General features: G+C 66.4%; 49 protein-coding genes and 4 tRNA genes (1 of these 53 cut by a window edge). 20 read left to right on the forward strand and 33 right to left on the reverse strand.

Going from position 1 to position 56,108, the window contains the following annotated elements:
* The 5 genes in view from NDB2M1_RS11875 to NDB2M1_RS11895 are tightly spaced (at most 39 nt apart) and all read right to left on the reverse strand, a layout consistent with a single transcriptional unit that may run on beyond the window.
* On the reverse strand, positions 1-334 hold the beginning of the coding sequence (locus NDB2M1_RS11875; protein WP_072382520.1) for a DNA polymerase III subunit delta'. 629 nt of this gene lie to the left of the window's left edge; only the first 334 of its 963 coding nucleotides appear in the window; its start codon is at positions 332-334; its stop codon lies beyond the left edge, outside the window.
* On the reverse strand, positions 325-951 hold the full coding sequence (gene tmk, locus NDB2M1_RS11880; protein ID WP_072382521.1) for a dTMP kinase: 627 nt from the start codon (positions 949-951) through the stop codon (positions 325-327). The genes NDB2M1_RS11875 and tmk overlap by 10 nt, the downstream gene beginning before the upstream one ends.
* On the reverse strand, positions 948-2,126 hold the full coding sequence (locus NDB2M1_RS11885) for a D-alanyl-D-alanine carboxypeptidase family protein (protein ID WP_072382523.1): 1,179 nt from the start codon (positions 2,124-2,126) through the stop codon (positions 948-950). The genes tmk and NDB2M1_RS11885 overlap by 4 nt, the downstream gene beginning before the upstream one ends.
* Positions 2,127-2,165: 39 nt before the next feature.
* The gene (locus NDB2M1_RS11890) at positions 2,166-3,152 is read right to left on the reverse strand and encodes an SPOR domain-containing protein (RefSeq protein WP_072382525.1); all 987 of its coding nucleotides are present in this window, start codon (positions 3,150-3,152) and stop codon (positions 2,166-2,168) included.
* A complete protein-coding gene (locus tag NDB2M1_RS11895; RefSeq protein ID WP_072382668.1) occupies positions 3,136-4,194 on the reverse strand; it encodes a lytic murein transglycosylase in 1,059 nt (352 codons plus the stop codon). Before NDB2M1_RS11895 ends, NDB2M1_RS11890 begins: the two co-directional genes overlap by 17 nt.
* 145 nt (positions 4,195-4,339) lie before the next feature.
* Between NDB2M1_RS11895 and NDB2M1_RS11900 the strand changes: the two genes are divergently transcribed.
* The 4 genes from NDB2M1_RS11900 to NDB2M1_RS11915 all read left to right on the forward strand — a co-directional run bounded on the left by NDB2M1_RS11900 (position 4,340) and on the right by NDB2M1_RS11915 (position 10,650).
* Positions 4,340-4,429, forward strand: a tRNA-Ser gene (locus NDB2M1_RS11900).
* A 190-nt stretch (positions 4,430-4,619) separates the two neighbouring features.
* Entirely contained in the window at positions 4,620-6,926 is a 2,307-nt protein-coding gene (locus tag NDB2M1_RS11905) for a TonB-dependent receptor (RefSeq protein ID WP_253185859.1), read from the forward strand.
* A 68-nt stretch (positions 6,927-6,994) separates the two neighbouring features.
* Positions 6,995-8,701, forward strand: a complete 1,707-nt coding sequence (locus NDB2M1_RS11910; protein ID WP_072382527.1) for an amidohydrolase — start codon at positions 6,995-6,997, stop codon at positions 8,699-8,701.
* 5 nt (positions 8,702-8,706) lie between these two features.
* The gene (locus tag NDB2M1_RS11915) at positions 8,707-10,650 is read left to right on the forward strand and encodes a pyrroloquinoline quinone-dependent dehydrogenase (RefSeq protein WP_083554820.1); all 1,944 of its coding nucleotides are present in this window, start codon (positions 8,707-8,709) and stop codon (positions 10,648-10,650) included.
* Here NDB2M1_RS11915 and NDB2M1_RS11920 read toward each other — a convergent pair.
* Entirely contained in the window at positions 10,616-11,662 is a 1,047-nt protein-coding gene (locus NDB2M1_RS11920; RefSeq protein WP_072382529.1) for an AraC family transcriptional regulator, read from the reverse strand. The genes NDB2M1_RS11915 and NDB2M1_RS11920 overlap by 35 nt on opposite strands.
* 174 nt (positions 11,663-11,836) lie before the next feature.
* On the opposite strand from NDB2M1_RS11920, the gene NDB2M1_RS11925 reads away from it, so the two are divergent.
* On the forward strand, positions 11,837-13,534 hold the full coding sequence (locus NDB2M1_RS11925; RefSeq protein WP_072382531.1) for an amidohydrolase: 1,698 nt from the start codon (positions 11,837-11,839) through the stop codon (positions 13,532-13,534).
* Here the strand turns inward: NDB2M1_RS11925 and NDB2M1_RS11930 are convergent.
* The 3 genes from NDB2M1_RS11930 to NDB2M1_RS11940 all read right to left on the reverse strand — a co-directional run bounded on the left by NDB2M1_RS11930 (position 13,519) and on the right by NDB2M1_RS11940 (position 17,503).
* Complete coding sequence (locus NDB2M1_RS11930) at positions 13,519-14,718, reverse strand: BaiN/RdsA family NAD(P)/FAD-dependent oxidoreductase (protein WP_072382533.1); 1,200 nt, start codon at positions 14,716-14,718, stop codon at positions 13,519-13,521. The two genes, NDB2M1_RS11925 and NDB2M1_RS11930, sit on opposite strands and share 16 nt — an antisense overlap.
* A gap of 10 nt (positions 14,719-14,728) precedes the next feature.
* Positions 14,729-16,141 carry a dihydrolipoyl dehydrogenase gene (gene lpdA, locus NDB2M1_RS11935; RefSeq protein ID WP_072382536.1) on the reverse strand — a complete coding sequence of 471 codons (1,413 nt, stop codon included), beginning with the start codon at positions 16,139-16,141 and terminating at the stop codon, positions 14,729-14,731.
* A gap of 66 nt (positions 16,142-16,207) precedes the next feature.
* Entirely contained in the window at positions 16,208-17,503 is a 1,296-nt protein-coding gene (locus NDB2M1_RS11940) for a pyruvate dehydrogenase complex dihydrolipoamide acetyltransferase (RefSeq protein ID WP_072382538.1), read from the reverse strand.
* Between the two features lie 245 nt (positions 17,504-17,748).
* Between NDB2M1_RS11940 and NDB2M1_RS11945 the strand changes: the two genes are divergently transcribed.
* Positions 17,749-18,258 carry a universal stress protein gene (locus tag NDB2M1_RS11945; protein WP_072382540.1) on the forward strand — a complete coding sequence of 170 codons (510 nt, stop codon included), beginning with the start codon at positions 17,749-17,751 and terminating at the stop codon, positions 18,256-18,258.
* Positions 18,259-18,364: 106 nt separating this feature from the next.
* On the opposite strand, the gene rnr is transcribed toward NDB2M1_RS11945, so the two are convergent.
* Positions 18,365-20,659: a ribonuclease R gene (gene rnr, locus NDB2M1_RS11950; RefSeq protein WP_083554821.1), complete on the reverse strand. Its 2,295-nt coding sequence runs from the start codon at positions 20,657-20,659 to the stop codon at positions 18,365-18,367.
* Between the two features lie 49 nt (positions 20,660-20,708).
* Positions 20,709-21,992, reverse strand: a complete 1,284-nt coding sequence (locus NDB2M1_RS11955; RefSeq protein ID WP_253185860.1) for a M20/M25/M40 family metallo-hydrolase — start codon at positions 21,990-21,992, stop codon at positions 20,709-20,711.
* Between the two features lie 225 nt (positions 21,993-22,217).
* On the opposite strand from NDB2M1_RS11955, the gene NDB2M1_RS22050 reads away from it, so the two are divergent.
* The gene (locus tag NDB2M1_RS22050) at positions 22,218-22,859 is read left to right on the forward strand and encodes a hypothetical protein (protein WP_143146734.1); all 642 of its coding nucleotides are present in this window, start codon (positions 22,218-22,220) and stop codon (positions 22,857-22,859) included.
* Here NDB2M1_RS22050 and NDB2M1_RS11960 read toward each other — a convergent pair.
* The 10 genes from NDB2M1_RS11960 to efp form a co-directional block, all read right to left on the reverse strand.
* Positions 22,810-24,360 carry an aminoacyl--tRNA ligase-related protein gene (locus NDB2M1_RS11960; RefSeq protein ID WP_072382544.1) on the reverse strand — a complete coding sequence of 517 codons (1,551 nt, stop codon included), beginning with the start codon at positions 24,358-24,360 and terminating at the stop codon, positions 22,810-22,812. The genes NDB2M1_RS22050 and NDB2M1_RS11960 overlap by 50 nt on opposite strands.
* A gap of 53 nt (positions 24,361-24,413) precedes the next feature.
* Entirely contained in the window at positions 24,414-24,974 is a 561-nt protein-coding gene (phaR, locus tag NDB2M1_RS11965; RefSeq protein ID WP_054122158.1) for a polyhydroxyalkanoate synthesis repressor PhaR, read from the reverse strand.
* Positions 24,975-25,062: 88 nt separating this feature from the next.
* Positions 25,063-26,121, reverse strand: coding sequence for an alanine racemase (gene alr / locus NDB2M1_RS11970; RefSeq protein WP_072382546.1), 1,059 nt, complete (start codon positions 26,119-26,121; stop codon positions 25,063-25,065).
* Complete coding sequence (locus NDB2M1_RS11975; protein WP_072382548.1) at positions 26,111-27,736, reverse strand: MFS transporter; 1,626 nt, start codon at positions 27,734-27,736, stop codon at positions 26,111-26,113. Before NDB2M1_RS11975 ends, alr begins: the two co-directional genes overlap by 11 nt.
* A gap of 153 nt (positions 27,737-27,889) precedes the next feature.
* A complete protein-coding gene (locus tag NDB2M1_RS11980; protein WP_171955376.1) occupies positions 27,890-28,324 on the reverse strand; it encodes an iron-sulfur cluster assembly scaffold protein in 435 nt (144 codons plus the stop codon).
* Positions 28,321-28,935: a CvpA family protein gene (locus tag NDB2M1_RS11985; protein WP_072382550.1), complete on the reverse strand. Its 615-nt coding sequence runs from the start codon at positions 28,933-28,935 to the stop codon at positions 28,321-28,323. The genes NDB2M1_RS11980 and NDB2M1_RS11985 overlap by 4 nt, the downstream gene beginning before the upstream one ends.
* A gap of 12 nt (positions 28,936-28,947) precedes the next feature.
* Complete coding sequence (gene radA / locus NDB2M1_RS11990; protein ID WP_072382552.1) at positions 28,948-30,315, reverse strand: DNA repair protein RadA; 1,368 nt, start codon at positions 30,313-30,315, stop codon at positions 28,948-28,950.
* A 65-nt stretch (positions 30,316-30,380) separates the two neighbouring features.
* Positions 30,381-30,464 (reverse strand) — tRNA-Leu (locus NDB2M1_RS11995).
* Between the two features lie 35 nt (positions 30,465-30,499).
* On the reverse strand, positions 30,500-31,324 hold the full coding sequence (locus NDB2M1_RS12000; RefSeq protein WP_054122154.1) for an inositol monophosphatase family protein: 825 nt from the start codon (positions 31,322-31,324) through the stop codon (positions 30,500-30,502).
* Entirely contained in the window at positions 31,324-31,887 is a 564-nt protein-coding gene (gene efp / locus NDB2M1_RS12005; protein WP_054122153.1) for an elongation factor P, read from the reverse strand. The genes NDB2M1_RS12000 and efp overlap by 1 nt, the downstream gene beginning before the upstream one ends.
* Positions 31,888-31,995: 108 nt before the next feature.
* Between efp and NDB2M1_RS12010 the strand changes: the two genes are divergently transcribed.
* Positions 31,996-32,385 carry a hypothetical protein gene (locus NDB2M1_RS12010; RefSeq protein WP_054122152.1) on the forward strand — a complete coding sequence of 130 codons (390 nt, stop codon included), beginning with the start codon at positions 31,996-31,998 and terminating at the stop codon, positions 32,383-32,385.
* Positions 32,386-32,390: 5 nt separating this feature from the next.
* Here NDB2M1_RS12010 and thiE read toward each other — a convergent pair whose 3' ends face one another.
* The 6 genes from thiE to tkt form a co-directional block, all read right to left on the reverse strand.
* Positions 32,391-33,020 (reverse strand): thiamine phosphate synthase, encoded by a 630-nt coding sequence (thiE, locus tag NDB2M1_RS12015; protein WP_072382553.1) that lies wholly within the window; start codon positions 33,018-33,020, stop codon positions 32,391-32,393.
* Between the two features lie 185 nt (positions 33,021-33,205).
* Positions 33,206-34,102, reverse strand: coding sequence for a fructose bisphosphate aldolase (locus NDB2M1_RS12020; RefSeq protein WP_072382555.1), 897 nt, complete (start codon positions 34,100-34,102; stop codon positions 33,206-33,208).
* A 102-nt stretch (positions 34,103-34,204) separates the two neighbouring features.
* Positions 34,205-35,401: a phosphoglycerate kinase gene (pgk, locus tag NDB2M1_RS12025; protein ID WP_072382558.1), complete on the reverse strand. Its 1,197-nt coding sequence runs from the start codon at positions 35,399-35,401 to the stop codon at positions 34,205-34,207.
* Positions 35,398-35,811 carry an MOSC domain-containing protein gene (locus NDB2M1_RS12030; protein WP_171955383.1) on the reverse strand — a complete coding sequence of 138 codons (414 nt, stop codon included), beginning with the start codon at positions 35,809-35,811 and terminating at the stop codon, positions 35,398-35,400. Before NDB2M1_RS12030 ends, pgk begins: the two co-directional genes overlap by 4 nt.
* Before the next feature lie 64 nt (positions 35,812-35,875).
* Positions 35,876-36,883, reverse strand: coding sequence for a type I glyceraldehyde-3-phosphate dehydrogenase (gap, locus tag NDB2M1_RS12035; RefSeq protein ID WP_054122148.1), 1,008 nt, complete (start codon positions 36,881-36,883; stop codon positions 35,876-35,878).
* A 22-nt stretch (positions 36,884-36,905) separates the two neighbouring features.
* Complete coding sequence (gene tkt, locus NDB2M1_RS12040; RefSeq protein ID WP_072382560.1) at positions 36,906-38,876, reverse strand: transketolase; 1,971 nt, start codon at positions 38,874-38,876, stop codon at positions 36,906-36,908.
* A gap of 179 nt (positions 38,877-39,055) precedes the next feature.
* Between tkt and NDB2M1_RS12045 the strand changes: the two genes are divergently transcribed.
* The 6 genes from NDB2M1_RS12045 (at position 39,056) to NDB2M1_RS12070 (ending at position 41,430) form a co-directional block, all read left to right on the forward strand.
* Positions 39,056-39,259, forward strand: coding sequence for a hypothetical protein (locus NDB2M1_RS12045; protein WP_072382561.1), 204 nt, complete (start codon positions 39,056-39,058; stop codon positions 39,257-39,259).
* 10 nt (positions 39,260-39,269) lie between these two features.
* Positions 39,270-39,593 carry a cell division protein ZapA gene (locus tag NDB2M1_RS12050; protein ID WP_072382563.1) on the forward strand — a complete coding sequence of 108 codons (324 nt, stop codon included), beginning with the start codon at positions 39,270-39,272 and terminating at the stop codon, positions 39,591-39,593.
* A gap of 227 nt (positions 39,594-39,820) precedes the next feature.
* Positions 39,821-40,408 (forward strand): 5-formyltetrahydrofolate cyclo-ligase, encoded by a 588-nt coding sequence (locus tag NDB2M1_RS12055; RefSeq protein ID WP_072382564.1) that lies wholly within the window; start codon positions 39,821-39,823, stop codon positions 40,406-40,408.
* 12 nt (positions 40,409-40,420) lie between these two features.
* Positions 40,421-40,645: a DUF2842 domain-containing protein gene (locus tag NDB2M1_RS12060; protein ID WP_054122143.1), complete on the forward strand. Its 225-nt coding sequence runs from the start codon at positions 40,421-40,423 to the stop codon at positions 40,643-40,645.
* Positions 40,646-40,736: 91 nt separating this feature from the next.
* Positions 40,737-40,813: transfer RNA gene (locus NDB2M1_RS12065), tRNA-Asp, on the forward strand.
* A gap of 152 nt (positions 40,814-40,965) precedes the next feature.
* Complete coding sequence (locus NDB2M1_RS12070) at positions 40,966-41,430, forward strand: hypothetical protein (protein WP_143146735.1); 465 nt, start codon at positions 40,966-40,968, stop codon at positions 41,428-41,430.
* 130 nt (positions 41,431-41,560) lie between these two features.
* Here the strand turns inward: NDB2M1_RS12070 and NDB2M1_RS12075 are convergent, their stop codons facing one another.
* The 4 genes from NDB2M1_RS12075 to thyA all read right to left on the reverse strand — a co-directional run bounded on the left by NDB2M1_RS12075 (position 41,561) and on the right by thyA (position 46,240).
* Positions 41,561-42,850: a dihydrolipoamide acetyltransferase family protein gene (locus NDB2M1_RS12075; protein ID WP_072382567.1), complete on the reverse strand. Its 1,290-nt coding sequence runs from the start codon at positions 42,848-42,850 to the stop codon at positions 41,561-41,563.
* A gap of 4 nt (positions 42,851-42,854) precedes the next feature.
* On the reverse strand, positions 42,855-43,913 hold the full coding sequence (locus NDB2M1_RS12080; RefSeq protein WP_072382569.1) for an alpha-ketoacid dehydrogenase subunit beta: 1,059 nt from the start codon (positions 43,911-43,913) through the stop codon (positions 42,855-42,857).
* Positions 43,889-45,172: a 3-methyl-2-oxobutanoate dehydrogenase (2-methylpropanoyl-transferring) subunit alpha gene (locus NDB2M1_RS12085; protein ID WP_072382571.1), complete on the reverse strand. Its 1,284-nt coding sequence runs from the start codon at positions 45,170-45,172 to the stop codon at positions 43,889-43,891. Before NDB2M1_RS12085 ends, NDB2M1_RS12080 begins: the two co-directional genes overlap by 25 nt.
* Before the next feature lie 99 nt (positions 45,173-45,271).
* Entirely contained in the window at positions 45,272-46,240 is a 969-nt protein-coding gene (thyA, locus tag NDB2M1_RS12090) for a thymidylate synthase (RefSeq protein WP_072382573.1), read from the reverse strand.
* 170 nt (positions 46,241-46,410) lie between these two features.
* Here thyA and NDB2M1_RS12095 point away from each other — a divergent pair.
* The 4 genes from NDB2M1_RS12095 to NDB2M1_RS12110 all read left to right on the forward strand — a co-directional run bounded on the left by NDB2M1_RS12095 (position 46,411) and on the right by NDB2M1_RS12110 (position 49,239).
* A tRNA-Pro gene (locus NDB2M1_RS12095) sits at positions 46,411-46,487 on the forward strand.
* A gap of 132 nt (positions 46,488-46,619) precedes the next feature.
* Entirely contained in the window at positions 46,620-47,312 is a 693-nt protein-coding gene (locus tag NDB2M1_RS12100; RefSeq protein ID WP_083554823.1) for a response regulator, read from the forward strand.
* The gene (locus NDB2M1_RS12105) at positions 47,309-48,517 is read left to right on the forward strand and encodes an ATP-binding protein (RefSeq protein ID WP_083554824.1); all 1,209 of its coding nucleotides are present in this window, start codon (positions 47,309-47,311) and stop codon (positions 48,515-48,517) included. Before NDB2M1_RS12100 ends, NDB2M1_RS12105 begins: the two co-directional genes overlap by 4 nt.
* A 122-nt stretch (positions 48,518-48,639) precedes the next feature.
* Positions 48,640-49,239, forward strand: coding sequence for an outer membrane beta-barrel protein (locus NDB2M1_RS12110; RefSeq protein WP_072382576.1), 600 nt, complete (start codon positions 48,640-48,642; stop codon positions 49,237-49,239).
* A gap of 53 nt (positions 49,240-49,292) precedes the next feature.
* Here NDB2M1_RS12110 and NDB2M1_RS12115 read toward each other — a convergent pair whose 3' ends face one another.
* Both NDB2M1_RS12115 and recG read right to left on the reverse strand, forming a co-directional pair.
* Positions 49,293-49,745: a DUF3429 family protein gene (locus tag NDB2M1_RS12115; RefSeq protein WP_083554833.1), complete on the reverse strand. Its 453-nt coding sequence runs from the start codon at positions 49,743-49,745 to the stop codon at positions 49,293-49,295.
* 101 nt (positions 49,746-49,846) lie between these two features.
* A complete protein-coding gene (recG, locus tag NDB2M1_RS12120) occupies positions 49,847-51,916 on the reverse strand; it encodes an ATP-dependent DNA helicase RecG (RefSeq protein WP_072382577.1) in 2,070 nt (689 codons plus the stop codon).
* Between the two features lie 229 nt (positions 51,917-52,145).
* On the opposite strand from recG, the gene NDB2M1_RS12125 reads away from it, so the two are divergent.
* Positions 52,146-52,436 (forward strand): FAD assembly factor SdhE, encoded by a 291-nt coding sequence (locus NDB2M1_RS12125; protein ID WP_231625000.1) that lies wholly within the window; start codon positions 52,146-52,148, stop codon positions 52,434-52,436.
* 8 nt (positions 52,437-52,444) lie between these two features.
* Entirely contained in the window at positions 52,445-55,954 is a 3,510-nt protein-coding gene (gene mfd / locus NDB2M1_RS12130; protein ID WP_072382579.1) for a transcription-repair coupling factor, read from the forward strand.
* Positions 55,955-56,108: the final 154 nt, after the last annotated feature.

A 56,108-nucleotide genomic window follows, 5' to 3' on the forward strand; every position in this document is an offset into this window, starting at 1 on the left:
CCCCCAATGTGGGCCGCGTCACCAGACGCCGCTGCACGCCGCGGATCTGGTCGACGCTGATATTGCGCTTGCGCGTATAGGCCTTGCCCTCGTCGCGCTTCTTGGCCTCGTCCTCGTTGCTGGGCAGCGGCTCGAGTACGTGGATATCGGGATGAACCTCGGGCGCAGGTTGGGACACACCGGGTTCGGCAACCAGTTCTGCCGCCGCCGCGCGCGCAAAGCTCGCTTTGCCGAGACCTTCGCGTCCTGCCAGAATCCAGCCGTGGTGCATGCGCTGTCCGGCCCGCGCCGCGCGCCACACGCGCCACGCCTCGTCGTGCCCGATCAGCCGCATCGGCTGTCCACCGCTGCCAGCACGCGCGCATGAACCTCGTCCGGCGCGCCTTCTGCGGCGATCAAGGCAAAGCGCTCCGGCTCCGCTTCCGCGAAGCACCGGAAAGCCGCCGCCACCCGGGCATGGTAGTCCTCGGCACGCCCACCGATCCGGTCGAGTGCCCCTGCATCGCGCTTCGCCACGCGGGCGGCCGCCTCGGCGGGATCGAGCGTCAACAGTACCGTGCAATCGGGCAGGAGCCCCGCGCTTCCGATCCGGTGGAGCGTGAGGATGTCGGCGTCCTCCAGTCCGCTGCCGCCCCCCTGATAGGCTCTGCTGCTGTCGAGATAGCGGTCGCAGACAACCCACGCGCCGCGCGCCAGCGCCGGTCGGATCAAGGTCTCGACATGGTCGGCCCGCGCCGCCGCAAACAGCAATGCTTCTGCCCTTGCCCCCCAGCCTGGCCCGTCCTTGTCGAGCAGCATGGCCCGGATCGCCTCGGCGCCCGGCGTTCCGCCCGGCTCGCGGGTGGTGACGACGTCGAGCCCCCTTCCCCTGAGCGCCTCGGCCAGCAGACAGCTCTGGGTCGATTTGCCGACGCCCTCCCCGCCCTCGAAGACGATGAAGCGGCCCGTCATTGCCCCAGCATCGCCAGCAGGCCATTGCGCAGCCGCGCCAGCGTGCCTGCCTCCGGCACCGCCTCCGCTGCCACCAGCGGCAGGCGCGTCTCGCCCTCGCCCGGCACGCGAACGACGAGGCTGGCGACTTCATCCCCCTTGGCGATCGGCGCGCGCACCGGACCCTTGTAGCGCAAGCTGAGCGAATACCTTGCGTTCTGCCCGCGCGGCAGGGTCAACGCCAGCGGATGCGGCGCCACCAGTCCGACGCTGCGCGCTTCGCCGCCTTGCACTTTCGCGGTTCCGATCTTTGCACCCGCCGCAAACAGCGGATGCTCCTCGAACGCGGCAAAGCCCCATTCCATGAAATCGCGCGATTCCTTGGCGCGGACCTTGCCGTTGTCATAGCCGCCGACGACCATCATCAGCCGCCGCCCGCCCCGGATCGCCGAGCCGACAAGGCCATACCCCGCCTCGTTGGTGAAGCCAGTCTTCACCCCGTCCGCGCCTTGCACATGGCCGTAGAGCGGGTTGTGGTTGGGCTGCTCGATGCCGCGAAACGACAGCCTCTCGTGTCCGTAGAAGCGGGCATAGAGATCGGGGTGCCGCGTGATCAGCGCCGTGCTCAAGGTGGCAAGATCGGCGGCGGAGACGTAGGTATTGCCCTCGTCCATCCAGCCGTTGGCGGTGTTGTAGTGCGTGTCCTTGAGGCCAAGTTTTTTTGCCTCGGCGTTCATCAGCTCGGTCCACGCACCGACGCTGCCAACCGCGCCTTCCGCCAGCACCACGCAGCCATCATTGGCCGAGACGGTGACGATGCCCTCAAGCAGTTCTGCCACCGAGGTATCGCTGCCATCGGCAAGGAACATCGTGCTGCCCACCCGGTGCCACTTCTTGAAGGCGTCGTGGCTCATCGTGAAGCGCTGGCCGAGCTTTAGCTTGCCGGCCTTGATCAGCTCGAAAGCGACATAGCTCGTCATGATCTTGGTGAGCGAGGCGGGGACGAAGCGTCGATGCGACTGGCGTTCGAACAGCACGCGGCCGCCGTTGACATCGATCAGCAGCGCGATGGGGGCCGAAACCTGGGGCATGGCCAGCGCGGCGTGCGGCGCTGCTGGTGCTTCAGGCGCTGCCGCATGCACGGGCAGTGCGGCCAGCGCGGCGATAACGGCGGCGGTCAGGGTCCTCGAAGGCAAGCGCGGGTCCTCTGCTGATGCGGGACCGCGCCGACCTTTCTAGTCGCGTACGATCCGGGCACCCGCATAGCCCGCGGCGCGGGCCTTCGCCAGTCCGCGCTCTGCCTCATCCCCGGCGGAAAACGGCCCGCTGCGCACGCGCCATAGCGAACCTGCCTGAACCATCGACCCGCCTGCCTTGCGCGCCGCCGCTTCGGCATTGCCGCGCTGCGAGAAAGCGCCGATCTGCACGTAGTATCGACCTGCGGCCGCGGCGGGACGCTTGGGCGGCTCTGGCGGCGCGGCAGGCTTGGGAGCGGTTGCTACCTCAGCCTTTGGAGCCGGCTTCACCTGCGGCTCTGGCGTTGGCTTCTTCGCGATCTTCACGGCGGGCTTGGCGGGTGCAGGCGGCTTGGGCGCTCCCGGTGCGACTTCCGCCGGGCGGATGGTCACCGGCAGATCGCCCACCGGCGGCTCCAGCCCCAGTTTGCGGCGCAGCGCGGCGAGCAGGCCGGGCGGTGTATCCATCCGCTGCGGCGCGGCCTGTCCTGTCCGGAGCAGCGCCCGTTCGGGCTCCGGCGGATTGACCCGGCGCACGCGCACCGGCGCCGAGGCGTCCCCCGGGAGGCCAAGCTGCGACCACGCCATCGGCGAGAGCGCCACCAGCCCCTCACCGCTCATCGGCCCACGCCGATCGATCCGCACGAGGATGGTCCGGCCACTGGAAAGCGAAGTCACTTCAACGTAGCTCGGCACCGGCAGCGTGCGGTGCGCGCCATTGATCCGCCCGGCCCCGCCTTCATCGGTGCCCATCGCCACCGCCTTGCCGACGGCGTCGTAGTTGAGCGTGTCTGCCGGAGTATAGGTCACCCCGTCCACCACGAAAGGTTCACCCAAAGTCACCGGATAGTCGCCCGCCGGCCCCGACACGTCCGGCGCGGCGGCCTTGCGGTCACGCGCGGTCACCGGATCGGCAAGGCCTGCACCCAGCGCCAGCACCATCGCCAGCGCGAGCACGCCGTTGTTCCTGTTAACGGGCAATTTCATCAGCCAGAAGTCCCACCGAGAGGGCGTAGAGATTCGAGCAGTTGTAATCGAGGATAACTCGATAATTTCCGGTTAGCAGGTAGGCGGTCTGCCCGGCGCCATCGGGTTCGAGCAGGCTGGCGAGCGTATCATCCGCCAAGGTCGGCGCGCGCGGGATCACGCCAAGGGCCTTCCATTCGCGCACGGTCTTCCACTGCGAATGCCGCGCGAAGACCTGCGGACAGCGCGGACTGGCGAGCGCCGTGCCCAGCGCGGGCCGGTCCAGCGGCAAGGTCACATCCGCCGCCACGCCCCAAGGCTCTCCCGGCCGCCAGCCCGCGTCGCGGAAGTAGTTGGCGATCGAGGCAAGCGTGTCCGGCTTGCTCGACCAGATGTCGGCGAAGCCATCGCCATCACCGTCCTGCGCCACGCGCAGATAAACGCTCGGCAGGAACTGCGGATTGCCGAAGGCACCGGCCCAGCTTCCCACCAGCTTGGCTCGCGGCACGCCCCGGTCGACCATCTTGAGCAGCGCGATGAATTCGTCGGCAAACAGCGCCCGCCGTCGGCCCTCATAGGCCAGCGTGGCGAGCGAACGCGCCAGATCGAAATCGCCGGTGTAGGATCCGTAGTTCGTCTCGTGCCCCCAGATCGCCAGCACGATCTTGGGCGGCACGCCGTAGCGCTGCTCGATCCCGGCGAGATAGTCCGCCGAGGCGAGGTACTGCCGCCGCCCGCCACCGATCCGCGCCGCATCGACGTGCGTGCGGCGATAGCCTGCAAAGGCCGGGATCGACGATGACGTACCCGGTTGCGCCCGATCTAGTGCGATAACCCGGGGATTCTCGGTCAGGCCTGTCATGACCGAGCTGATGGTCTCCTCGCGGACGCCCTCGGCCCGCGCTTTGGCTGCCAGATACTGAAGATACCCCTGAAAGCCCGCCGCCGCATCATCGCCCTGCGCGCCGGCCGGGCCTGCGAGCAACGACAGCGCCAGCGCGGCAAACCCGGCCCGAACCAGGCCGAGCGTAAGGGGAACACGAAAACGGATCGGCAACTCCATCGCGGCGTCACAGTCGCACAGCACGGCCATGCTGGGAATCCCTCAATCGATGAATTGCGTGGGAAGTGCCTCAGGCCCCCATGCAAAACCTCTTGCGAGACTTGCCCAGCCCGCTATCGGCATTGCTCGCGCACAAAAGCGCTGTGGACAGGTGGCCGAGTGGTTTAAGGCAGCGGTCTTGAAAACCGCCGTGGGTGGAAGCTCACCGTGGGTTCGAATCCCACCCTGTCCGCCAGACCTCGCGCGCACCTTGGCAAATGTGGCCAACCATGCGTCCGGGCCTGCAGGATATGCCGGATCGTGCAACTGGTCCGCGTATTGCCAGTTCGGGTCAATGGCATTTTCCGCCTCATCCATAGCCTAGCTCCGGAATGGACTTCGCGTCGCCAAGGCAGACGCGGGCCAGAACAGGGGAGTTCCAGATAATGATGAGGCGCAGCGCCAACCTTCTCGCAGCGACGACAGCTCTCGCCGGGCTCATCTTGGCCGATGCGGCGATGGCGCAATCCGCCGCAGCCGATGACAGCGCGGCCGGCAGCGCCGACAGCGGCGAGATCATCGTCACCGCCACCCGCAAGAGCGAGAGCATCAACAAGGTCCCCCTGAGCGTCAGCGCGCTTTCCCGCGAGGCGCTCGACAGCCGGGGCATCCGCACCTTCAACGACGTGATCCGCCAGACGCCGGGCGTCGCTTTCGAGAGATCGAACACCACCACGAACATCGCGATCCGCGGCGTGAATTCGTCCGTCGGCGCGGCCACCACCGGCATCTACATCGACGACGTGCCGATCCAGATCCGCCAGCTCGGCTACGGCGGCGGCAATGCCTATCCGGTCGTGTTCGATCTCGACCGCATCGAAGTGCTGCGCGGACCGCAGGGGACGCTGTTCGGCGCGGGTTCGGAAGGCGGCACGGTGCGCTTCATCACGCAGCAGCCCAGCCTTGACGCGATCAAGGTCTATGGCCGCGCCGAAGGTGCCGCTACCCAGCATGGCGCGGCGAGCGGCGAAGGCGGTGTCTCGATCAGCGCGCCGATCATTGCCGGCAAGCTCGGCATCGCCGCCAGCGGCTACTATCGCCGCGATGGGGGCTGGGTCGACCGGATCAGCTCGTTCACCAATCGGGTCGTCCAGAAGAACGCCAACTCCACCGACAGCTACGTCGGCCGCATCGCGCTGACCTGGCAGCCGGTCGACAACGTCAAGATCACACCCGCAGTCTACTACCAGAACATCAAGGCGGCCGACAGCGGCGAGAGCTGGGAAGTCTACTCCGACTACGACAACCATGTGTTCCGCAACGCCAACCAGCTTGCCGAAACGAGCCGGGACCGCTTCACCTTGGCTTCGCTCAATGTCAGTGTCGGTCTCGGCGGCGTCGATGTGATCGCCGTGGGCTCCTACTTCGATCGCAAGCAGTCCTTCGTGCAGGACTACACCAACTTCGACCAGACCCTGTTCACAGGCGTCAACGCCCTGCCCTTCTTCCCCGAGCAGAACGCGCCATCAGACTTCCTCGTCGCGCAGAAGAACTGGACGGGCGAGCTGCGTCTGCAATCGAACAATCCCTCGAGCCCGCTGACCTGGGTGCTCGGCGGGTTCTACTCGCACGCGCAGCAGACTTCGCTGCAGGTCGTGACCGATCCCTACCTGCCGGTGTACCTGTTCGGCGCCCCCAGCCCGGTCGCCGACTTCTCGGTCTACGACCAGAATGCGGTCTCGACCGACGAGCAGGCGGCGGTCTTCGGGCAGGTCACCTACAAGTTCACCGACAAGCTCTCGGCCATCGCCGGTCTGCGCTACAGCCACACCGTCTTCACGATCCGCTCGGTGGCGCAAGGCTTTGTCGTCGGCCCGCTGGTGGATGACCGCGGCCGCCAGAGCGAAAACCCGATCACGCCCAAGTTCGGCCTCAACTATCAGGCGACGCCCGATACGCTGGTCTATGCTTCGGCCTCGCGCGGCTTCCGTGTCGGCGGCTACAACCCGCAGGTCGGCACGTTCTGCGGTCCCGAGCTTGCCAGCATCGGCTATCCGAACGGGCGCCCGACCAACTTCAAGTCGGACTCGGTGTGGAGCTACGAACTCGGCGTGAAGAGCAAGTTCGGCGGGCTCGGCAGCGTGCAGGCGAGCGTCTATCAGATCGACTGGAACGACATCCAGCAGGCGGTCGCGCTCAATTCCTGCGGCTTCCAGTTCACCAACAACCTCGGCAAGGCACGCAGCCGCGGCTTCGACTTGCAGCTCGAAGTCCGCCCGACCAATCGCCTCACCCTGCAGGCCGAGATCGGCTACGTCGATGCGCAGTTCCGCGACACCGTGCGCGGCGGCCCGACCGCTGCTGCGCCGTTTGTCAGCAAGGGCGATGCCGTGCTTGGCGCACCGTGGACGGCATCGTTCCACGCCCAGTACGATTTCGACGTGTTCCGCGAGAAGGGCGGCTATGTCCGGTCGGACTTCGACTACCGCTCGAAGCAGACCAAGCTGCCGCCCTACCTCAATCCGGCCAACGGCGCGATCGACACCGCGCTCACCCTGCCGCCTGCGGTTGCCTTCTGGTCGGCGCGGATCGGCGTACGTCCGGGCAACTTCGACATCTCGCTGTTCGTCAACAACATCCTCGACAAGGCCACCTGGACCCGGCGCGAGCGGGCACAGAACCCGTTCGAGTTCTTCCGCCGGGAAACGCTGCGGCCGCGCACCTTCGGCGTGACCGCCAGCTACCGCATGTAAGACACCCTGCTGCGCTGCACCGCCGATCAAGGCGGGTGGCGCTGACGGACCCTCGGGAGACCGCCGGAATGAAGACCATGCGCCGCCTGCTTGCCGCTGCCGCTATCGCTGCGCTGGTTCCGACCCTCCCCGCGGCCGCAAGAGCCGCTCCCAGGCCGGTGACGCGCTTCATCAACGGCCATATCTACACCCCCCAAGGCTGGCGCAGCGCGATGGATGTGGCCGGCCAGCGGATCGTGCGCATCGGGACTGCCGCGCAGGCAAAGGGCTGGCCGCGCGCCGGGGCCAAGGTCGTCGATCTCAAGGGCCGCACCGTCATGCCTGGCCTCTACGACATGCATGTCCACCCTGTGCTGCAGGCCAAGGGTGATGAAGGCCGCTGCCGGGTGCCGCAGGATGCGGGACCACAGCGCCTGCTCGAGCTCGTGGCCGCATGCGTGAAGGCCACCAAGCCCGGCGACTGGGTCAGCGGCGGCCAGTGGCAGGCCTCGCTGATGACCGGCACGCCGATCACCGCCGCGACGCTCGATGCCGTCTCGCCCGATAATCCGCTCATGCTGTTCGACGTGAGCGGCCACAGCGTCTGGGCCAATTCGCGCGCGCTGGCCGCCGCGGGCATCGGCCCCGGTACGCCCAACCCCGAAGGCGGCATCATCGAGCGCGACGAGAAGGGCAATCCTACCGGCATCCTGCGCGAGACCGCCGGCCGCCTGCTCACCGTCAAGGTTCCGCCGCAGCCGCGGGCCGAAACCGAGCGCCAGCTTTCCGCGCACCTCGCCATGCTCGCAGGCTTCGGCGTCGTCGGCTATGTCGAGGCGATGGCCTACCGCGACGACCTTGAAGTCTACGCGGCTCTCGCCGACAAGGGCGTGCTCAAGCAACGCGTGCAGGCCTGCATCGCCTATTCCGAATCCGGCCGCCCCAATCCGGCCTTCGACCAGACGCTGGCGGACCGCGCGAAGTTCGCCCGCGCCACTTTCAACGCCAACTGCGTGAAGGTTTTCGCCGATGGCGTCCCCACCGAAAGCCACACTGGCGCCATGCTGGCCGATTATCAGGCCGGCCAGCCCAACGCTCCGGCGCGCGGCCTCCTGCTGTTCGATCCCGCCGCAATGGCCAGGGATGTCACCCGGTGGGACAAGCTTGGCGTCACCGTCCTCTTCCACGCCGCCGGAGACCGCGCCGTGCGCGCCTCGCTCGATGCCATCGAAGCCGCGCGCAAAGCCAATGGGTTAGGGGGTCCGCTGCATCAGGTCGGTCATTCCACCTTCGTCGACCCCACCGACCTGCCGCGCTTCAGGGCGCTCAACGCCGCAGTCGAGTTCTCTCCCTATCTGTGGGACCCGCAGCCGATCAACGACGACATCACCAGCGCCGTCGGCAGCCCGCGCATCGACCGCGTCTGGCCGATCCGCGAAGGCTTTGCCGCCGATGCACTGGTGATCGCAGGTTCGGACTGGGCGGTCGTGCCCACCCCCAACCCGTGGATCGGCATCGAGACCGCCGTCACCCGCCGCAATCCCGGCGGCGGCACACGCAGCTACGGCCTTGCCGAGGCGATTACGCTCAGCCAAGCGATCACCATGTTCACCATCAACGCGGCCAAGCGCATGGGGCTTGCCGACAAGGCGGGCGCACTTGAGGTGGGCAAGTACGCCGATTTCCTCGTGCTCGACCGCGATCCCTTCGCCATCCCCGTCACCGAAATCCACAGCACCACGGTTCTGGAGACGTGGGTAGGCGGCAAGCCGATCTTCACGCGGACCAAGGGCTGAACCCGATGTGGCGGCGCCTCGTCTGCCTTGCCCTTCTCTCCGGCCTCGCCGCTTGCCAGCGCGCCCCTGATCTACCGCCTGTCGCGTCCCGCGGCGATATTGCAACCGTCGAGGCACAGGCCTCCGAATGGCCGAGCTACGGCGGCCAGTCGTCCTCGACCAAATACTCGTCGCTCGATCAGATCAACACCGCCAACGTCGCCAGCCTCCGCAAGGCATGGACCTGGCACTCGGGCGAAGTCTCCACCGGCACCGAACAGGTAGACGCCACCGTCGGCGAAATGACGCCGATCTACGTCAACGCCCGCCTCTACGGCTGCACGCCCTATGGCCGCGCCGTCGCGCTCGATCCTGCCACTGGCCGCGAGCTCTGGTCGTTCGACCCGAAGAAGCCGCGCACCGGCAACATGTACCACGAGAACTACTGCCGCGGCGTCGCCTACTGGCAGGCGCCCGACCCCGCCACGCGCGCACAGCCCTGCGGCAAGCGCATCCTCTACGGCGCGCAGAATGCTGTGCTCCATGCGCTCGACGCCGATACCGGGCGCCTCTGCGCCGAATTCGGCCAGAACGGCCACGTCGATCTCGGCGCGATGGACTACAAGGGCGAAGGCAAGCCCGCCAATACCTCCCCGCCTGCCGTCTGGGGCAATGTCGTCGCGCTCGGCACCGCGGTGCAGGACAACATGTACCGCAATTCGCTCGACGGTATCGTCCGTGCCTTCGACGTTGTCACCGGCAAGCCGCTGTGGTCATGGAATCCGATCCCCGACGACATATCCGCCGTCACCGGCGCGGCCAATGCCTGGGCGCCGCTGTCGGTCGATGCCAAACGGGGCTGGCTGTTCCTCCCCACCGGCAGCGCCAGCTGGGACACGCTCGGCGTCAACCGTCTGGACCGCATCCCCGATGCCGACGCCGTCGTCGCGCTCGACATGCGCACCGGCCGCAAGGTGTGGTCCTACCAGACCGTCCACCATGACCTGTGGGACTATGATCTGCCGGCTGCCCCCACGCTCGCCACCATCGACCACAACGGCCGCCCCGCCGAGGCCGTCATCCAGGCGACAAAGACCGGCAACATCTTCGTGCTCGACCGCGAGACCGGCAAGCCGCTGTTCCCCGTCGCTGAACGCCGCGTACCCGCCAGCACCATGCCCGGCGAACGCGCCTCGCCCACCCAGCCCATGCCGCTCCTGCCCCATGCCGTCACCTCGCAGCGCCTGCGCCCCGAAGATGCATGGGGTCTGCTTGGTTTCGACACCGCCGCTTGCCATACACGCCTCAAGGCCCTGCGTAATGAAGGCCTGTTCACCCCGCCCAGCATCGGCGGTTCGCTGCTCCATCCCAGCTTCCTCGGCGGCACCAACTGGGGCGGACTGGCCTACGATCCGACGACCGGACTTGCCGTCGTCAATTCCTCGAACCTAGCCGCCTCGGTCCGCCTTGTCCCCCGCGCCAAGTTCGATCCAGGGCGCGACCTGCACCCCGGCGTTTCGTACTACGAGATGCAAGGCTCGCCTTATGTGATGCTGCGCGAAGTCCTCATGTCCCCGCTCGGCATACCCTGCAATCCGCCGCCATGGGGCCGCCTCACCGCCATCGACATGAAGACCGGCCAGACCCGCTGGCAAGTCCCCTTCGGCCGCCTCACCACCTCCAGCGGCATCACTTCGCCTGCCGCATGGGGCGCGCCCAATCAGGGTGGCCCCATCGTCACACGCGGCGGCCTCGTCTTCATCGGCGCCAGCCTCGACAGCCGGCTGCGCGCCTACGATATCCAGACCGGGCGCGAACTGTGGCAGGCCTTCGTCCCCGCGCCCGCCACCGCCACGCCGATGACCTTCCGCCACACTGACGGAAAGCAATACGTCGTTGTCAATGCCGGCGGCCACGGCGGCTTCGGCACAAAGCTCAGCGATGCGCTGGTGGCGTTTGCGCTGCGCTGAGATCCTCGCAGCCCGCGCGCCGATAGGCCTGCGGCGTCATCCCGAAGTGGCGCCCGAACCGGCGGATAAAGCTCGCGCTTTCGGCAAATCCCACCGCCAGCGCGATTTCCGCCACATCGCGCCTGCTTTGCCTGAGCAGCCGCGCCGCCGCCTGCATGCGCCGCTCGTTGACCAGATCCCGCCAGCGCAGCCCTTGCGCGCGCAGCCTGCGGCTGAGGGTTGCCGCCGAGACCCCCATTGCCGCCGCCACGTCCTCCAGTTGCGGCGCGCTGTCGAGCGGACTGGCCTCCAGCGCCCGCACCACGGCGCCGAGCGACGTTCCCCGGCGTACAGTCTCCCCGGCGCGCCGGCGCAGATGCTCCTCGACGATCGGGAACAGCTCCGGATCGATCACCGGGCTGGTCCACTCCAGAAAGCGCGCCTCGAACGTGAAGGCATTGGTTTCGGAATCGAAGAACACCGGACACCGGAAGAATTCGCGGTAGACCCGTTCGTCCCCCACGCACGAATGCTCGAAGCGCACGTCTGTCAGTTCGAACTCGCCGCCGACATAATGGCGGCACATGTTGTGCATGATCGCGATCGAGAATTCCGCATCCTGCCGCCGCGATTGCAGGGTCTGGTCGGTGATCTGGTACTCGAACGTGGCCAGCCCCTCGTCCGCACTGAACCGGTTGCGCGCCGCATCTTGGATCGTTGCAAGATAGGCGGCAAACCCGGTGAACGCGGCCCGCAGCGACGGCGCGCTGAGAAAGAGGAACCCCAATGCGCCCAGCGAGTTGAGCGCGCCGAGCCGCCCCGCCTGCAGCCCGAGATAGGGGTTGCCCGCCTCGGCTGCGGCGCGCTCGAGGAAGGCAAGGAACTGCTCAAGCGGCATCACCCCGCGCGCATTATCGAGATCGTCCCGCCTGAGCGAAAACCGGGCCAGCATCGGCTCCGGATCGCAGCCGACAAGGTCGAGGCAATTGACCACGTGGCGCAGCACGAGGACCGAGATCGTCGGCTTCAACATGCCCGCCCTCGTTCCATGCGCTATGCCCCGCGTCTGCCCTCCGGATCCGACATTTTCGCAGGGTGCCCTGCTGCGGCAAGGGTGCGGTCCGACTTTGGCCGCTTCGGCCAAGCCTTGCGCCTCCCCCGGCAGGCCTATTCGTTCCCGCTACCGCCCAACGAAAGTTCGTGACGCATGATACGCTTTAGAACTGCCCTCCTTGCCAGCGCGATCCTCGCCGGTGCCCCCGCATTCGCGCAGCCCGCGCCGGTCGATCTCGTCTTTCTCCACGGCACCGTTCTGACCCCCACCGGCACCGCGCAGGCACTTGCCATATCGGGCGGCACCATCGTGGCCACGGGCACCGATGCGGAAATCGCCGCCATGGCCCCCGCCTCCGCACGCACCGTCGATCTCGCGGGCCGCACCGTCATGCCCGGCCTCTACGACATGCACGTCCACACCTACTTCGCCGGCCGCGACAAGCTCTCCTGCCGTTTTCCCCAGGGCGCTGACGCCAGGACCATCGTCGCCGCGGTCAAGGCCTGCGCGGCCAAGGCCAAGCCGGGTGAATGGATCACCGGCGGCAGCTGGGTCGGCGCCGCATTCAAGCCGGGCGAGCAGAACAAGCGCCTGCTCGATGCCGTCGCGCCCGACAACCCCATCATGCTCAACGACGAGAGCCTTCACAGCGTCTGGGTCAATTCGAAAGTCCTCGCCATCGCCGGGATCACCCGCGCGACCAAGGACGTGCCCGGCGGCGTCATCGACCGCGATGCCAAGGGCGAACCCACCGGCGTCCTGCGCGAAGTGGCCGCGCGCGACATCGAGCAGTTCATGCCCAAGGCCACCACCGAACAGCAAATGCGGGCGATCAAGGTCGCCACCGACGAGATGCTCTCCTACGGCATCGTTGGCTTCACCGATGCCGCCGTCCGGCGCGAAATGATCGGCGGGCTATCTGCTTACGCCAAGTCCGGCGGCCTCAAGCAGTACGCGCGCGGTTGCATCGTCTGGGGCCCCAACAACGGCAACAGCGAGGATCTCATCCCTGAGCGCCAAGCGTGGAGCGGCGGCCGCTTGCAGCTCGATTGCGTCAAGATGTTCCTTGACGGTGTGCCGCTCGAAGGCCGCACCGCCGTCATGCTCGCGCCCTACGAGCACCGCGGCGGGCCGCACGACGATCAGGGCCCAGGGGGCGGCAGGGGCCTCAAGCTGATCCCAGAGGACAAGCTCTTCCCCGCGGTCACCGCGTTTGACCGGCAGGGCATCCAGGTCAAGTTCCACGCCGCCGGTGACGGTTCGGTGCGCGAGGCGGTCGAGGCCATCGCGGCAGCCCGCAAGGTCAACGGCGATGCCGGACCGCAGCACGAAGTGGGCCACAACACCTTCATCGACCTCGCCGACGTTACGCGCGGCCACGAACTGCACTTCACGTGGGAGCTGTCACCCTACATCTGGTGGCCTACGCCGATCACCTCGGTCGACATCGCCAAGGCGGTTGGCCCCGAGCGCATGAAGCGCCTCTGGCCGATGAAGGATGTGCTGGAAAGCGGCGCCAATGTCGTGACCGGCTCCGATTGGCCGGTGGTCCCCTCGGTCAATCCTTGGCTCGCGTTCGAAACGCTGGTCACGCGGCAGGTTCCCGGCGCGACGGGCGATCCGATCAACGCTGGCCAGCGCATCACCCGCGAGCAGGCCATGGCCGTGTTCACCCGCAACGGTGCCGCCGAGATGGGCCGGCTCGACAAGGGCGGCACGCTGGAGCCGGGCAAGCTTGCCGATCTCATCGTGCTTGATCGCAACCCGCTGACCGTGCCCGTCGGCCAGATCCACGATACCAAGGTGCTCGCGACCTATATCGCGGGCGAGCAGGTCTACGCCGCGCCCTGAGGCCCTTCCGCGAGCGCGCTCGCTGCGGCATGCGCGCTCGCCCAGGCCCATTGAAAGTTGTAGCCACCCAGCCACCCGGTGACGTCCACCGCCTCGCCGATGGCGTAGAGTCCCGGAACCGTTTTGGCCTCCATCGTGCGCGAGGAGAGGCCCGCCGTGCTGATCCCGCCTGCGGTCACCTCGGCCTTGGCAAAGCCTTCGCTGCCGCTGGGGGTGAAGACCCAGCGCCGCAGCTGGGCTTCCGCCGCCCGCAGCACCTTGTCCTGCGTCTGACCAAGCTCGCCCGCAATGCCGACGCTTTCCGCCAGCCGTCCCGCCAGACGCTCCGGCAGCGCCGCACCCAGCACCCGCGCCATCGCCGCACGTGGCCGCTCGCGCTTGGCGGCCAGCAGCCAGTCCTGCGGCTGATCCGGCAGGAAATCGATGCTCACGCTTTCACCCGGCCGCCAATAGGACGAGACCTGCAGGATCGCCGGCCCCGAAAGTCCGCGATGGGTAAACAGCGCCGCCTCGCGAAACGCCGCCTTCCCCGCGCGCGCGACGACTTCGGCGGATACGCCGGAAAGCTCACGGAAGAGGATATCCTCGCCCGAGAGCGTCAACGGCACCAGCGCGGGACGTGGCTGCACGACCTTCAGCCCGAACTTGCGCGCCAGATCATAGGCAAACCCGGTCGCCCCCATCTTCGGGATCGAAGGCCCGCCGGTCGCGACCACCAGCGCGGGGGCGATGACTGTTTCAGCCCCGAAGCCGACGCGGAACAGCCCGTCCCCATGCTCAACAGAACTGATCGGTTCCCCGCAGCGCAAGTCCACCCCGCCGGCGCGGCATTCCTCTACCAGCATGGCCACGACCTGCCTGGCCGACCCGTCGCAGAACAATTGCCCCAGCGTCTTCTCGTGCCAGGCAATCCCGTATCGCTCGACCAGTGCGAGGAAGTCCGCCGGTGTATACCGGCTCAGCGCCGAACGCGCGAAGTGGGGATTCTCCGAAAGATAGCGGTCCGGCGCGGTGTGGAGGTTGGTGAAATTGCACCGCCCTCCCCCGGAAATCAGGATCTTCTTGCCCGGCGCATCGGCATGATCGAGCAGCGCAACGCGCTTGCCGCGCTGCCCCGCCAGCCCGGCACAGAACAGCCCAGCTGCCCCGGCGCCGAGCACGATGACGTCATGCGTCGGCGCCATAGGACGAGGATCAGATATGCAACGCGCGCCCGTAAGCCGCGAGCACGCTCTCGTGCATCATTTCCGAAAGCGTCGGGTGCGCGAACACGGTGTGCATGAGTTCGGCCTCGGTCGTTTCGAGCGTCTTGCCCACGACATAGCCCTGGATCAGCTCGGTCACTTCCGCGCCGATCATGTGCGCGCCGAGCAGTTCGCCGGTCTCGGCATCGAACACCGTCTTGATGAAGCCCTCCGCCTCACCCAGCGCGATCGCCTTGCCATTGCCGATGAAGGGGAAGTTGCCGACCTTAACGGTGTGGCCTGCTTCCTTGGCCTTGGCTTCGGTGAGGCCGACGCTCGCCACCTGCGGATGGCAGTAGGTGCACCCCGGAATGTTGAGCCGGTCCATCGGGTGGGGGTGGACTTCGGTATTGCCCAGTGCTTGCGCGATGGCCTCGGCGGCGATCACGCCCTCGTGGCTCGCCTTGTGCGCCAGCCACGGACCCGGCGTCACGTCGCCGATGGCCCACACGCCCGGCACATTGGTGCGGCCATAGCCATCGATGGCAATGATGCCGCGCTCAGCGGCAACGCCAAGCGACTCAAGTCCGATGTTCTCGGTATTCGGCACGATGCCGACCGCCACGATGACATGGCTGAAATCATGCTCCGCAGAGGCGCCGTCCTTGGCCTTGATCTTCGCCTTCACGCCCGCTGCGCTGGTGGTGATGCTTTCCACGCCCGCGCCGGTGAGGATCTTGATCCCCTGCTTGGTCAGCGACTTTTCAAGGAACGCGGAAACGTCCGCGTCTTCCACCGGCACGATGCGGTCCATCATCTCGACGACCGTAACGTCCGCGCCCATGTCGTTGTAGAAGCTCGCGAACTCGATGCCGATCGCACCCGAGCCGATCACCAGCAGCTTGGTCGGCATCGCTGGCGGCACCATGGCATGGCGATAGGTCCAGATGCGGTCGCCGTCGGCCTTGGCAAAGGGCAGGTCCCGCGCCCGCGCACCGGTCGCCACAATGATGTGCTTGGCAGACAGCGTCTCAGTGCCCTTGTCGCCCGTCACCTCGACCTGGCCCGCGCCCTTCAGCACGCCGGTGCCCATATGCACGGTGATCTTGTTCTTGCGCATCAGGTGCGTGACGCCCTGGTTGAGCTGCTTGGCCACCCCTCGCGAGCGCTTGACCACCGCGTCGATGTCCGCGCGGATGTTGTCCGCCGCCAGACCATAGCTCGCGGCGTGCTTCATCTGGTTGAACACTTCGGCCGAGCGCAGCAGCGCCTTGGTCGGAATGCAACCCCAGTTGAGGCAGATGCCGCCGAGCAGCTCGCGCTCCACGATGCCGACCTTGAGGCCCAGCTGCGCACCCCTGATTGCCGCGACATAGCCGCCGGGGCCGGAGCCGAGGACGAGAAGATCGTATTGGTCAGCCACGTGTATGCTCCTTCAGGTCGGCCACTGCTTTAACCCGCTCGTGTGGGCGCGCCGCTCTCAATATGATCAGGCAACGAGAGCCAGCGGCGCTTCCACCAGCGTCTTGAACGCCTGCATCAGCTGCGCGCCTTCCGCCCCGTCGATGGCGCGGTGGTCGAAGCTGCCGGTGGCGGACATCACGGTCGCGATCCCCAGTGCATCGTCGACAATGTAGGGGCGCTTCTCGCCCGCACCGATCGCCATGATCATGCCCTGCGGCGGATTGATCACCGCTTCGAACTGCTTGATGCCGAACATGCCGAGGTTCGACAGGCTCGCCGTGCCGCCCTGATACTCGTGCGGCGCCAGCTTGCCCGCCTTCGCCCGCGCAGCGAGATCGGCCATGTCCTTCTGGATCGTCGAGATCGACTTGACGTCGGCTCCTGTCACGATCGGCGTGATGAGGCCGCCCGGGATCGAGACCGCGACGGCAATGTCGGCGCGCGAATAGCGGATCAGGGTGTCGCCCGCGAAGCTCACGTTGGCATCGGGGGCCAGGATCAGTGCCTTGCCTAGTGCCTTGATCAGCAGGTCGTTGACCGAGAGCTTCACGCCCTCACCCGCCAGCGCCGCATTCAGTTCCGCGCGCAGCTTGAGCAGCTTGTCGAGCTGGATATCGACGGTGAGGTAGTAGTGCGGCACCGTTGCCTTTGCCTCGGTCAGGCGGCGCGCGATGGTCTTGCGCATCGAGGAAAGCTTGACCGCCTCGTGCGGGATATCGGTGCTGAACGGGGCAGGCGCAGGCGCCGGCGCAGCGACAGGAGCCGCAGCGGGTGCAGGCGCGGCAACAGCAGCCGGGGCAGCCACCGGGGTCGGGGCGGCAACATCAAGGTCCGCCTTGATGATGCGGCCATGCGGGCCACTGCCCTTCACTTGCGTGAGGTCGATACCCTTCTCGCCCGCGATGCGCTTGGCAAGCGGGCTGGCAACGACGCGATCACCGGCTGAGGCTGCGGCGACCGGAGCAGGCGCCGGGGCCGGAGCAGCAACGGGAGCGGGCGCGGGCGGGGCAGCAACCGGCGCAGGAGCCGCTGCAGCCACAGGGGCCGGAGCAGCCGCAGCCGGGGCCGCATCGCCTTCGTCTTCGCCAGCAATCGTCGCGATCACGGTGCCGACCTTCACCCCTTCGGTGCCCTCGGCGACGTCGATGGCGACCACGGTGCCTTCGTCGACCGCCTCGAATTCCATCGTCGCCTTGTCGGTCTCGATCTCGGCCATGATGTCGCCCGAGGAGACCTTGTCGCCGACCTTCACCAGCCACTTGGCCAGCGTGCCTTCTTCCATGGTGGGTGAAAGCGCGGGCATCTTGATCTGGATCGGCATGGTCAGCTCGTTTCCCTATTTGGTTACAAGGGCAAGGTTCGTACTTGTGGCTTCGGTACAGATAGCCAAGCCGTTACAAGGCCGTGGCGCGTCCCTTGGCACATGAGCCGCCATTTCGCCACCCGCGCGAAGCCGGTCAAGTCTCTTGGCGCTTGCCCCGCATACGAATTAGGCCAATACGCATAACCCTGCCGAATGACCGGCAGTGCGACGGCCGCATATAACGCTATCGCAAGGGGGCAGGCATGGTTGGCATCACAAGCGAAGCGGATGGCACGCCGGGCGCCGAAGCGCGGGCGAAGCAGCGCGTCTATCTCGTCATCATGGACGATACCGAGGAAAGTGCCCGCGCCCTGCGCTTCGCCGCGCGCCGCGCCGTGCGCACCGGGGGCACCGTCCACATCCTCGCGCTCGTGCCGCGGCAGGAGTTCGTCGTGTTCGGCAGCATTCAGGCGACCATCGAAGGCGAGGCCCGCGAGCGCGCCGAAGACCTCGCCCGCGCCGCCGCCGGAAGTCTCGTCGACGAATCGGGCCTTGAACCGGCGGTTGCCGTGCGCACCGGAAGCGGACCCCAAGTCGTGCGCGATTACCTCGCTGAACACCCCGAAGTTTCGGCGCTGGTGCTGGGTGCGGCGGCAGAGGGCAATCCGGGCCCGCTCGTCACGCACTTCACTTCGCAGATCGGCCAGCTGCCTTGCGTGCTGATGATCGTTCCTGGCGGCATCGACGAACGCGGCATCGATTCGTTCAGCTGAGGCGATGAAACGCCCACCCCGCTCGTGCTGAGCCTGTCGAAGCACATGGCTCAACTTTCGCGCCAGCACCCTTCGACAAGCTCAGGGTGAGCGGGGTCGGGGCTGGTTACTTCCTCCGCCCCTGATGCCGGATATTGCGCGGCCGCCCGCGTGGACCCTGCATATAGCCGCCCGTCTTCCTCGGCGTTTTCTCGAAGGGCTTCCCGCCGCGCGGCTCGATCCGCCCTGCGCCTTCCGGCAAGTCGACCGGCTCGAACTTCAGCGCGCCGGTCAACGGATTGGCCTCGGCGAGCCGCAGTTTGAGGATCATGCCCATCGCAAATTCCTCGCCGGTCTCCTCGCCGACCAGCACCTGCCGCTTCTCGTCATAGCCGAACCGCTCGGCGCCCAGCGTGGAGATCGGCACCAGCCCATCGCCGCCGAGCCCAATGATGGTCGCGAACAGGCCGAACTTCTGGACGCCGGTCACGCGCGTGTCGAACACTTCGCCCACGCGTCCCGCCAGCCAGGCGGCGACATAGCGGTCGATTGTCTCGCGTTCGGCTTCCATCGCCCTCCGCTCAGCCTTCGAAATGGCATCGCTGATCCGCGCTAGATCGCTGCGGTCGCGGTCCGACAGGCCCGACGTCCCAGGGATCTCGCGCTCTTCCGGTCGCGGCTGCTCGAGATGATAGGCATCGACCAGCGCCCGGTGCACCAAGAGGTCAGAATAGCGCCGGATCGGCGAAGTAAAGTGCGCGTAGCTGCCCAGCGCCAGCCCGAAATGCCCGGCATTGCGCGGCCCATAGTACGCCTGCGTCTGGCTGCGCAGCACGGCTTCCATCACCAGCGCCTTCTCGGCCTCGTCGCTCACATCCTTCAGCATGCGATTGAACAGCCCCGGCGTGATCACCTGCCCCAGCGCCAGCTTGCGCCCGAACGTGGCGAGATAGTCCTTGAGCGCGACCAGCTTTTCGCGGCTCGGCGGCTCGTGGATGCGGTAGACGACCGGCGCGACCTTGGCTTCCAGCGCCTTGGCCGCCGCCACGTTCGCCGCGATCATGAAGTCCTCGACCACGCGGTGCGCATCGAGCCGCTCGCGGATGGCAATCTCGGCAATCTTGCCCTTTTCGTCGAGCACCACCCGACGCTCGGGCAGCTCGAGTTCCAGCGGATCGCGGTTGCTGCGGGCTTTCTCCAGCAGCCGCCAGGCCGCCCACAGGTTTTGCAAGTGCGCCGCCGCCTCGCGGGCATCGATCCGCCGCTGCGCTTCCTCGTAGGCAATCACTTCGGCGATCCGCACCAGCGCCCGCGTAAAGCGCCAGCCTGTCACGCGGCCCTCGGCATCAATCGTGAGGTGGCAGGCCATCGCCGCCCGGTCCGCACCAACCTTGAGCGAGCAGACGTCCGAGCTCAGCACATGCGGCAGCATCGGCACGACGCGGTCCGGGAAGTAGACCGAATTGCCCCGCTTCCTTGCCTCGCGGTCCACCGCGCCGCCCGGCCGCACATAGAAGCTCACGTCCGCAATCGCGACGACCGCGCGGTATCCACCCTCGCCATCGGGCTCGGCCCAGATCGCATCGTCATGGTCACGCGCGTCGGTGGGATCGATGGCCACGATGGGCAGATGCCTGAGGTCCTCGCGGGCATCCTCTGAAAGCGCCATCTTCGCCGCCAGTGCCGCCTCGTCCTGCGCTTCCTGCGGGAACACGAACGGAATGCCGTGCTTGTGGATGGCAATGAGGCTGAACGCGCGCGGCGCCAGCGGATCGCCCAGCACTTCGGTCACCTTCAGCCCGGCGCGGGGGCTCTTGCTGACCGGCTCGCCCAGCACCAGCTGCCCTTCCGCCGCCCCGCCCAGATCTGCGATAGCCACAGCGTTGCGCACACGCTTGTCCACAGGCGCCAGCCATGGCTTGCCTGCCCCGTCGAACTCCACGACGCCCAGCACCTGCTCGGTGCGCGTCGGCAGCTTTTTCATCACATGTGCGATGAGACCCCGGCCCGCTTCCTCGGTCCGCGCCAGCACGCGGTCGCCCACCTTGAGCGCTGCCTGTGCCCTACCCTTGCCCTTCGGCTCGATGATCCGGAGGCGCGGCGGCGGTGCGCCGTCATCCGGCCGCCAAGTATCCGGGATTGCCATGGGCTGCCCGTCCTCGATCTCGAGCACGCGCAGCACGGTCACGCGCGGCACCCCGCCGAGCCGGTGGAACGCGCTGCGATTGCCGTCGATCAGACCTTCCTCGGCCATGTCCTTGAGCAGCGCCTTGAGCGCGATCTTCTCGGTGCCCTTGAGCCCGAACGCCTTGGCAATCTCGCGCTTGCCCGCAGGTTCTTCGCTCGCGGTAATGAACGCGAGAACCTGCTCGCGGGTGGGAAGACCGTCTGGGCCGTTCGGTGTCTGCTTGCGAATTGCCATCACTGACCTGTGAAGGCTGGCGCACCCAATAGCAAGCGAACCGACGGGTTCAGGGCTTGGCTTCCGGCAGATAAGCACCGCCTGGCACCGCCGAAGCCACCGGGCTCTCCGATCCGTCCGCCGCCACCGAACTCACGCCGAAGAACCAGTCATCCCCGCGCACGCCGTCAAGCCGCAGATGCGTCTGGTCCGTCTCGGCAATCGGCTTCGCGTCCCAGCCGGGCGCATCGGTCCGCCGCTGCCACACGCGGTAACGCTCTGCGCCCGGAACCGCCGCCCAGTCCACATCGGTAAAGGTCTGCACCGCCGCCGTCACTTTCGCCACCGGCGGCATCGGCGCGGCCGCCATCGCCGCCAGCGCCCGTATGTTCAGTTTCGTCACCTTCACGAGGTAGGAAAAGTCCATCGCCTCGGGCAGGTCGCCGAACGGCCGCCCGCTTTCGGTGCGCACGTTCTGGTGCTGCCGCTCGTAGTTCTCGACCGCCACGGTAAAGCGTACCGCCGGATAACCCAGCGCCTGAAACGGCAGATGATCCCCGCCCCGACCCATCCGGTCCGCACGCCAGACCTGTCGCACCGCCAGCCCGCTGTCGCCCAACCCGGCGAGCCAGCGCGACAAGTTGCGCGAAGGACTATCGTTCTCCCCGCCGATCGACCGCAGCGCATCACGCGCCCGCTCGCTCGCATCGTCGCGCGGGCCTTCGGAGAACACGCGCACGTGGGTATCATCGACCAGCCCGTCGCTCCCGCGCGAATTGCCGACGATATCGTTGTTGAGCACGGCCTTCACCGTCCAGCCCTGCGCCTTGGCATACTCGGCCAGCAGCTTGCCGCCATAGAGCCCCTGCTCCTCGCCCGAGAGCACGGCATAGACGATCGTCCCGGCAAACTTCTGCTTCGAAAGCACCCGCGCCGCTTCCAGCACCAGCGCGGTGCCCGAACCGTCGTCGTTCGCGCCCGGCGCATCGCCCTCGGCATCAAGCGGGTCGGAATTGCGGCTGTCGATATGCCCTTGCACGATCACGACTTCGCCCGGCCGCATGGTCCCGCGCTGGATCGCCACGACATCGACAAGCCGCGTCGCCACCGGTACGCGGTCTTCATCCTTCACCATGGTTTCGGGCAGTACGATCTCGAGGCAGCCACCGCAGCCTGCGCTCGTCTTGCGAAACTCGCCCTCGGCCCACTTCCGCGCCGCGCCGATCCCCCGCTTCGGATCATCCTGCGAGGACAGCGTGTGCCGCGTGCCGAACGCCACGAGCCGCGCGATATCAGCCTCAAGTCGGGTCTGGTTGACAGACTCGGCATAGGCGTCCGTTGAAGCGAGCGACATTAACGGCACCAGTAACCACATTCTGCACCGACTGCGCGGCATTGAAAAAGTCAATCGTACTATTCCATTCTCAATCACCGGACTTTTTGCCCTTATCGCTTGGCGCCGGTGGCCTTGTATCATTCCCAGTCTTTCTACTGTCCTGACCGAGATCGACCTTGCGAACGTCTTCGTTTAGTGGCTTTCTATGCCCAGTCGTCGGTTCTTTAGCCATTAAGGTTTCCTATGAGCACTCAAGAAAAGCGAGGGTTCTCAGACTTTTCTTCATTCCAACAGTTTCCGGTAGAGGTGTTACGTGAAATCGTACGCGAAGGTGAACTTGAAATGCAAGCGCGACTCGAGACGGCCAACGCGGCTGATCAACGAGCGTTGACGCTTGTCGGTTTTCAAATCACCGCAGCGACAGCCTTAATCGGCGCGACATATTTTCTCTATTCACAGCACCCTGTTGACAAATTGTTTCTATTTCTATGCATCTTTGAAGCTATTTTTCTGATAACTGCTGCGTATTTTGGGATTGATAGCGCGAAGCCTAAACAATTTCGATTTCCCGGCAATGATCCGTGGAATTGGAATATTTCGGATTGGCACGAAAAACCTGCTTCATATCAGAATGCGCAAGTAAATTCGGCCCTAGCTGAACAGTGTTATTGTCTACACACGAGTTTATATCATAACCGTAAATCAATGGAAGAAAACGCCGAATTGACAAAGAAGTCAGTAAAGATAACTTATTGGTCTGCAGCTATATTTATATCTTTTTCGATAATAATTATTTTTTTAGACTTTTTCCTGCGCCGGCATTTCAAAATAGCAATTAGTAAGCCCGCGCCACCAGAATCCGCTCCACTGCCGGTGCCCCGGTGAACGGGCACAGACCCTCCGCCGGCGCTGCGTCCATCGGCGTGTTGCGGATCGTCAACTTGAGCGCCTTCAGTTGCTCGACCACCTTGTCGAGCGCTTCGCCCGTGGGCCGCGACCAGCACAGCTCCACCCAGCCCGGAAAGGCCTTGTCCTCGGCAAAGAACGCGGCAAGCCCCGCAAGATCGCTGATCCCCCGCTCGATCTGGGCGTCGCGCCGGTCGCGCGCCTCCTCGAACAGCGCGGTCTGGATCGCTTCCAGTTCGCTGACCGCCGCCGCGACGAAATCGTCCTGCGCCATGCCGACGAAGTTGGCCTTGCCATCCTCGCGCCACAGCCGGTCGCGGCGCAGCACAGATACCTGCCCGCCCTCGGCATCGCGCCCGCCGATCTCGAGGATCAGCGGCACGCCCTTCTTGACCCAGCCCCAGCGTTTCGCCGTCGCCTTGCCCGGCCGCTTGTCGAGCAGCACACGGACCTTCTCGTCGAACACCGAAAGCTTCGCCAGCTTCGCGCGGAGCTGCGCGCAGTAGTCCAGCAGCGCGGCATCGCCGTCGTTGTCGCGCAGCATCGGCAGGATCACGATCTGCTGCGGCGCGATGCGCGGCGGCGTGCGCAGTCCGTCGTCGTCGCCGTGGGTCATGATCACGCCGCCGATCATGCGCGTCGAGGTACCCCAGCTCGTCGTGTGGCACAGCGCCTGCTGGCCTTCCTTGTCCTGATAGCGGATGCCCGCCGCGGCCGAGAAGGTCGTGCCCAGATAGTGCGAGGTGCCCGCCTGCAGCGCCTTGCCGTCCTGCATCATCGCCTCGATCGAGAAGGTCTCGACCGCGCCCGGGAAGCGTTCGTTTTCAGGCTTCGGCCCGGCAACGACCGGCATCGCCAGCACGTCTTCGGCAAAACTGCGGTACATTTCCAGCGCGCGCAGCGTTTCTTCCATCGCGCCCGCCTCGTCGGCGTGGGCGGTGTGCCCTTCCTGCCAGAGAAACTCGCTTGTCCTCAGGAACATGCGTGTGCGCATTTCCCAGCGCACCACGTTGGCCCACTGGTTGGTGAGCAGGGGCAGATCGCGCCACGACTGGACCCAGCGTGCCATGGCCGCGCCGATCACGGTCTCCGAGGTCGGCCGCACGATCAGCGGCTCTTCCAGCTTCGCTTCGGGATCGGGCACCAGCCCGCCCTTGCCATCGCCGATCAGGCGGTGATGCGTGACAACCGCCATTTCCTTGGCAAAGCCTTCGACATGCTCGGCCTCGCGCGTGAAATAGGAAAGCGGGATGAACAGCGGGAAGTAGCAGTTCTCGACGCCCGCTTCCTTGATACGGTCGTCCATCAGCTTCTGGATGCGCTCCCAGATGCCGTAGCCCCACGGCTTGATCACCATGCAGCCGCGCACGCCCGATTCCTCGGCGAGTTCGGCTTCGGCGATCACCGCCTGATACCACTGGGCGAAATCATCCTGCCGGGTGACGGGCAGGGCGTGCTTGATCGATGCGTTCTGGCTCATGCGCGCGGGTTAGGCGGCAAACGGGATTCGGGCAATCCCGGTTGCGTGACCAATCAGCCGGCGAGCTGGTCCAGCTTCTTCTGCATGTCGGCCATCTGCTTGCGCAGCGCGGCCAGTTCATCGTCAGCCGGAGCCGCAGCAGCCTTTTCGGCCTCGGCCGCCTGCACCGCACCCGGAACGAAAGCTGCTGTCGCAGCCTTGAACAGTTCCATGTTGCGCTGCGCGATCTGGGCCAGCGGATTTGCGCCGATGCTGTCCTCGATCGCCTTCCTGAGCTTGGCCTGGTTCTCGCGGAAGTGCTCCATCGAGGCTTCGAGATAGCTAGGCAGCAGCGCCTGCATCGAGTTGCCGTACATGGCGATGAGCTGGCGCAGGAAGTTCGTGGGCAGCATCTGTTCGCCGCTCGCTTCCTCTTCCATGATGATCTGGGTAAGGATCGTGTGCGTCAGGTCCGCACCGGTCTTGGCATCCAAGACCTTGAATTCAATGTTTTCCTTGACCATCTGGGCGAGGTGGTCAAGCGTGATGTAGCTTGACGTGCGCGTGTTGTAGAGCCGCCGGTTGGCGTACTTCTTGATGATGACGGTATCGCCGTCCTTCGCTGCGTTTGCCATTTTTTTCTGCGCCCTGCTGGGTTTATCAACATCCTATTAGCAGATGCGGTATGTGCAGCGCAATAAACCTTGGCTAAATAACATTAATTCATATGTTGCGCGAAAAGCGTCGTCCCATCAGCGTGAGCAGCTCATATTGCGAGAGGCCGCTCGTCGCCGAAGCCTCCGGAAGTGCATACTCGAGCCCCAGCCAGTCGCCTTCTCCGCAGTTTTCTGCGGCAGAGAGGTCGACAATGGTCATGTCCATGGAGACCCGGCCAAGCACCGGCAGACGCTGGCCCTGCCACAGCACGTGGCCGCGGCCCGACCAGCAGCGCAGGTAGCCGTCCGCGTAACCCACGGAAATTACCCCCACGCGCATCGCTGCTGGCGCGGTGAAGGTCGCGTTGTAGCCCACCGAGTCGCCTGCCGAAAGCGCGCGCACCTGAATCACCGCCGCTTCGGGATGCGCGACCTGCGTGATCCGTCCCGCCAGTTCGCCACGCGGCACACCGCCATAGAGCGCCAGCCCCGGGCGGGTCAGATCGAAGTGATACTCCGATCCCAGCGCGATCCCGGCACTGTTGCACAGGCTGTAGCGCTGTGCTGCCACGCTGCCGGCGACGTCGCGGAAACGCGCAAGCTGCACGGCATTTTGCGCACAATCCTCGTCGGCGCTCGCCAGATGGCTCATGCATGTGACGAGCTCAAGCTGGCCGACTTCCGGCGCACCGACATCCGTGAGCGGCAGACCCAACCTGTTGATCCCCGTGTCGACCATAAGATCACATGGTCCGCCACCGGCGGCCAGCCAGCGCCGTACTTGCGCGAGGGAGTTCAGAACCGGCCTTAAACCCAGCACTCGTGCATAGGCAGCTTCCGCATCGTTGATCGGCCCATGCAGCACAGATACCTGCTCGGCGGGGACAAACCGCACTGCCTCCGCCGCTTCCTGCCAATGCGCCACAAACCAGTCCCGGCATCCTGCCGCCGCCAGCACCGGCACTACCGCCGCGACGCCCAGTCCATAGCAATCCGCCTTGATCGCCGCTCCGGTCCGCGCCGCGCCGGACAGCGCGTCGAGCGCCGCCCAATTGGCTGCCAATGCGGCGCGATCCAGCCGCAACCGCAATGCAGCCGGGTGCGGCAGAGGAATGTCAGGCATCATCGTGGGCGAAGTCCTTCGGCAGACCGCCCTTGAGCCCCCACAGCGCAACCACGAATGCCACCAGCACCACCACCCAGGTGTACCACAGCCCGGCATAGGGATCACCCGTCTCCGCCACGATCAGCGAGGAGATCAGCGGCAGGAATCCGCCGAGATAGCCAGTGCCGATGTGATAGGGGATCGACATCGAACTGTAGCGGATCCGCGCCGGGAACATCTCCGAAAGCACCGCCGCCACCGGGCCATAGGTGGCACCGGTCAGCGCCATCAGCACGACCAGCCCGAACACGATAATCGCCGAGCGGCCGAAGTCCGGCTTCACTTTGGCAAAATCATATCCGGCGCCGGTCAGCTTCGCCTGCAGCACCTTGCCGCGAGCCGCGCTCTTCTCGGCCCAGGGATAGTCTGCCAGCGAGGCAACATCCGCGCCGATCGTCATGGCCAGCGCCGGGCCTTGCCGCAGCGAATAGCGCACGCCGGAGGCCGAGAGGTCCGCCAGCAGCTTGCCGCAGTTCGTCGCCTGCTCGGCGGCAAAGGGATTGTAGCTGCAGTCCGGCCCGCTCACCATCACCGGCTCGCGCTTCGCCATGTCGGCAAGTCCGGGATTGGCTGCATTACCGATCATCCAGAACATCGGGAAGATCAGCACCAGCGTGGCCACATAGCCGAGCACGATCGGCAGCTTGCGCCCCACCTTGTCCGAGATATGTCCGAACACCACGCTGAACGGCATGCCCAGCACGCAGGCGAGACCCACCAGCAGTTCGGCCGTCATGTCGTCCACCCGCATCGGTCCCTTAAGGAACGAAAGCCCGGTGAACATCGAGGTGTAGAAGATCACCGTCAGGCCCGAGGCGACGCCGAACAGCGCGATGAACAGCCGCTTCTTGTTGCCGGGATAGGTCAGGCTCTCGATGAAGGGATTGCCGGCCACTTCGCCGCTTTCCTTCATCGCCTTGAACACGGGGCTTTCCGAAAGCTTGAGCCGCATCCACAGCGACACGGCGAGCAGCAGCAGGCTGAGCAGAAACGGCACGCGCCATCCCCAAGCTTCCCACGTCTCCTGGCTCATCGCGCCCTTGCACAGCAGCACCACGGCGAGGCTCAGCACAAAGCCGCCGACCACGCTCGACTGGATGAAGCTGGTGAAGAACCCGCGCCGCGCCGGGGCCGCATGTTCCGCCACGTAGACCGCGGCGCCGCCATATTCACCGCCAAGCGCAAGGCCCTGCAGCACGCGCAACAGGATAACCAGCGCAGGCGCGGCATAGCCGATCTGCGAGGCTGGCGGGATCAGACCTACCCCCGCCGTCGCGATGCCCATCAAGGTAACGGTGACGAGGAAGGTGTACTTGCGCCCGAGCCGGTCGCCCAGATAGCCGAACAGCACCGCGCCCAGCGGGCGGAAGCCGAAGCCGACCGCGAAGACCAGCCAGAACAGCAGCATTTCCAGCGTGGCATTGCCGGTGGGAAAGAAGGCCTTGGACAGGATCGCGCCGAGCGTGCCGTAGATGAAGAAGTCGTACCATTCGAACACGGTGCCGACCGACGAAGCGGCCACCACGAGCCGGATTTCCGCCGCTGTCGGTTCGGGTGCGCCATTCACCTCATGCATGCCCAGTCGTTTCCCATCCCCTTGCCGGCAGACTTTGATCTGTACGGCACAATCCCTCGAAGCGGCGGCTGTAGCGAAGCAAAGCCCGCCGGGAAAGTGTGCGGGACCAAAGAAATACGCCCCCTATCCTGATTGCGAGAGAGCGGGCGAGGCTCACCCCAGCGCGACCAGCGCGGCATCCCATGCCAGCATGATCGCATCATGCCGCGCCGGATAGCCCAGCGCCGGCTCGACCTGTTCAATCCCCGGCCAATCCGGCTTGGCGCCCTCACCGGCCAGCCAAGCCGCCAGCGCGGTGCGCGCCTCCGCTATGCTTCCCTTGCATCGCCCCTTCGCGGCACTGGCAAAGGCATAGGCCGCCGCCTGCCCGATGGCACAAGCATGCGCGCGCAGGCCGATCCGATCGATCCGGCCTTCATCATCCACCGACAACCCGAGCGACAGCGTACTGCCGCAGCGCCGCGAGCGTGCATCGCCCTTCAGCGGCAGGCTTTCATCCCACCCGAAGGAAGCGAGCGCCGTCGCCGCGCCAAGGATTTCCGGCGTGTAGAGCGTGCGGGCCGGAGCCCGCTGGCCGGCGGCGCTCATCGGTCCTTGCTCAGCCGCCGCTGCATCTCGCGCCGCGCCGCCTTCCGCGCTGCATCGCGCGCCGCCTTCTCCAGCGCGGTTTCCTTGTCCGTTTCGGCCTTCTTCGCCGCCTTGGCCGCCTCGTCACGGCGCTGGTCGAGCACCGTCATCAGCTCCTCGCTCGCCGCATTGAGGAACGGATAAGTCCGCGCCGCTGTGATCCACGTCGGCCGCCCGTCCGGCCCCCATACGATGTCATAGCCGAACACCAGCAGCGAAAAGCCGAGGACCATAAGGACAAAGCCCTTGATCGCCCCGAACCCGAAGCCGAGCACCCGGTCGATCGGCCCGAGCACCGAACTGCGGCTCGCATTGCCCACCGACGATGCGATCATCTTCGCGGTAAAGTAGGGCACGATGGTGAGGATGCCGAACGCCAGCACCCCCGCGCCGGTCTCATTCTTCATGTAGGGCGTGAGCCAAAGCGTCAGCGGCTCATGGCCATAGCGCACGGCAAACAGCCCGACGCACCACGCCAGCAGGGACAGCACTTCCTCGACAAAGCCGCGGAAGAAACCGCCGATCGCGCAGACCGCAACGATCAGGAAAACAACATAATCGAAGCCGGTCATAGGACCCGAAATCTAGGAGCCGCCCATGACCCGGTCAACCAGGTTCGGCAGAAGTGTTATCGGCGCGTAGTGGATACCCGGCACCTTCTCCTGCGTGCCGGACGGCCCATGCGCCTTGTCGAACCCCAGCTTGGCCGCCTCGCGCAGCCGGATCGAGGAATGCGCGACGGGCCGCACTTCGCCGGCCAGCGAAATCTCGCCAAACCACGCCGCACTGCCAGACAGGGGCCGGTCAGACAGCGCCGAAATCAGCGCCGCCGCCACCGCAAGGTCTGCTGCCGGATCGGTCAACCGGTAGCCACCGGCAACGTTGAGATAGACTTCCGCGGTCGAGAAATTGAGCCCGCAGCGCGCTTCCAGCACCGCCAGCAGCATCGCGAGCCGCCCGCTGTCCCAGCCCACCACCGCGCGGCGCGGCGTCGCCCCGCTCTGGAGCCGTACGGTGAGCGCCTGAATCTCGACCAGCACGGGCCGCGTGCCCTCCAGCGCTGGAAACACTGCGCTCCCCGGCACCGGGTTCTCGCGCCCTGAAAGGAACAGCAGCGAGGGATTGCCGACTTCCTCCAGCCCCGCCCCCTGCATCGCGAACACGCCGATCTCGTCCACCGCACCAAAGCGGTTCTTCAGCGCGCGCAGGATGCGGTACTGGTGGCTGCGCTCGCCCTCGAAGCTCATCACCACGTCGACCATGTGTTCCAGCACGCGCGGGCCGGCGATCGTGCCGTCCTTGGTCACGTGGCCCACCAGCACCAGCGCGGCACCGCTTGCCTTGGCATAACGGATCAGCTCGAACGCGCAGCCGCGCACCTGGCTCACCGTCCCTGGCGCGCCTTCGATCTGGTCGGAATACATCGTCTGGATCGAATCGATCACCACCAGCGCCGGCGGGTCCATCGCGTTCAGCGTCGTCAGGATATCCCGCACCGATGTCGCCGAAGCGAGCATGATCGGCGCCTTGCCGAGTCCCAGCCGATCCGCGCGCAGCCGCACCTGATCCGCCGCTTCCTCCCCGCTGATGTAGACTGCCGTACCACCCGAAAGCGCCACCTTGGCCGCCGCCTGCAGCAGCAGGGTTGACTTGCCGATGCCCGGATCGCCGCCCATCAGGATCGCCGAACCCGGCACGAGCCCGCCGCCCAGCGCGCGGTCGAGCTCCGCCAGCCCCGTCTTGCGCCGCTCCGGCAGCTTCACCGGCTGATCTAGCGCGACAAAGGCGACTGGCCGCCCGCCGCTCGAAAGATCATGCTTGGAGGAAAACACCGTCTCCGGTGCATCCTCGATCAGCGTGCTCCACTCGGCGCAATCGGGGCACTGCCCCTGCCAGCGAGGCGAAACCCCGCCGCAAGCCTGGCAGACATATCGGCGTTTGGGTTTGGCCATGAAGGAGGCCTAATGCGAACATAGCAGGAACGCAAGTCCCGCTTCGCGCCATATTGATGGGAAATTGGTGCCCCTGGCCAGACTCGAACTGGCACATCTCTCGATAACCGATTTTGAGTCGGTCGCGTCTACCATTCCACCACAGGGGCACTGGAGGCGGACTTACCCGCCCCCGCGAGCCGCATCAAGCCGTCTTGATCGCGCCGACCACCAGCTTGTGCAGCTTCGAATGCAGCGCGTCATTGCCGGCCAGCACGGTCTCGTCACAGATCGGGTGGGAACGGCCGCGGTAGTCCGAAACGAAGCCGCCCGCCTCGCGTACCAGCAGGCATCCGGCCGCGGTATCCCACGGATTCAACCCGCTTTCCCAGAACCCGTCGAAACGGCCCGCCGCCACCCACGCAAGGTCCAGCGCCGCCGAGCCGAAGCGGCGTATTCCGGCCACGCGGGGGCCGATCTCGTGGAAGATCCGCGTCCACTCGGCAAAGTCGCCATGCCCGGCAAAGGGAATGCCGGTCGCAATCAGCGCCTCGTCCAGATTGCGCCGCGCCGAAACGCGCAGGCGGCGGTCCTGCAGCCAGGCGCCGCGGGTCTTCTCGGCCCAGAAGCTTTCGTCGGTGATCGGCTGATAGACGAGCCCGGCGGTCACTTCGCCCCAACCCTTCCCGTCCAGCGTCGGCTCCTGCACCGCGATCGAGATCGCGAAGTGCGGGATACCGTGGAGGAAATTGCTGGTGCCATCGAGCGGATCGATGATGAAACGCGGCTTGCCGGGCTCGCCTTCGATCGTGCCGCCCTCTTCCATCACGAAGCCCCAGCCGGGGCGCGCCGTGCGCAGTTCGTCCCACAAGGTGCGCTCGGCGTGCTGGTCGGCCTTCGAGACGAAGTCCGCCGGCCCCTTGCGGCTCACCTGGAGATGCTCGACCTCGCCAAAGTCACGGCGCAGCCGCTGGCCGGCCTTGCGGGCCGCCTTCTCCATCACCCGCATCAGGCCGGAAATGGCGGACATCAGCCGACCTTGCTCACGTAGGTGCGCTCATAGACATCGACGATGATGCGCGTGCCGCTTTCGATATGCGGCGGCACCATCACGCGCACGCCGTTGTCGAGGATCGCGGGCTTGTAGCTCGACGAAGCGGTCTGGCCCTTCACCACGGCATCGGCTTCGACGATGGTCGCCTCGACCTGCTCGGGCAGCTGCACTGAAATCGGGCGCTCTTCCCACATTTCGAGCAGCACGGTCATGCCGTCCTGCAGGAACGCGGCGGCATCGCCGAGAAGATCGCTGGGGAGCGTGATCTGGTCGTAGGTTTCCACGTCCATGAAGATCAGGTCATCGCCCTCGGCATAGAGGAACTGGAAGTCCTTGGTGTCGAGGCGCACGCGCTCGACCGTGTCGGCGCTGCGGAAGCGGACGTTGGTCTTGCGGCCGTCGATCAGGTTCTTCATCTCGACCTGCATGAACGCGCCGCCCTTGCCGGGCTGGGTGTGCTGGGTCTTGGCAACCTTCCAGATGCCCTTTTCGTATTCCAGGATATTGCCCGGACGGATGTCCACGCCGCTGATCTTCATGATGGAAAGAGCCCTAATTGGGATGCACGCCAAACGGGTGCGGGAGCGCGGCCCTTAGCGCCAAGCGGCGATTGCTTCAAGCCGCCGTCGCATGCTAGCGCCAAGCGCATGATCAGAGCCGCCTCCGCCGCCCTCCTTCTGCTCGCTGCCGGCCCGGCCCTGGCCGCCCCGGGCGGTGCGATGCTGACGATCGCACAAGGCCGCTGGACCTGCGAACTGCCGGGCGATGCAACCACTCCGCCGGTTCCGCAGCCTCAGGACAACTTCAGCATCGTTCCCGATTCCAGCTACATCGCTAACGGTGTGCGGGGGACCTATCTGCTGCTGAGCAGGAAGCTTACGATGACCTCTGGGCCTTTCGCGGGCCGACGCTTCGACAAAGTCGGCCTCTCGCTGATCAAGCTCGGGTCTGATGGCAAGCGCGAGGCATTGCGCTGCGTCCGCGCCGGCGCGGTGCGCGATGATTACAGCGCGGATGAAGGCTCACCTTCCGAGTAAGCCGTTCAGGCAGACGCCCCGGCAATCGCCGCGACAAGCGCCCGCACGCCGTCGGCCTCATCGCCGCCCCACACGGCATTGCTGACCGCGAGGAAATCCGCCCCTGCCGCCACCAGCGGCCCGCAGTTCGCCGCCGTGATCCCGCCGATCGCCACGCAAGGCAGTTCGAACAGCCGCGCCCACCAGCTCAGCAGCTCCGGCTCCGCGACATGCTTGGTGTCCTTGGTCGAGCTCGGGAAGAACGCCCCGAACGCGACATAGTCCGCCCCCGCCTCGCCAGCTTCCATCGCGAGATGCCGGCTGTCGTGGCAGGTCACCCCGATCTGTGCCGCCTTGCCAAGGCGCGCGCGCGCATCCGCCACGCTGCCATCCTGCTGCCCGAGATGGACACCATCCGCTCCGAGCCGCTTGGCGAGCGAAATCGAGTCGTTGACGATGAAAGCCACCTCGCGGTCCGCGCAAATGCGCAGAAGCGGTTCCGCCAGACGCGCCGCCTCATGCTCGGCCACATCCTTCACGCGGAACTGGAACGCCGCGACCGGCCCTGCATCAAGCGCGCGGGCTAACCGGTCAGGGAAGGCACCGCCGACTTCGAGCGGCGAGATCAGGTAAAGCTGGCAGCTGGGTTCAGACATGCCGGGGCCTTAGCGAGCAACGCGAGAAGGCGCAAACTTCCTCAATCCTTCTCAGCCCCTGCCATAACCCGCTCATGCTGAGCTTGTCGAAGCATCATGCACAGCCGTCGCACCAGCACCCTTCGACAGGCTCAGGGTGAACGGAGCTGGAGTTGTGCGGCAGAAGGAAGAGTGGCGCCTGCCCCTCAGGCCGTCTTCACCGTCGAACCGCGATGGATCTCGTCGATCGCCGCGCCGAGCGAGGCATCGAACTCCGCATCGCTCATCTGCGCGCGCAGGTCTTCGAGCAGCGCGCGGCTGAAGCTGGCGATGATGCCCTTGTTCTTGGCCAGCTCCACGCAGGCCTCGGGCCGCTTGTAGCCACCCGAAAGCGCGACGACGCGCAGCACGCGCGGATGGTTCACCAGCGGATCGAACGTGCCCGGCACAACCGGCAGCGAGAGCTTGAGCATCACTTCCTCGCCTTCTGCCATGCCATCGAGCGCCTTGAGCAGTTCATCCAGCAGGATCGCATCGCATTCCGCGCGCGTATCGCTCTTGATGTTCACTTCGGGCTCGATGATCGGCATCATGCCGTGCGATAGAACCTGGCGGCCAACCTCGAACTGCTGCGCGACCACAGCGGCAATGCCATCGCGGTTCGCCGAGTTGATCACCGAACGCTCCTTGGTGCCGAACACGCCGAGCGCATTCGAGCGCTCGAGCAGCGCATCGAGCGTCGGCATCGGCTTCATCAGCTGTACGCCATTCGCTTCGTCCTCGAGGCCCTTGTCGATCTTGATGAAGGGCACCACGCCCTTCGCCAGCAGCGCCGCCGGAACGGGTGTGCCATCGACATCGCCATCCATCGTGCGCTCGAACAGGATCGCGCCAATCACCTTCTCGCCCGTAAATGCCGCCGAACGGATGATCCGCGCGCGCATTTCGTGGATCAGGCCGAACATTTCCTCTTCGGAATTCCACGCTCCCGCTTCGATGCCATAGCCCGCCAAAGCCTTGGGAGTCGAACCACCGCTCTGGTCCAATGCCGCGATAAAGCCCTGGCCCGCTGCGATCTTGGACTTCATCTCGGCGTAGTTCATGGCATGTCCCTCTGAATAGCGCATTCGTATGCGCGCGCCCCTAACGCGGATCGTGCCGCACTGCAATATCGCAGCGCAACCGATCCGAGAATTATCTTGAGATCAGGCCTCCAGCGCTGCCACGCCCGGCAGCACACGGCCTTCCATCCATTCAAGGAAAGCGCCGCCGGCAGTCGAGACGTAGGAGAAATCGCCCGCCACCCCGGCATGGCTCAGCGCCGCGACAGTATCGCCGCCGCCCGCCACCGAAACCAGCGAGCCCTCGCGGGTAAGCGCCGCCGCAGTGCGCGCCAGCGCCACGGTCGCAGTGTCGAACGGCTGCGTCTCGAACGCGCCGAGCGGCCCGTTCCACACCAGCGTCCTGCAGACCTTGAGCACGTCGGCGAGCGCTTCGGTCGCCGCAGGACCGACATCGAGGATCATCTCGCCCCCCGCCACTTCGTGTACGTTGCAGGTGCGCAAGGAAGGCGGATTGGCCGCGAACTCCTTCGAGACCACCACGTCATACGGCAGGTGCACAGTGCAGCCCGACGAGTCTGCCGCATCGAGGATCGCCTCGGCGGTCGGCGCCAGATCATGCTCGCACAGCGACTTGCCGACATCGACCCCGCGCGCGGCGAGGAACGTGTTGGCCATGCCCCCGCCGATGATCAGGTGATCGACCTTCCCGACGAGGTGCTTCAGCACATCGAGCTTGGAAGACACCTTCGCCCCGCCGACCACGGCCGCCACGGGCCGCTCCGGCTCGCCCAGCGCCTTGCCAAGCGCCTCGAGTTCGGCCTGCATCGAGCGGCCCGCATAGGCCGGCAGCACATGCGCCAGACCCTCGGTCGTCGCATGCGCGCGGTGCGCAGCCGAAAACGCGTCGTTCACATAGATATCGGCGTTCTCGGCAATCGCCTTCACGAGTTCCGGATCGTTCTTTTCCTCGCCCTTCCAGAACCGCGTGTTCTCGAGGCAGGCGATCCCGCCCTCGGGGAGGATGCCGACCACCTGCTTGACCACCGGGCCGGCGATCTCGGAAACGAACATCACTTCGCGCCCGATCACCTGCTCGACCGCGCCGACGACCATGCTCAAGGACTGGGTGGAAACGCGCTCGCCCTTGGGCCGGCCGAAGTGCGCCAGCAGCAGCACCTTGGCGCCCTTGTCGGCGAGTTCGAGGATCGTCGGCTTGGCGGCCTGCACGCGGGTGTCATCGGTCACCGCGCCGTCCTGCATCGGGAGGTTGAGGTCCACGCGCACCAGCACGACCTTGCCGCGCACGTCGCCCAAATCGTCAAGCGTCTTGAAGCTCATTCCTCGATCCTCACTTCATCGCCGACGGCAATCTCGCCCTCGCTGATTACCCGTCCGCAAATTCCGCCGCGCCAGTCCGGCGTCAGCGCCGCGCGCAGTCCTTCACGCAAGGCATCCATCCGGCTGCACGGATCGCATTCGCAGCGCACCTCGATGCGCAGGCCCTTGCCGATGGCGATTACCTTGCCTGCCTCACGCGGCAGGCGCACGCCTGAAACAAGCAGATTGGCCAGCCGATCAGACCAGACGAGGCCGTCGGCGCCGCCCAGATCCTGCATTGCTGCCGCCCAGCTTTCGGCCTCGATCACCGTAATCTGCCGGTTGCCCTTCTTGCCTTCCGGCACAGGCCCCCGGCAATCGCCCTCGAGCCCCATGTCCGGAGTGACGAGGGCGCGGTCCAGCACTTCCATAGGCCCGCGGGACACCTTGTGCCGGGCAATCCCGTCAAGCCGTCCCGCACCCATGTCCGTCATTTCAGAGCAGGCCCGCCATCACGCCGGCCGTATCGACCATGCGGTTCGAGAAGCCCCACTCGTTGTCGTACCAGGAAAGCACACGCACTAGCTTGCCGTCGATCACCGCGGTCTCGAGGCTGTCGATGGTCGAGCTGTGCGAATCGTGATTGTAGTCGATCGAGACCAGCGGCTCGTCGCTGAAGCCCAGCACGCCCTTGAGCGCGCCTTCCGACGCGGCCTTGAGCAGCGCGTTGACTTCTTCCTTGGTCGTGTCACGGCCGGGCTGGAAGGTCAGGTCCACCACCGAGACGTTGGGGGTCGGCACGCGGATTGCCGAACCGTCGAGCTTGCCCTTCAGTTCGGGCAGCACTTCACCCACCGCGCGGGCCGCGCCCGTCGTGGTCGGGATCATGCTCATCGCGGCAGCGCGGGCGCGGCGCGGGTCGCTGTGGATCTGGTCGAGGATCTTCTGGTCGTTGGTATAGGCGTGGACCGTCGTCATCAGCCCGCGCACGATGCCGATGCTGTCGTTGAGCACCTTGGCGAAGGGGGCGAGACAGTTGGTGGTGCACGAAGCGTTCGAGACGATCGTGTGCTCCGCCGTCAGCTTGTCGTGGTTCACGCCGTAGACGACGGTGAGATCGACGTTCTTGCCCGGCGCCGAGATCAGCACCTTCTTGGCGCCCGCCGCAAGGTGCTTTTCGCACGAAGCGCGGTCGGTGAAGAAGCCGGTGCATTCCAGCACGATGTCGATGCCTTGTGCAGCGTGCGGCAGGTTGGCGGGGTCGCGCTCGGCGGTCACCGCGATGCGCTTGCCGTCGATGACGAGGTCATTGCCGTCGACTTCGACCGTACCCTTGTAGGCGCCGTGCACGCTGTCGCGCTTGAACAGCAGTGCGTTGTCCTTCGCGCTGGCGAGATCGTTGATCGAAACCAGCTCCAGCCCGCAGTCCGGCCGCTCCAGAATGGCGCGCGCCACATTGCGCCCGATGCGCCCGAACCCGTTGATCGCAACCTTGGTGGCCATGCTATCGTACTCCTGGTTTCGCTTAGGAAAGCCGCGCGCGGATGCGCGGCAGGATCTTCTCGGCGGTCAGGCCGAAGTGGTCGTAAAGCACCGGCGCCGGGGCCGAAGCACCGAAGCTGTCGATGCCGATGGTGAGGCCGCCCGCTACATACTTCTGCCAGCCCAGCGTCACGCCCGCCTCGATCGAGACCTTGAGCACATCCGCCGGCAGCAGGTCGGCGCGGTAGGCCTCGTCCTGCTCGTCGAACAGCTCCCAGCACGGGAACGAGACGACATCGGCGCCCACGCCTTCGGCTTCGAGCACCTTGGCGACATCCATCGCGATCTGCACTTCCGAACCCGTCGCCATCAGCACGACCTTGCGCGGCGCCGACGCGGCCACAAGGCGATAGGCCCCCTTCGCGCTCTTGAACTCGGCATCGAAGCGCACCGGCGGCAGGTTCTGCCGGGTCAGCGCCAGCACCGTCGGGCGGTGGGCATTGGCCAGCGCAAGGCTCCAGGCTTCCGCCGTCTCGATCGCGTCCGCCGGGCGGAACACGAGGAGGTTCGGGATCATGCGCAGCGACATGACATGCTCGACGGGCTGGTGCGTCGGACCATCCTCACCCAGACCGATCGAGTCATGCGTAAACACATAGATCGCGCGCGTATGCTGCAGCGCCGACATGCGCACGGCATTGCGGCAATAGTCGGAGAACACGAGGAACGTGCCGCCATAGGGGATCACGCCCCCATGCAGCGCCATGCCGTTCATCGCCGCGGCCATGCCGAACTCGCGGATGCCATAGTAGACATAGCGCCCGCCATAGCTGTCCTTCGTAAGCGGGCCGGTCGACTTGGTCTTGGTATTGTTCGAACCCGTCAGGTCCGCCGAACCGCCGACCATTTCCGGGATCACCGCGGTCATCGCCTCCAGCGCCATCTCGCTCGACTTGCGCGTGGCGACCGTCGGCGGGTTGGCGATCAGGCTTTCGATATAGGCGTTCTTGGCGCCCACGTCCGCCGGCAGCTCGCCCGCCATGCGCCGGGCCAGTTCCGCGCCCTGCGGGTGAGCTGCTGCGCGGGCCTCCCACTCGGCCCGCGCCGCAGCGCCCTTGGCACCGGCCGCACGCCAGTTCGCCAAAATGTCCGACGGGATCTCGAACGGCACAGCCGTCCAGCCGAGATATTCGCGCGCCGCCTCGATCTCGCTCTTGCCCAGCGGCGAGCCATGGACGTTGTGCCCGCCCTGCTTGTTCGGCGCGCCCTTGCCGATCACCGTCTTGCACGAAACCAGCGAGGGGCGCGGATCGGCCGCCGCTTCGGCCAGCGCGCGCGCGATATCGGCAAAGTCGTGCCCGTCGCACTGCGCCGTGTGCCACCCGCTCGCCGCATAGCGCGCCAGGATGTCTTCCGTGGTCGAAAGCGAGGTATCGCCATCGATGGTGATCTTGTTGTCATCCCACAGCACGTTGAGGTGCCCGAGGCCGAGCGTCCCGGCGAGGCCGACCGCCTCGTGGTTCACGCCTTCCATCAGGCAGCCATCACCCGCGATCACCCAGGTCTTGTGATCGACCAGCTCGTTGCCGAAGGTCGCGTTGAGATGCCGCTCGGCAATCGCCATGCCCACCGCCATGGCGAGGCCCTGCCCCAGCGGACCCGTGGTGCATTCGACGCCTTCCAGCATGTCGTTCTCGGGATGCCCCGCGCAGGGGCTGCCGAGCTGGCGGAAATTGCGGATGTCGTCGATCGTCGGCGCGGCATAGCCTGTCAGGTGCAGCAGCGCATAGATCAGCATCGAGCCGTGACCGGCCGAAAGCACGAAACGGTCGCGGTCCGACCACTTTGGCGCGGCGGGGTCATACTTCAGGAATTCGGTAAACAGCACCGTCGCCACATCGGCCATGCCCATCGGCATGCCGGGGTGACCCGAATTGGCGGCCTCGACAGCATCCATCGCGAGCGCGCGGATGGCATTGGCCATCGGCGTCAGTACGGTCTGATCCCGTTCCATCTGAATATCCTGACCTTTGTCCCGCGGCCAAGGCCGCCCAGCCGCCACCGATTCGGCAGCGGGCTCTCTTTGGGAGCGGCTCTCCGTAGCGTCAAGGCTGGGGCGGCAGCGTCAAGATTGGGGAAAGGCGGGCGCTTCCCGACTTGCGGGCCTAGGCAATTGTGCTAGCGATATCGGCCATGACGACCGAGGCGCAGGATTCCCCGCTCGATGCGGCGCTGGACAGGATCGAGCAGGCGATTGTCCGCCTCGAAGCCGCCGTAGCCGCCGCCCCCGCTCCCGCCGAAGTGGCCGAGCTGCGCAGCCGCCACCGCCGGCTGAAGGAACGGGTGAGCGAGGAAATCCAGCAGCTTGATCTCCTGCTGGCCAATCTTCCGCAATGAGCCCGGCAGCATGAGCAACGTCACCCTCACCATCGGCGGCCGCCCCTACACCGTCTCCGCGCCCGACGGCGAGGAATCGCATATCGAGATGCTGGGCCGCATGGTTGCGGACCGCGTCACCAAGACCGGCGCCGGACAAAGCGAAACCCGCATGCTCCTCTTCGCGGCGCTGATGCTCGCGGACGAGCTGCACGAGCTCCATCGCCGGATGCCGCCCCCGCAGGAGGAAGCGCCTGAGCCGGCCCAGCCGGCCGCCGAAGTGCTCGCCCGGATCGAGACACTGGCCGCCCGCGTCGAGAAGCTCGCCGCGCATCTCGAAGAACCCGCCACTTGAGAAAGCGCGCCGCCTCCCCTAGATAGGAAGCGACGGGTTCTGCCCGGCACGTGCCACATGAAATCCCTGAGGCTATAAGCAAATCCTTGGGGGCTGTCCCTGCCTTGGCCCTGGCCCCGGTACATGGTCCCCACCTGACGTGAACGCGTCAGAGGATTCTCCTGGAAACGACCCATGGTGGTCCCGTCACCCCCCGGCACGAAGCCTAAGTTCAAGCGAGACCGACGATGAGCGCAGACCCCGCTTCCGCCAAGGCGGCCCTGCGCAAAGCGTTGCGCGCCGCCCGGCGCGATCATGTTGCCTCCCTCGATCCGCGCGTGAAGGCGCTGCTGTTCAAGCGTCCGCCCTCCGCACTCGGCGCGCTGATCCCGCAGGGCGCGACCGTCGGCCTCTATGCCGCGATCGGAGACGAAGCGCCGACCCATGCCTACGCGGCCCATTTCCACGAAGCCGGCCACAAGGTCGCCATTCCGTGGTTCGCCGCGCGCGAGGCACCGATGGAATTCCGTCACTTGGCCTCGCCGCACGTCGACGAACTGATGGAGTCCGGCCCCTGGCGCGCGCCGCAGCCGCTGCCCGATGCAGACAGTCTCGTGCCTGACGTCCTCTTCGTCCCGCTCGTCGGCTTCACGGCAACCGGCAGGCGCCTTGGCCAGGGCGGAGGGCACTATGACCGCTGGCTGGAAAAGTACCCCCACGTCCCAGCCATCGGCATGGCGTGGGACAGCCAGCTCGCAGAAGACCTGCCATTCGAGGCACATGACAGACCGCTCGCCGCAGTGGTAACCCCCACGCGCCTCTATCGCCCCTTTTGAGCGGAACCCCCAATGGACGATCCCAAATCCTGGCAGCCGACATGGCGCAAACCCTTCGGCATTCTCGCGCTGATCCTGGCGCTGTTCGGCTATGCGCTGATCGTGGCGGGCCTCTCCGGCCCCATCGGCAAGCTGCCGGTTCTGGCACAGACGCTGGTCTACGTGATTCTCGGCACAGTCTGGCTCCTGCCGCTGCGCCGCTTCCTGATCTGGATGGAAACCGGCCGTTGGGGTTGATTTGAAACGATTTTTACGAAACGCAAAATTTGCCGCTCTAGGGCGTTGACAGCCCGCAAGTCCCCCCCTAAATGCGGCGCTCCCAAGGCGAGCGGGTGTAGCTCAGTTGGTTAGAGTATCGGCCTGTCACGCCGAGGGTCGCGGGTTCAAGTCCCGTCACTCGCGCCATTGGGAAGACGGAAAAGGCACCTTCGGGTGCCTTTTTCTTTGCCCACACTCCGCGTGCGCATGCGCCGCAAGCCCCCATTAACCAAACTTTATCGGCAGGCGTGCCAATCAGGTCCCGACGGCGCGAGGGGCGCCGAGGGGCATTCGAACTGATGTACAGAGCAGTCCTTCCGGCGATGGTCGTCGCAGGCGCACTCGCACCGGGCGCAGCGCATGCGGCAGGCGGCGTCCAGTTCGCCAGCGATGTCTTCGTGGAGCGCTTCCAGCCCGCCCCCGGCGGCCGCACCGCCCGCATCCTCGAACGCGCCGACCAGCTCCGCCCCGGCGACCGCGTGATCTTCGTCGTCAACTGGTCGGGCCGCAAGGACGGCGGCTTTACCGTCACCAATCCGCTCCCGCGCACGATCGCCTTTGCCGGCGGCGCGGATGGGGCGCAGGAAGTCTCGGTCGATGGCGGCCGCACCTGGGGCGCGCTCGAAGCCCTCACCGTGCGCGACGCCTATGGCCGCCAGCGCCAAGCCCATGCCGAGGACGTGACGCACTTGCGCTGGCGCATCCCGACCCAGCTCGCGCTCGCCGGCACCGGCCAGATGACCTGGCGCGGCGTGGTGCGCTGAGGCGGAATTTCGCCGTCCCGCCCCCCCCCAACCGCTCATGCTGAGCTTGTCGAAGCATCTTGCGCAGCTTATGCGGCAGCACCCTTCGACAAGCTCAGCATGAGCGGGATTGGGTATATCTTGGGGTCCGTCAATCCGCCAATAGCAGCACCGGCGTCTCGATCAGACGCTTCAGCGCCTGGATAAAGCTCGCCGCATCCCAGCCATCGACCACGCGGTGATCGCAGCTGATCGATACGTTCATCAGCTTGCGCTTGGCCACGCGTTCGCCGCCCATGCCATCGGGCACGAACATCGGCCGCTCGACAATCCGGTTCGGCCCGATGATCGCCACTTCCGGCCGATTGATCACCGGCGTCGTCGCCACGCCGCCCAGCGCACCAAGCGACGTCACCGTGATCGTCGAACCCGATAGCTCGCCAGAAGTGGCCGTCCCGCTCCGCGCCGCATCGGCCAATCGCGCGATTTCGCTGGCCAGCTGCCACAGGTTCCGGCCCTGCGCATCGCGGATCACCGGCACCATCAGCCCGCCCGGCGTCTGCGTCGCCATGCCGAGATGCACCGCGCCGTGCCGCGTCACCACGCCCGCCTCGTCGTCATAGCGGGCATTGAGCATCGGGAAGTCCGGCAGCGTCTTGCAGATCGCGGTGATCAGCAGCGGCAGCATCGTCAGCTTGGGCCTGATTGCACTTTGGGACCCGCGCGCCTCGTTCAGCTGCGCGCGCATCTCCTCGAGCGCGGTGACGTCGCATTCCTCGACATACGTGAAGTGCGGAATATGCCGCTTCGCCGCCGCCATGTTCTCGGCAATGCGGCGCCGCAGGCCGATCACCTTGACTGTCTCGTCCTTGCGCGCCGCACCCGCGGGGCGATAGCCGCCACCCGCATTGTAGGCGAGGAACTGGTCGAGATCGGCATGCCGCACCCGGCCTTCTTCAGAAGGCTTCACTTGCCCCAGATCGATCCCCAGCGCCTCGGCCCGCGCGCGCACCGCCGGGCTCGCCAGCACCTTCATTGGACCGTGATCAAAGGGAATCCGTTCTTCAGACTGCACCATTAACGGCGCAGGCGCAGGCTCTTCTTCAATTGGCGCCGCTTCCACAACCTCCGCTCGTCCTGAGCCTGTCGAAGGACCACTCAAAACCTCCGCGGCAGGCGCGGCAACCTCGGCCTCATCCCCCTCCGTCTCGATCACCACCAGCGGCGAGCCAATGGCGATCACATCGCCCACCTCGCCCGCCACCGAAATGATCTTGCCCCCCACCGGGCTTTCCATCTCGACCGTCGCCTTGTCGGTCATCAGGTCGGCGACGCGGCCGTCCTCGGCGACCACATCGCCCACCTTGACGTGCCACGCGACAATCTCGGCCTCGGCGATGCCTTCGCCGATATCGGGCAGGCGGAACGTGAAAGTACCCATGGCGTCAGGCCTTCAGAAGACGATCAACGGCCTCGCCGATGCGGACCGGACCCGGAAAATATGCCCATTCGAGGCTGTGCGGATAAGGCGTGTCGAACCCGGTCACGCGTTCGATCGGGGCTTCGAGGTGATAGAAGCAATGCTCCTGCACCAGCGCCGAAAGCTCTGCGCCAAAACCGCCGGTGCGCGTCGCTTCATGGACGATGAGGCACTTGCCGGTCTTCTTCACCGAAGCCTCGATGGTCTCGATATCGAGCGGCACCAGCGTGCGCAGGTCGATGATCTCGGCATCGACGCCCTTGTCGGCCAGCACCGCTTCGGCGACATGGACCATCGTGCCATAGGCGAGCACCGTCATCGCCTCGCCTTCGCGCACCACCCGCGCCTTGCCGAGCGGGATGCGGTAGTACCCTTCCGGCACTGCGCCATCCTTGTGACGCGACCACGGCTCGACCGGCTTGTCGTAGTACCCGTTGAACGGCCCGTTGTAGATGCGCTTGGGCTCGAAGAAGATCACCGGATCGTTGTCCTCGATCGCCGCGATCAGCAGCCCCTTGGCATCGTGCGGCGTCGACGGGATCACCGTCTTCAGCCCCGCGACATGGGTAAACAGCGCCTCCGGGCTCTGGCTATGCGTCTGCCCGCCGAAGATACCGCCGCCGAACGGCGAGCGCACCGTGATCGGCGCGGTATACTCGCCTGCCGAACGATAGCGCAGCCGCGCCGCTTCGGAGACCAGCTGATCAAGCCCCGGATAGATATAGTCGGCGAACTGGATCTCCGGCACGGGCCTGAGGCCATAGGCCCCCATCCCCACCGCCACGCCGATGATCCCGCACTCGCTGATCGGCGTATCGAACACCCGCGTGCGGCCATACTTCTTCTGCAGCCCCGCCGTCGCGCGGAACACGCCGCCGAAATAGCCGACATCCTCGCCCATCACGACGATATTGGCATCGCGCGCCATCATCACGTCGAGCGCGTCGTTGATCGCCTCGATCATGTTGAGCTTTTTCATGGAAAAGGTTTCGCTCACGCTCAATCCTCCTTCCACTCGGGCCATTTGATACGCCGCTCGCGGATCGCCTGCTCGCTCTGTTCCTTGAGGTGCCAGGGCAGCTCCTCGAACACGTCCTCGAACAGGGTGCGGAACGGATGGTGCAGGCCATGCCCCAGCACGCCATTGCCTTCCGCCGCCTTGGCCGCCGCCTTTACTTGCTCGGCCAGCTCCAGATCCATCGCCGCATGTGCCTCCGGCGTCCATTCGCCCAAAGCCTCCAGATGCCGTGCCAGACGGTTGATCGGATCACCCAGCGGCCATTCGGTCCGCTCCGCCTGCGAGCGATATTGCCCCGGATCGTCCGACGTCGAATGCCCCTCCGCTCGGTACGTGAAGTGCTCGATCAGCGTAGGCCCGCCATTCGCCCGCGCCCGGTTCGCTGCCCAGCGCGTCGCCGCATAAACGGCCAGCGGATCGTTGCCGTCGACGCGCAGGCCAGCAATGCCATAGCCGATCGCCCGCGCCGCAAAGGTTGTCCGCTCGGCTCCGGCAAACCCCGAAAAGCTCGAAATCGCCCACTGGTTGTTGACGACGTTGAACACGACAGGCGCGTTGTAGACCGCGGCAAACGTCATCGCCGAATGGAAGTCGCCCTCCGCGGTCGAGCCCTCGCCCAGCCAGGCCGCGGCGATCCGCGTATCCCCCTTGATCGCGCTCGCCATCGCCCAGCCCACCGCCTGCGGATATTGCGTCGCGAGATTGCCCGAGATCGAGAAGAACGAAGCCTCGCGCGCCGAATACATGATCGGCAGCTGCCGGCCCTTCAGCTTGTCTGCCTTGTTCGAATAGATCTGGTTGATCATGTCGACCATCGGATAGCCACGCGCGATCAGGATGCCCTGCTGGCGGTAGCTCGGGAAGACCATGTCGTCGCTGGCCAGCGCCATGGCCGGGGCAATCGATGTCGCCTCCTCGCCGGTGCACTTCATGTAGAAGCTGGTCTTGCCCTGCCGCTGCCCGCGGTACATCCGGTCGTCGAACGCCCGGGTCAGCGCCATCAGGCGCAGCATCCGCCGCAAAGTCTCGGGATCGAGCTTCGGGTCCCACGGCCCGACGGCGCGGTGGTCATCACCCAGCACCCGCACCAGATCGAGGCACAGCGGATGCGTCTCGCTCGCCGCGCAGCCCTCATCGGGCCGCGCCTGCGCGCCCGCTGCCGGTATCACCAGATGGCTGTAGTCAACCGCATCGCCGGGACGAAACTTCGGCTCGGGAACATGCAACTGAAGCGGCGGCAGATTGCTGCGGGCACCTTCGGTCATGCGCAAAACGCCTGCATCAGTCACTCCCGGCGCGCCTCCAGTCTGAGACGCATTATTAGCTCATCGCATAATAATATTACACGCCGCTTTCCGAGTCAATCACACCGCCACGGGTGCGGCAATATGCGCCTGCGGGGCATAATCGGTCACCTCGAAGTCATCGATCCGGTAGTCGAACATGCTCTCGGGACGCCGCACGATCTCGAGCTTGGGGCTCCCCTCCGGCACCCGCGCCAGCTGCGCTTCCACCAGCTCGGCATGATTGAGATAGAGGTGCGTATCGCCCCCCATCCACACCAGCTCGCCCGGTTCCAGATCGCACTGCTGCGCCAGCATGCGAATGAACAGCGCCCCGCCCCACAAGTTGAACGGCAGCCCGAGCGCCACATCGCAGCTGCGCTGATAGAGCAGCCCGGAAAGCTTCCCGTCCGCCACATGAAACTGGTAGGTCTTGTGGCACGGAGGCAGCGCCATCTGCCCCAGCTCCGCCACGTTCCACCCCTCGACGATATGCCGCCGGCTCCCGGGGTTCTTCCTCAGGCTCTCGACCACCTCGGCCACCTGGTTCACGCCAGAGGCGCGCCGCGCAAACAGGCCGTCGCCCGCCGGTTCATAGACCGGCCAGTCCGTCCACTGCTTCCCGTAGACCGGCCCCAGATCGCCCCAAGCCTCGGCAAAGGCGTCATCCGCGACGATCCGCGCCGAAAAGTCCTTGCGGCTGATCTCCTCACCGGTCTCGCGCCGATAGCGATCCAGCGGCCAGTCGGTCCAGATCTCCACCCCTTGTGCGCAAAGTTCGCGGATATTGGTCCGCCCGGTCAGAAACCACAGAAACTCGCGCGTCGCCGTCTTCCAGTAGACCCGCTTGGTCGTCAGCAGCGGCATTGCCCCGTCCGCCAGATCGAACCGCAGCTGCGCGCCAAACACGCTGCGCGTCCCCACCCCGGTGCGGTCCACCCGCTCGTCGCCCTGCTCCCAGATGCGCCGCATCAGGTCGAGGTACTGCTCTTCGGGATGCCCCGCACGTGCTGGCTGCGAGACTCGGCTTGCGGAAAGGACACTGGCCATGGAACAAGCCTAATCGCTCATCTCCCGCATGACCAGCAGCGCCCCCATGCCGTCCACCAACCTATCGGTCCGAAGGCAAGATTCTTGCAAAAAGGGTGCTTGCCACCCTCAAATCCCCCGCCTATAGCGCGCCCCTGCCTCGGAGCCGGCTTGCCGGCAGCCCGATCGGTCGGGGAGTAGCTCAGCCTGGTAGAGCACTGTCTTCGGGAGGCAGGGGCCGGAGGTTCGAATCCTCTCTCCCCGACCACTTCAAGTTCAAGGGAAAGCAGCGCGGATTGGCACGGCGTCTGATTGCGCGCAATCTCTGGCCCATCTCCACACGATCTGCACAATGCGCGGGCATGGGACGCTGCCCTTCCCCTGCCGCAGAGACGCAGCCATGCACAACGCCCTTGTCCTGATCGCCGAAGACGAGCCGGAAATCGCCCGCATCCTCGATTCCTACTTCACCGCGGGTGGCTTCCGCACAGTCACCGCCGCTGATGGCGAGACCGCGTTGATGCATCACGCCATGCTGCGCCCCGATCTCGTGCTGCTCGATGTGCAGATGCCGCGCAGGGACGGCTTTGCGGTGCTGGTCGAACTGCGCCGCCGCGGCAACACGCCGGTGATCATGGCGACGGCCCGCGCCGAAGACCTCGACAAGCTCTCAGCGCTCGAGATCGGTGCCGACGACTACGTGGTCAAACCGTTCAACCCCAAGGAAGTCGTCGCCCGTGCCCGCGCCGTCCTGCGCCGCACCAGCGGGGCGATGGGCGAGCCTGGCGTGCTGCGCGTCGGCCCGCTCGAAATCGATACGGCCTCCTATCTTGTCAGCGTCACCGGCGAGGAGCCGCCGCGCCGCCTCGACCTCACCCTCACCGAATACCGTCTGGCCGAACATCTGGCCCGCGCCCCGCGCCGCGTCTTCACGCGCGGCGAACTGGTTGATGCCTGCATGCCCGGCAGCGACGCGCTCGAACGCACGGTCGACAGTCACGTCAGCAATCTGCGCCGCAAGCTCGAACAGGCCGGCGCCAGCGGCCTCATCCGAGTCGTTCGCGGCATCGGCTACCGGCTGATGGGCGAATGAGCAGCCTTGCCTCCCGCACCCGTCGTGGCTGGCGCAGATTGCTCCCGCCGTGGCCGCTCACCTGGCAGATCACGCTGGCCTTTGTCGGGGCCATGCTGGTCAATGGCTTGCTCGTCAGTGCCGCGATGGACATGTGGGGAGACTACTCCATTGCCCGGTTGAAGGCCGGGCTCAGCCCCGCTGCCCTGCGCGCGACGCGCGAGCTCGAGGCAAAGCGCACTCCAGCCACGGCAGATCTTGCCGAACTCATGCGCGAGACGAGCGGGCTGCAGGACACCCTGCAGCAGGAATCCAACGCCGTGCTCTATCTGATGCTCGCGCTCGCCGCGCTCGTCACGATGGCGATCGGCTACATGATTCTCGGCAAGCTCGGCCGTGGTCTCGACAATGTCGCGGGCGCGGCGCGGCGCATTGCCGAAGGCGATCTTGCCGCACGCGCCCTTCCCGTCCGTTTCGCCTCGCGCGAGGAGCGCGAGCTTATCCGCGATTTCAACCGCATGGCCGGCTCGCTTCAGCGGGCCAGCCGCGAGCTGAGCGAGGGTACCGCCGCCGTCGCCCATGAACTGCGCACTCCGCTCACCATCCTGCAGGGCCGGCTCCAGGGCATCAGTGACGGGATCTTTGCCGCAGAACCGGTCATCATCGACAGCCTCTTGCACCAGACTGAAGCACTCGGCCGCATCGTCGATGATCTGCTGACGCTCCATCTCGCCAATGCCGGCCGGATGAAGCTGCAGATCGGCGACGTCGATCTCGGTGCGGAAGCACACCGTGTGGTCACTGCGATGGCGCATGAACTCGGCCAAGCCGGCCTCGCCCCTGTCCTCACACTGGCTCCTGCCCCGATTGCAGCAGACGGCCTGCGTCTGCGCCAGGTGATCAGCGCTGTGCTCAGCAACGCATGCCGCTATGCCGCCGGCTCGGGCCCCCTGGCAATTGGCGTCTGGCGGAATGCGGGCAGCGTCGTGCTCGAAATCGCGGATCGCGGCCCTGGCCTTCCGCCGGGCATCCAGCCCGATCAGCCGTTCGACCGCTTCTGGCGCTCCGAAACCTCTCGCAACCGCGAGGCTGGCGGCTCAGGCCTCGGCCTTGCGGTGGTGCGCGCCATCGTCGAGGCGCATGAAGGCGAAGTCAGCTTGCGCAATCGCGCAGAGGGCGGCGCAGTCTTCACCATGACCCTGCCGGTCCAGGTGCCCTCTGCCTGACATATCTGCGCTGGTCTCGAAGAGATCTCCACATTCGCTCCCGAAATCCTCCACGCACCGCTGCGAAAGGACGCCTGTCAGCGGCAATCGTGCCTGCTGCGCCCCCTTTCAGGAGCTTTCGCATGACCCGTACGCTTGTTCTTGCGACCACCGTCGCGCTCGCCCTTCCGCTCGCCGCCTTCGGCACGGCCGCCCGCGCCGAGCCCACGCCGCTGGCCGGAGTCCATGTCGGCGTCGATCTCAGCCGCACCTCGCTCGAATCCCGCCAGTCGGCCGCCGCCCCGGAGAAGGACCGCAAGGGCATCGCAATCCGTGCCCATGTCGGCTACGATGTGCCGCTCGGCCCGCTGCTTGTCGGCGGCGAAGTGGGTCTTGGCAGCGGCGGCCGCACTGTCACTGTCACTGGTGCGGACGGCAGCCGGTTCAGCGTCGATCCCGGCCGCAACTTTGATCTCAGCGGCCGCGCCGGCGTTCTCGTCGTGCCAGGTGCGGTGGTCTACGGCCGGGTGGGCTATGCGTGGCTGCGCACCCGCCAGACGGGCACCACCGGCACGACCGAACTGTTCAGCGTCAAGCGCACCAATGCCGGGGTGACCTATGGCGGCGGCGTCGAAGTCGCGGTGGGCGGCCCGGTCTCGGTGCGGGCGGAATACACCCATGCCCGCTACACCGCCAACCTCAAGCAGGACCGCTTGTCGGTCGGTGCCTCGCTGCGTTTCTGAAGCAATCCCGTAATCGGAAGGCGGTCCGCTGGCGTGCGGGCCGCCTTTTCGCATCACAGGCCCGAGGCCCGCTCCGCCAGCAGCCCGATCAGCACGCTCAGCCCGCCCAGCCCGATCGAAAGGTTGCGCCGCAACGCCAGCCACCCTTCGGGTTTCAGGCCGATCGCCAGATCGACCAGCGGCGAAAGCGCGATGCACAGGCCCAGTGCCATCAGTTCCGGCCCCGGCCAGGTCCAGCCCAGCATCCATGGAAACCACCCCGCCAGCGCGATCAGCGACGGCGCGACACCGGCGAGGAATATCCACTTCGGGCTTTCGGGCTTGGCGATCCCGATGCCCCACCACACCCCGCCCAGAAAGCTGAAAATCAGCGCCGCATAGGCATAGGCCAGCGCGAGGCCCGTCCACGCCCACGGCCCGCCCTTGAACACCGCCAGCAGCGCCGCGACCTGCGGGAGAAGCCCGGCATACCCCAGCGCCCGCGCCGCTTCAGAAACTCGCTTCACAACCAGAATCTCCACACCGTCCCGTTCGTGTCGAGCGAAGTCGAGACACCGATGGTCCCGAGCGAAGTCGAGGGGGCGAAGTCGAGACACCAATCCCGGCCTCACCCACCACGCAGCAGCTGCACGCCCCAGTCCCGCTCGAACAGATAAAGCAGCGCCCGCGCCGCCTCGCCCCGCGGGGAAGACAGCCCACCATCGCGCTCCATCAGCAGCCGGGCGTCGTCATGCGCGAGCGGAAGCAGCCGGGCAATCTGTTCGAAGCCCGCTACCCGAAAGGGCGTATCCCCCGATTGCCGCGTGCCGAGCAGCTCACCGCCGCCACGCAACCGCAAGTCCTCCTCGGCCAGACGGAAACCGTCCTGCGTTTCGCGCATCAGGGCAAGCCGTTCGCGCCCGACCTCCGAGAGCGCCTCGCCGCGCAGCAGCAGGCACGTCGATTTCGCAGAGCCCCGCCCCACCCGCCCGCGCAGCTGGTGCAACTGGGCCAAGCCGAACCGCTCCGCCTGCTCGATCACCATCAGGCTGGCATTGGGCACGTCGACGCCAACTTCGATCACCGTCGTCGCCACCAGCAGCTTTGCCTCGCCGCGCACGAAGCGCTCCATTGCGGCGTCCTTCACTTCGGGCCGCAGCTGGCCGTGCACCAGCACGACCTGATCCCCGAAGCGCAGCTGCATCTCGGCAAAGCGCGCTTCGGCCGCCGCCAGATCGGCCGTCTCGCTCTCGCGCACCATCGGGCAGACCCAGTAGGCCTGCGCCCCCGTCGCCAGATGCCGCGCGAGGCCGTCGACCACCTCGCCGATGCGTTCCACCGCCACCACGCGCGTGTCGATCGGCTGCCGGCCGGGCGGCATCTCGTCGAGCTTGGAAACCTCCATCTCGCCGTATTGCGCCAGGGTCAGCGTGCGCGGGATCGGTGTAGCCGTCATCGCCAGGCAATGCGGTGTCGCCTTGCCCTTCTGCGTCAGCATCAGCCGCTGCCCCACGCCGAAGCGGTGCTGCTCGTCGATCACCACCAGCGCGAGATTGCGGTAGGCCACGCTTTCCTGAAAGATCGCGTGCGTCCCCACCACAATGTCGATGCTGCCATCCAATAGCCCCATCAGGATCGCCTCGCGCGCCTTCGCGCCGCCGCGCTGCGTCGTCTTGCCGGTGAGCAGCGCGATCTGCACCCCCGTCCCCGCCGCCATGCGCTGCAAGGTCTCGGCATGCTGCCGCGCCAGAATTTCGGTCGGCGCCAGCAATGCCGCCTGCGCCCCCGCTTCCACCGCGATCAGCATCGCATGCAGCGCCACCGCGGTCTTGCCCGAGCCGACATCGCCCTGCAGCAGCCGCAGCATCGGCGCATCCTGCGCCACATCGCTCTCGATCTCCGCGACCGACCGCGCCTGAGCCCCCGTCAGCGCAAACGGCAAGCGCAGCTTCGCCCGCAAGCGGCCATCGCCTCGCAACGGCACTGTCCGCCGCGTGCGGTTGCTGGCCTTCACCAGCATCAGGGCCAGCGAGTTCGCCAGCAGTTCATCATAAGCAAGCCGGTCCCGCGCGACCGCATCGGCGCCCTTGTGCGCCCGCACCAGCGCCTCGCGCCACGCCGGCCAGCCCGACTGCGCCAGCAGCCCCGGCTCGATCCACTCCGGCAATTCCGGGACCATCCCCAGCGCCTGCTGCGCCAGCCCCGCAATCCGCGCCTGCGTCAGCCCTTCCGTCGCAGGATAGACCGGCTCGTTGAGCGACCCCGCCAGCGCGCTGCTCTCCTCGGCGATATGCTCGGGATGGACGATCTGCCAGCTCTGCCCATACTGGTCGAGCCGCCCGGCCACCCAGCGCTTCTCGCCCACCGGCAGCAGTTTCTTCGCGGTGTAGGACGCCCGCCCGAACCACACGAGCGCGACGTAATTGCCCAGCGCGTCCTCGGCCATGATCCGGTACGGCCCGCGCCCCGAACTCGCCCGATGCTCCCGCACCGTCAGCGCGATGACGATATTCTCGCCAACCGCCGCCTCATCGAGATTTCCAACCGCCCGCCGCGCCACGAACCGGTCCGGCAGGTGATAGACAAGGTCCCGCACCCGCGTCAGCCCCAGCTTGCCCAACGGCCGCGCCAGTCCCGGGCCGACACCCTTCAGGCCCTCGGTCTCGGCAAACAGCGGATTGAGCAGGTCGGGACGCATGCTCGGTTTGATAGTCGGGCTGATCACGGAACGCTACTGGCCGACCATAAATAGGGACAGTCCCCATTTATTCCCCGTGCTTATGTGACCTCGGCAGGACGCCTGCGGAATAAATGGGGACTGTCCCTATTTATGGAAGCACAACGTAGCTGCTATGGCCTTCCGCGATGCAGAGCCTTCCCCCGGCGGCACTTGCCCAGCCTGCCTCCAAGCGCGTATCGGCCCCCTCATGACTCTCGGGATGAACGACAACGACTCCCCCGCCCACCGCCTCGCCCGGATGAAGTTCCGCGCCTGGCATCGCGGCACGCGCGAAGCCGACTACATGATCGGCTGCTTCTTCGACACGCGCCACGCCGGGTGGGACGCCGCCGCCCTCGACTGGTTCGAACGCCTGCTCGAGGAAGACGACGTCGATATCATGGCCTGGGCGCTCGGAACCCAGCCCGTGCCCGCCGCGTTTGAAGGCCCTGAAATGGACGCCATGCGCCGCCTCGATTACGTCGATATCCCGCGCTGAGCTGCCGCGTGCCCGATCCGTCCCGCATCCTCTCGGCGACCACGCCGCTCACGCTCGCCAGCATCGCGCGCGGCGCGCAGCCGCTCGTCCTCGCCGATCTCGCCCGCGCTGCAGCTTCCGCCAAGGCCCTCAAGCGCACGATCTTCATCGCCGCCGACGATGCCGCCATGCGCGCCGTCACCCAGAGCGCCGCGTTCTTCGCGCCCGAGCTCGACGTCAGCGAATACCCCGCGTGGGACTGCCTCCCCTTCGATCGCGCCTCGCCCGCGATGTCGGTCAGCGCCCGCCGCCTCGCCGCGCTCCACGCCCTGCAGGAAAAGCAGGAGGGCCCGCAGCTCCTCGTCACGACGATCAACGCCGTCCTCCAGCGCACGCTTACCCCGTTCCGCATCCGCGAATCCGTCCGCGCGCTCCGCGTCGGGCAGGAAATCGCGCGCGACAGCCTGATCGCCCTCGTCCAGCACCAGGGCTACACCCGCGTCGATACGGTCGTGGACTCCGGCGAATACGCCGTGCGCGGCTCGGTCTTCGATCTCTGGCCCAGCGGCCTCTCCCACGGCCTGCGCCTCGATTTCTTCGGCGACGAGATCGAGACGATGCGCCTGTTCGATCCGGCCACCCAGCGCTCGGTCCAGCCCGTCCAGTCGCACCTCCTTCTCCCCGCCAGCGAAGCCCTGCTGGACGAAGACTCCATCCGCCGCTTCCGCACGCGCTACCGCGAGCAGTTCGGCGCTAATGCCACCGGCGATCCGCTCTATCAGGCCGTCACCGACGGCCGCCGCCTCGCCGGGATGGAGCACTGGCTCCCCCTCCTCGAAGACCGCCTCGTCACGCTCTTCGACCACCTGACCGACGGCGACCTCGTCCTCCTCGACACCTCCGCCGCCAAGGCCGCCGAGCAGCGCCTCGCCGATATCGCCGACTACCGCCAGGCCCGCGCCGAAAGCAGCCAGCGCGCCGGCAGCACCACCTACCGCCCGCTGGCCGAAACCGCGCTCTACCTCTCCCGCGACGAATTCGACCGCGCCCTCGCCGGTTGGCCCGTCCACCGCATGAGCCAGTTCGCCGAACCGGAATCGGCTCGCGTCCTCGATTTCGGCTTCGGCCCCCCGCGCGATTTCGCGCCCGAGCGCGCATCCGGCGCCAATATCTACGAAGCCGCCGCCAAGCACCTCGCCGCCCTCGCCACGCGCGGCCACAAGGCGATCATCGCGGCCTACTCCGCCGGTTCCCGCTCGCGCCTCGCCTCGCTGCTGGGCGATGCCGGGAAAGCCTCGCCCATCCTCGCCGAAACCTGGCAGGAAGCCCTCGGCGCCGCCGCGACCGGCAAACCCGCCGCCGTCGTCCTCCCGCTCGAACAGGGCTTCTCCAGCGGCGATGTCGAAGTCCTCACCGAACAGGACATCCTCGGCGACCGCCTCGTGCGCCCCAAGCGCAAACGCAAGGATGCCGACGCCTTCCTTGCCGAACTCGCCGCGCTCGGCACCGGCGATCTCGTCGTCCACATGGAGCACGGCATCGGCCGCTACATCGGCCTCGTGCCGGTCGACGTCGGCGACAGCCCGCACGACTGCGTCCAATTGGAATACGCGGGCGGCGACAAGCTCTACATCCCGGTCGAAAACCTCGACGTCCTCTCCCGCTACGGCCACGACAGCGCCAATGACTCTCGGGGCGTCGCGCTCGACAAGCTCGGCGGCGAGGCCTGGCAGCGCCGCAAGGCGAAGATGCGCGAGCGCATCCTCGAGATCGCCGGCCAGCTCATGCAGACAGCGGCCCTCCGCGCCCTCCGCGAAGCCGACGCGCTAGCCCCCGATCCCGTCACCTACGGCCCCTTCGTCGACCGCTTCCCCTGGGCCGAGACCGACGACCAGGAACGCGCCATCGACGACGTGCTGGCGGACATGGCCTCGGGCAAGCCGATGGACCGCCTCGTCTGCGGCGATGTCGGCTTCGGCAAGACCGAGGTCGCCCTGCGCGCCGCGTTCGTCGCCGCCATGGCCGGCAAGCAGGTCGCCGTCATCGCCCCCACCACGCTCCTCGCCCGCCAGCACTACACCGCCTTCGTCGAGCGCTTCAACGGCTTCCCCCTAAACGTCGGCCGCCTCTCGCGCCTCGTGCCCGCCAAGGAAGCCGCCGCCACCAGGGAAGGCCTCGCAAACGGCACCGTCGATGTCGTCATCGGCACCCACGCGCTCCTTTCCAAGGGCCTCGAATTCAAGCGCCTCGGCCTCGTCATCGTCGATGAGGAGCAGCGCTTCGGCGTCGTCCACAAGGAGCTCCTCAAGGAGCTCAAGGCCGACGTCCACGTCCTCACCCTCACCGCCACGCCCATCCCGCGCACGCTCCAGATGGCGATGTCCGGCCTGCGCGAACTCTCCACCATCCAGCCCCCGCCGGTCGACCGCCTCGCCGTGCGCACCTACGTCATGCCGTGGGACGACGTCACCATGCGCGAGGCCCTGATGCGCGAGCACCAGCGCGGCGGCCAGTCCTTCATCGTCGTGCCGCGCATCGCCGACATGCCCGATCTCGAGGAATGGCTCCGCCTCAACGTGCCCGAGATCCGCTATGTCTCCGCGCATGGCCAGATGAGCCCCACCGAAGTCGAGGACCGCATGGGCGCCTTCTACGAGAAGCGCTACGAAGTCCTCCTCTCGACCACCATCGTCGAGAGCGGCCTCGACATCCCCAGCGCCAACACCATCGTGCTCCACCGCGCAGACCGCTTCGGCCTCGCCCAGCTCTATCAGCTGCGCGGCCGCGTCGGGCGCGGCAAGCTGCGCGCCTATGCCTACCTCACCTACCCCGAGGACCAGGCCCTCTCCGAAGTCGCCGAAAAGCGGCTCAAGGTCCTCTCCGACCTCGACAGCCTCGGCGCCGGCTTCCAGCTCGCCAGCCACGATCTCGATCTGCGCGGCGCCGGCAACCTCCTCGGCGACGAACAATCCGGCCACGTCCGCGAAGTCGGCTTCGAACTCTACCAGTCCATGCTCGAAGACGCGATCGTCGCCGCCAAGGCCGGCGAAATCGGCCTCGCCCGCGAACGCAATGCCCTCAGCCCCCAGATCACCGTCGACGCGCCCATCATGATCCCGGAAGACTACGTCCCCGATCTCGCCGTGCGCATGGCGCTCTACCGCCGCATGAACGACGCCGATGGCCCCGAGGCCGTCGAAGCCCTCGCCGCCGAAATGATCGACCGCTTCGGCCCCCTCCCCGCGCCCACGCAAAACCTCCTGCAACTCATCGAGATCAAGCGCCAGGCCATCGCCGCCAACATCGCCAAGATCGACGTCGGCGCCAAGGGCACCCTCGTCTCGTTCCACAACGACAGCTTCCCCGAACCCGCCGGCCTCTTCGCCTATATCGACCGCCTCAAGGGCACGGCGAAGCTGCGCCCGGATAACAAGCTGGTGATCAACCGGGCTTGGGGTTCACCCGAGGCGCGGCTCAATGGGCTGGTGCAGTTGACGAAGGGGTTGAGTGCGGTGGCGAAGCGTGCGCGGCGGGCATGAGGTTATAGTTTCGCCCCATCAATTGAAGACCACGCATTGATTTTGGGCGTTTGCGCCAAAGGGTGAAGTGCGCGACTTGTCATTTGTCCCCTTTCGTGGATAAATGATGCGCTCTTACAGTGGATTGAGCTTTTAGATCGAAATGATTCGAGAA

It is taken from the genome of Novosphingobium sp. NDB2Meth1 (genome assembly GCF_900117425.1).
Classification (GTDB): Bacteria; Pseudomonadota; Alphaproteobacteria; order Sphingomonadales; family Sphingomonadaceae; genus Novosphingobium.

Bases quoted from the DNA above. Each gene is read 5' to 3' on its own strand.
- tmk (WP_072382521.1), bottom strand. From the start codon at position 951: ATGACGGGCCGCTTCATCGTCTTCGAGGGCGGGGAGGGCGTCGGCAAA.
- NDB2M1_RS11890 (WP_072382525.1), bottom strand. From the start codon at position 3,152: ATGAAATTGCCCGTTAACAGGAACAACGGCGTGCTCGCGCTGGCGATG.
- NDB2M1_RS11895 (WP_072382668.1), bottom strand. From the start codon at position 4,194: ATGGAGTTGCCGATCCGTTTTCGTGTTCCCCTTACGCTCGGCCTGGTT.
- NDB2M1_RS11905 (WP_253185859.1), top strand. From the start codon at position 4,620: ATGATGAGGCGCAGCGCCAACCTTCTCGCAGCGACGACAGCTCTCGCC.
- NDB2M1_RS11910 (WP_072382527.1), top strand. From the start codon at position 6,995: ATGAAGACCATGCGCCGCCTGCTTGCCGCTGCCGCTATCGCTGCGCTG.
- NDB2M1_RS11915 (WP_083554820.1), top strand. From the start codon at position 8,707: ATGTGGCGGCGCCTCGTCTGCCTTGCCCTTCTCTCCGGCCTCGCCGCT.
- NDB2M1_RS11920 (WP_072382529.1), bottom strand. From the start codon at position 11,662: ATGTTGAAGCCGACGATCTCGGTCCTCGTGCTGCGCCACGTGGTCAAT.
- NDB2M1_RS11925 (WP_072382531.1), top strand. From the start codon at position 11,837: ATGATACGCTTTAGAACTGCCCTCCTTGCCAGCGCGATCCTCGCCGGT.
- NDB2M1_RS11930 (WP_072382533.1), bottom strand. From the start codon at position 14,718: ATGGCGCCGACGCATGACGTCATCGTGCTCGGCGCCGGGGCAGCTGGG.
- NDB2M1_RS11940 (WP_072382538.1), bottom strand. From the start codon at position 17,503: ATGCCGATCCAGATCAAGATGCCCGCGCTTTCACCCACCATGGAAGAA.
- NDB2M1_RS11945 (WP_072382540.1), top strand. From the start codon at position 17,749: ATGGTTGGCATCACAAGCGAAGCGGATGGCACGCCGGGCGCCGAAGCG.
- rnr (WP_083554821.1), bottom strand. From the start codon at position 20,659: ATGGCAATTCGCAAGCAGACACCGAACGGCCCAGACGGTCTTCCCACC.
- NDB2M1_RS11955 (WP_253185860.1), bottom strand. From the start codon at position 21,992: ATGTCGCTCGCTTCAACGGACGCCTATGCCGAGTCTGTCAACCAGACC.
- NDB2M1_RS22050 (WP_143146734.1), top strand. From the start codon at position 22,218: ATGAGCACTCAAGAAAAGCGAGGGTTCTCAGACTTTTCTTCATTCCAA.
- NDB2M1_RS11960 (WP_072382544.1), bottom strand. From the start codon at position 24,360: ATGAGCCAGAACGCATCGATCAAGCACGCCCTGCCCGTCACCCGGCAG.
- phaR (WP_054122158.1), bottom strand. From the start codon at position 24,974: ATGGCAAACGCAGCGAAGGACGGCGATACCGTCATCATCAAGAAGTAC.
- alr (WP_072382546.1), bottom strand. From the start codon at position 26,121: ATGATGCCTGACATTCCTCTGCCGCACCCGGCTGCATTGCGGTTGCGG.
- NDB2M1_RS11975 (WP_072382548.1), bottom strand. From the start codon at position 27,736: ATGCATGAGGTGAATGGCGCACCCGAACCGACAGCGGCGGAAATCCGG.
- NDB2M1_RS11980 (WP_171955376.1), bottom strand. From the start codon at position 28,324: ATGAGCGCCGCCGGCCAGCGGGCTCCGGCCCGCACGCTCTACACGCCG.
- NDB2M1_RS11985 (WP_072382550.1), bottom strand. From the start codon at position 28,935: ATGACCGGCTTCGATTATGTTGTTTTCCTGATCGTTGCGGTCTGCGCG.
- radA (WP_072382552.1), bottom strand. From the start codon at position 30,315: ATGGCCAAACCCAAACGCCGATATGTCTGCCAGGCTTGCGGCGGGGTT.
- NDB2M1_RS12000 (WP_054122154.1), bottom strand. From the start codon at position 31,324: ATGTCCGCCATTTCCGGCCTGATGCGGGTGATGGAGAAGGCGGCCCGC.
- efp (WP_054122153.1), bottom strand. From the start codon at position 31,887: ATGAAGATCAGCGGCGTGGACATCCGTCCGGGCAATATCCTGGAATAC.
- NDB2M1_RS12010 (WP_054122152.1), top strand. From the start codon at position 31,996: ATGATCAGAGCCGCCTCCGCCGCCCTCCTTCTGCTCGCTGCCGGCCCG.
- thiE (WP_072382553.1), bottom strand. From the start codon at position 33,020: ATGTCTGAACCCAGCTGCCAGCTTTACCTGATCTCGCCGCTCGAAGTC.
- NDB2M1_RS12020 (WP_072382555.1), bottom strand. From the start codon at position 34,102: ATGAACTACGCCGAGATGAAGTCCAAGATCGCAGCGGGCCAGGGCTTT.
- pgk (WP_072382558.1), bottom strand. From the start codon at position 35,401: ATGAGCTTCAAGACGCTTGACGATTTGGGCGACGTGCGCGGCAAGGTC.
- NDB2M1_RS12030 (WP_171955383.1), bottom strand. From the start codon at position 35,811: ATGGAAGTGCTGGACCGCGCCCTCGTCACTCCGGACATGGGGCTCGAG.
- gap (WP_054122148.1), bottom strand. From the start codon at position 36,883: ATGGCCACCAAGGTTGCGATCAACGGGTTCGGGCGCATCGGGCGCAAT.
- tkt (WP_072382560.1), bottom strand. From the start codon at position 38,876: ATGGAACGGGATCAGACCGTACTGACGCCGATGGCCAATGCCATCCGC.
- NDB2M1_RS12045 (WP_072382561.1), top strand. From the start codon at position 39,056: ATGACGACCGAGGCGCAGGATTCCCCGCTCGATGCGGCGCTGGACAGG.
- NDB2M1_RS12050 (WP_072382563.1), top strand. From the start codon at position 39,270: ATGAGCAACGTCACCCTCACCATCGGCGGCCGCCCCTACACCGTCTCC.
- NDB2M1_RS12055 (WP_072382564.1), top strand. From the start codon at position 39,821: ATGAGCGCAGACCCCGCTTCCGCCAAGGCGGCCCTGCGCAAAGCGTTG.
- NDB2M1_RS12060 (WP_054122143.1), top strand. From the start codon at position 40,421: ATGGACGATCCCAAATCCTGGCAGCCGACATGGCGCAAACCCTTCGGC.
- NDB2M1_RS12070 (WP_143146735.1), top strand. From the start codon at position 40,966: ATGTACAGAGCAGTCCTTCCGGCGATGGTCGTCGCAGGCGCACTCGCA.
- NDB2M1_RS12075 (WP_072382567.1), bottom strand. From the start codon at position 42,850: ATGGGTACTTTCACGTTCCGCCTGCCCGATATCGGCGAAGGCATCGCC.
- NDB2M1_RS12080 (WP_072382569.1), bottom strand. From the start codon at position 43,913: ATGGCCCGAGTGGAAGGAGGATTGAGCGTGAGCGAAACCTTTTCCATG.
- NDB2M1_RS12085 (WP_072382571.1), bottom strand. From the start codon at position 45,172: ATGACCGAAGGTGCCCGCAGCAATCTGCCGCCGCTTCAGTTGCATGTT.
- thyA (WP_072382573.1), bottom strand. From the start codon at position 46,240: ATGGCCAGTGTCCTTTCCGCAAGCCGAGTCTCGCAGCCAGCACGTGCG.
- NDB2M1_RS12100 (WP_083554823.1), top strand. From the start codon at position 46,620: ATGCACAACGCCCTTGTCCTGATCGCCGAAGACGAGCCGGAAATCGCC.
- NDB2M1_RS12105 (WP_083554824.1), top strand. From the start codon at position 47,309: ATGAGCAGCCTTGCCTCCCGCACCCGTCGTGGCTGGCGCAGATTGCTC.
- NDB2M1_RS12110 (WP_072382576.1), top strand. From the start codon at position 48,640: ATGACCCGTACGCTTGTTCTTGCGACCACCGTCGCGCTCGCCCTTCCG.
- recG (WP_072382577.1), bottom strand. From the start codon at position 51,916: ATGCGTCCCGACCTGCTCAATCCGCTGTTTGCCGAGACCGAGGGCCTG.
- NDB2M1_RS12125 (WP_231625000.1), top strand. From the start codon at position 52,146: ATGACTCTCGGGATGAACGACAACGACTCCCCCGCCCACCGCCTCGCC.